Here is a 57,158-nt window from a genome sequence, read left to right as displayed (position 1 = left end):
GACCGTCGACGTTTCCGCGCGCTGCCTGTCGATGCTCGCGCAACTCGGCGAGACGTCGTTGAACAGCGAGCCGGCGCGTCGCGCGTTCGAGTACATCGTGCGAGATCAGGAGCGCGACGGAAGCTGGTACGGGCGCTGGGGCATGAATTTCATCTACGGCACCTGGTCGGCGATGTCCGCGCTGAACGCGGCGGGCGTCGCGCCGACGGACACGCGCATGAAGCGCGCGGCGGACTGGCTCATCGGCATCCAGAACGACGACGGCGGCTGGGGCGAGGACGGCGACAGCTACAAGCTCGACTATCGCGGTTATGAGCAGGCGCCGAGCACCGCGTCGCAGACGGCGTGGGCGCTGCTCGGGCTGATGGCGGCCGGTCTCGTCGAGCATCCGGCGGTCGCGCGCGGCGTCGGCTATCTGCTGAAGACGCAGCAAAAGCACGGCCTGTGGGATGAAACGCGCTTCACCGCGACCGGTTTTCCGCGCGTGTTCTATCTGCGATACCACGGCTATCGCAAGTTCTTCCCGCTGTGGGCGCTCGCGCGCTATCGCAATCTGACGCGCGACGGGCTCACGCGCGTGACGGCGGCGATGTGAACGCGCCCGTCGTCGCCGTGACCGGCATGGCGTTCGAGGCGAAGATCGTGCGCGGACGCGGCGTCGATGTCGTATTCGCGGCGCGCGCCGATCTGCTCGAGCGCGCGCTGTCCGATGCGCTCACGCGCGGCTGTTCGGGAATCGTCAGCTTCGGCACGGCGGGCGGGCTCGCACCGGATCTGAAGCCGGGCGCGCTGATCGTCGCCGACAGCGTGTGCGGTCCTTTCGGCGAGCTGCATACCGATGCGGCGTGGTCGGCGCGCATCGTCGATGCGTTCGCGGGCACGCCCGTCGAGCGCGTCACGCGGCGCGGCAAGACGGCTGGCGTCACGGCGCCCGTCAAGACCGAGGCGGAAAAGCGCTCGCTGCATTCGTCGACGGGCGCGCTGGCCGTCGATATGGAATCGCATATCGCCGGGGCCATCGCGACGGCGCGCGGCTTGCCGTTCGCAGTGTGCCGCGCCGTGGTCGATCCCGCGTGGCGAACGTTGCCGACCGCCGCGACGGCCGGTTTGCGCGATGACGGCACGACGGCGATCGGTCCGATTTTGCGCGAATTGGTCCGCGATCCCGCGCAGTTGGGCGCGCTTCTGCGCCTTGCATCCGATGCCCGCGACGCCCGCGCGACGCTTGTGCAGGCGCGGCACGCGATGGAATCGGCGCGGGCGTTGGTGGTGGCATAGCGCTTCGGTCTCATCCCTTGCTTTCTGCGGGTTAACCCTCATCTCGGTATAATCAGGGAAAACCCTGATCTGGCGCGCGTCTACAGAACTCCGCGACGCGCGCAGCAATGAAAGCGAGGTACCGCAAATGAATTTCCACACCCGTAAATGGGTCAAGCCCGAAGACCTGAACCCGAACGGCACTTTTCCAGACTGACATATCAACTCGTCAACCGGAGAGATCGGTTTTTGGGTCTGTTACATTTTGTAACAGACCATACCGCGGCAATCGAAGTTACAAATTTTCTTTATGCTTTCCATTATTGGGGCGGCGTCCAGGGTTGGGACATCGTCCATGGCTTAGGAGATGCCGGCGGAGGCCGCGAGTAGTCGGCACGCAGGTATTCGGTCAAAGCGGCCCCAGGAATGGCAGGCAACGGTTGGGGCATTCGGGATGTAGTTGGCCCGAACCGCTCTCGCGATCACGGCCGTCCCGCGCAGTCATGCTCGTGCCGTTATTCGTGCACGACACCATCGTGACTATGCTCGTCGCATTGTCGGGCCGCGTGTTCGGACCGACCGGCACCGTGCCCCGTCGGATGCTCGACCACGCCTGCTTCCAACTGCGAAGGACGTCGCTTCTTCGTCGGCGTCAATAGCCTGTGAGCCGGAGCTCCGCTTCGGGATCATAGCGACGCCTGCTATTCAATCCTCGGGCGACACTTGTTGCTTCCTCTTCCGACCGGCCTCGAGCCGTATCGGCACTTCGTTACTCTCAACCAGTAGCTCGACTGCATCGACTCCGAGCGCTTCCGCCAAGGCCACAAGAGTGTCGACCATGACATTCGACTGCCCGCGCTCGATGACGCTGAGCTGGGTGCGATGCAAACCAGCACGGTCCGCAAGCTTCTCTTGGGACATGCCTCGTTTGCCGCGAAGTACTTTGAGATTGCTCGCGATTCGCCCGCGGACTTCCGTTTGGCGCGCGCCTACGTTTTCTGCCATATGGGGCAGGAGCATCGCCTATCGCAGCGCGCAAATCTACAGTTTATAAACTGACCGGCTACTAACTGGCTGACTGGACACTACATATTTTTTTTACTATACTACGCAGCAGTCGTGGCGGTCATTGGATGCCGCGCGGCGAGCAAGCGCCGGCGACCTGCATTGGTGGCTAATTCGGTTCATCGCCGAGTTGATAGCACTGTGTCGACCTGGGCTGAGTGAACAAGAGGGGGCTATCGGCATACTTCACTCCAGCTCAGTGCCGCAACTTTGCGTCGCGACCGACGTCACAGTGAATCTGTCCGAGATATACGAAGAATTCGAATTCCGTCAAGGCCTTCAGGAGAGAGCGGGCTGTCGAGGGGTGAACGTGTTGGAGTTACTAATAAGCTCTGCAAGGGCGACGGATTCGAAGTCGTCGGTAGTCCAAAGGATACGTTTGCGGCGTTCGGTCCAACCAGCGGCGCCCTCTAAAAGGGGAAATCCTTTAATCGACATTTCCAATGTCGCGCACGATGCGCTCGCGGCTCTCGAGTGCGCCCAGGCGCAAGGAGCAAGCCTTGCAGTCTCCGGGGATGAAGTGATTTGCACGCGCAATAACGCGACCGCAAACGGCAGCACTATGTCGACGCAGCGCTTCATGCACTGGCGAAACAGCAATCTATGATCCGAAGCTGACCATGCGTCACCGAGTTATCGCGCATCGTTGTGAGGACCGCCAACCGCCAACCGCCAACCGCTGTGCCCGCTTGACCGCTTTTCGCTCTGGCTGGTGGACATCGATTGGGGCGATATGAAACTGACTCAGAGGCAGTGATGTGAGCACCAAGTGCACGATTCGATATCAGGACAAGGAAGGCGAACTGCCCGCCTGGCACCTGTACGAAGAGCTGTTTGATGACGACGATGTCGTCTATCTCGAGCTCGACGGCGTTCAGGCCGACGTGGTGATGATTCGGGGCTCGCTAGCAGTGACGACGCCCGGGACAGTGCTGATTCGGTTGCCAACGGTCACCGCGCGTCAATTAGGTTTATTGCCGCCGGAGTGGTCAAGAGACACGTCGTGGTCGAAGAACTAGACAACAAGGGCTCCAGTCGCCTGCGGCGTATCGTGAGCGTGGGAGAAACGTCGGCGGAGGAGTATCAAGGGCCTGTTCGGCCGGGGTGCCCTTGCTTCGTGTCCGTTGATAGCGTCCCATATCAGACCCGCGGTCGAGTGGTCAGGAGGAGCGTATGAGAAGCGAGGGGTGGAGCAGTGAGAACTCAGCTAAGTTGCTGCGGGTTGCGCGTGTCTTAGCTCGGGCCGCCGAGGTGTTTGACGATCTTGATTTGGCATTCGCCTGGATCGAGACACTGGTCGACGCCTTGGGAGACGCCACGCCAATGAGCCTTATGGACCCCGACGTCGGCGAAGAAAGCGTGACGGATACGCTGGGACGGATCGAGCACGGCGTGTTTGCCTGATACGTTCAGCGCACGCGTCCGCGGAGAACCCCAGAGCATCAAGGCAAAACATCATGCGTGTCAATATCAAACTCGATGATTGCCTCATCGACGACATGCTTGTTTCACCAGGGCTGAAGCGCGTGCAATCGGGACAGTGCCGGAGACCGGCGTCGTGAATTGGAGGCTCTCCGCCGTATGCGTGGCTTCGTCATTTTCTACGAGTCCGTCCGCGGGCGGAGGAGCCATGATCGAGCGCACGCCGGTCCACAAATACGTCCCACGCGCGTCGGCCTTAAGCCCCCGCCTACCGGCACAGCTGGCGCGCGAAGATGAGCGCGGACATAGGAGGAAGCAAATTGAGTCCCGGATCGGATGCCAGGCTGCGCGCCGACTACCCGCTGATCTTCGTTGTCGAGCCGATTGCAGATCCCGACGATCCGGTGATGCCTGCCGTGCAGTCGCCATTTGCGCACTGGGGTTTCGAATGCGGAGACGGATGGTATGACCTCATCGACGCCCTATGCCTGCAGTTGCAGTTCGCGACGAAGAACGGCGCGCCGCAGGTCGTTGCCAGGCAGGTGAAGGAGAAATTCGGCAGGCTTCGCTTCTACACGTGTGGCCAAAATGACGAACAGCAAGGCATGATCGTACTGGCAGAAGCGATGAGTGCTCGCCTTTGTGAAGTTTGCGGGAACCGAGGCCGTATTGTCGAAGATCAATGGCTCCGGAGCCGTTGTCCCGAGCACGCAATAAACTGAAGCTGCACGAGAAACGAGTGTTCCGATCGTAATCCAACAGCGCAAACGAACATGATCTCAAGTGACTTCAATCCGCTTGAACCGCTGACCGCCGATGCGGCTAGGCTTTACGCTGACTTGGAAGACACTGGCCGTCGAGCAATGGAAGCGCTGCGCACGATCGATCCAGTCGTGAGCGAGGAACTTTTCGCGACGTTCGAGTCGGAAGACCGAGCGGCGCGCTGGCTCATCAGCCGGACCATCGGCTTTGGCGGACGCAGTGCATTGGAATTGCTTTCGCAGGGAGATCGAGAGGAGGTTATGCATGTATTGCATCACCTTCGCTATGGGTTCTGTGCATAAAGGAAGTGCCGCTAAAGCTCGACAAGTCAGATACTCGACGAACATCGGGCGGAAGTTCGTTCGGTAAACAAAGCTTTCCGCTTCGCTAAGTTAACCTGGAAGAGTTGACCGTTTCGTATCGATGGCGCGTTGGAGGGCGCTGCGTGGCGCCGTGCGTGCGGCGATTAGCCTGCCTGCGCGTTGTAATGCAGTGATGCTCGCTCGCCAACAGGAGTGTGCTGAAAGCCATGATCATAATCGACCACCTCTACATTATGGCTAACGAGTCCATGCCGGGCATCTACAAGATCGGCTGTAGTGGGAACCCTGCCAAACGGGCTTTCGAACTTAGCAGCCCGGCTGGTGTGCCAACACCGTTCTATGTTGTCGGCACGTTCCATCACCCCTCGGCCCAAGCCTACGAGCGCGATGTGCATAAGGAACTTCATGTGCATCGCGTCTCAAAGCAGCGAGAGTTCTTCTGTGGACTAGGTCTTGATCAAATGCTGGCAAGGATCATGAAGGTCGGAAATCTTCACTACGAGAACTACGAGTTCTGTCTCGACCGCATCGATGCTATATGGACCGACCCAGTATGTGGTCCGCGCATTCGTCAACATTTGAAGCAACTCGGAATCAGCAATCCCGAGACACACAACGACGCCCATTTCGATGCCCTTGTAAGAGTCCTCAATCACATCATTTGTGGCGAAGACATGTTCGAAGAAGGTATCGGGCAGGAAGCGCTGAAAAGCTAACCGGGGGAGCAAACTTTGTCCACGGCGATTAACAGGTTGCGCCAAGCAGTCTTTTTGGCCACTCCAAAAGGAAAGCAAATGCGACGCCCCGCACGGTGGACGAACGCCAGTACTTCGCCTGAGGAGGCTCGAATCGAATATGCCACCCGTCAAGCGGTCGTCGCCGCCATCCTTTTCGACCCAATAGGCATTGAAGCCATTCTTGAGCTTTCCGACGCAGAGATTGGCCGACTTTTTAAAGACACGCTACGCAAAATGGCCGGCGTTGCCACGGTGTACAACCTCGACCTTCCGGCGATTCGTGAGGAGGAAGAAGATCTCCGCAGACGCATACAGCGAACTTCGAAGCGTCGAACGTCGGTACCTGAGGCTTCGACCGAGAGCGTGATTTGCGAACTCCGAGCGCTACTGGCTTGTTCGACAGGGAAAGGTGCTCCGACGAGATGACTTTTGCAGGCCCGCCGCTATGACTGAGAAGAAACTTAGCAAGAACGTCGCTTCGGGTCAGATTCAGCGTTGACTTCGGACAGGAACCGTACTACCCGGCTTTCTTTCTTCCGTCCGTGATCCACCGCAATGACTTCGCGAAGGTCATCCGACGCTTGGGTGAAACATCCGGTTGGAACAAGTGGGACTTTTCACGACCCCGATCGAGTTTGAAGGCGGCGCCACTCCGCTTCAACTTCTCACGATCAAGAAGGTTAAGGAAGCGTTGACCGCCGCCGCAGACTTCGTAGAGCGCTGAGCGAAGCAACTACGTTTCATTTTCAAGCGGGGGGTAACTATGCACTGGTCGCAATTGGAATGGGGGCACTTGTTATGTTCTTCTTTGCCTCTGCTATACATTCCAGCCGGCGCGGCCGGGCTCGGCTTCGCGGTTGGCCGCCTTATACGTGGTCGGCCGTACATCGGCAGGCACGTCCGCGAGCCGCGTCGGTGACATGCGCCGGTTCGGTCCTTGAAGGGAATCGTGACGGACACTCTGTTTTCTGCCGAGCGGTCCAAGGGTATCGAAGGCGAAAACGGTAGGTCCCCGAAGGTCTTACTGGCGAAGGGAGTTATCGATGAAGGTTCGTGAGCTGGTAGAGCGTCTATCCGCTGTTGACCCTGAAAGTGTCGTCTTGTTTCTCGAGGCTTGGTCGTGGATCGACGAAGCGGATGAAATCGCGGCGGTCACCGTTCCGACAGAGGCTTGGACGTTCGAGGAAAGCAGCGAATCGGGGCATGAGTACTCGGTCTTTTACCCGGGCAATGACGGCGATATCGAAGATCGCCCGGGGCAGTACGTTCGTCAGCGACAGGTGCGCGTTGTTATTTTGTCGAACGGTACGACCAACCTGGAGCGGGGCAGCCAGCCGTTGACAGCGAGGTGAAGTCATGAGCGGAACGTTGGTTCGCACAATCATTCATTGCTGCTGCACCTCTGTGACGCGCGGCGACACGCTTCGAGATGCGATTGGCTACGCCACGAACCGGTCCAGCCCACGGCTGCGGAGGTACCGATGATTCACGTCCCTGACGACTTCCCTCGCGCCGCACCCGGCGTTGTCGCTGGCGCCCAACGAAAGGTCTGCGTGGTCCTATGCAAGGACGGAAAGTACCGGGAAAACTCCTCGGAGGAAGTAAGGGCCGAGCGCTACGAATTCTGCGAGGACCTCGCCGATCAGCTCCGGCCCATTGCGCTAACGGACGCCGAACAGCATTCCCGCCAAGCGGTGCTTCAGCGCGTCGCAGTGGCTGTGCAGGAAAAGGCTTGGACGACGGGACCGGAGACGACGTGGCTGATCCAACGGCTACGACAGTTGTTGGCTTGGTGACAGTACTCTGTCGTGTTAAGCGTTGAGAGAGTACGTGCGTGAACGAATGTCGGCGCGGCCAGGCACTAGGCTTAAGGAGACGCAAGACGATTGACCTTCGCCTTGTCGACCGCAGCTTTGATAGGCGGATTTCGGATTAACTGTCCTATCGCTCGAACTGACCGCGCAACGCATGTTGCGGACGCTGAGCGTACCGTCTGAATTCGGGAAGCAGGAAGCAGGAAGCTAATGTGATGAGCCGCTACACGTTTGCTGACTTTTTTGACGTCCGCCAGCGATCCGGGGACTCCCAGGCTTTCCGCCATCAATGTGGCCAGCCTTCTCGGCATTCGGCAGGAAGAGCTCGCGACAATTCCGGGCGTCCATCGAAACACGCTTCATACGCATCCGGAGTCGCCGAGACTGCAGGCCGCGCTACATGACTTTATGCGTGCCCTTTCGGCGGCTGTCCGTGTACAACCGGATGTCGAACGCGCACTGTTTCTCCTCAAGTACCATCGGGTCGCGGCTCGGCCATAAGCCCATCCTCCAGTTGATTCAGGATGGCCGGGCAGCCGATGCGGTCGACTACCTCGGCTCTATAAGCGGCGGTTTCGTTGGATGACACTGTGCTATCTGCCGAAGAAGACTGTGGTTCATCGCGCTCGATTGCAACGGGCGGCGTAATCCAAGCGCTCGAGTATGCGCGAGACGGCACCATCTCCGAGGAAGAAGGCCTGCGGCAGGCACGCGGGTTCCTTGACAGTATGCGGCGCCGACCGGCGGAGGGGCAGTCGCAAACATGAACACAATGCAAAATATCTCAGCGAGTCGCTCGACGCGTGGCCTTAGTGCGGTCGAGATATCTCCGCGCAAAGGGAGGTCTACGTGATGAAGCTAAAAAAGCTCGAGTCGTCCGATCTCTTCCTCACCGTGCGATTACCGCGTGGCGTAAGCCCGGCTGTAGCAGCCTCACTGAAATCTGGCATTGAGGAGGCAATAAGCTTGCTGGGCGCAGACTTTGACGCGAGTGTGCTTTCACGAGCGGACGACCTTGCAAAGTTAATCGCGAAGCTGACGAAGCCCGATGCAGGGCTGATTCAAGAGCGCATTCTGCGTCGAAAGACGATGCAGGCAGTGTTTGAGGAAGGGGAGTGGCTCACATCCGAGGACATTAACCGGTTGCAAGCCTTACCGCCGCGAAGCAAATCGCTTCCCGCTAATGACTGGAAGCGGCGATGTCGTGTCTTTGCGGTGTTCTACGATGGGAAAAATTACTTCGCGCGGTATCAGTTCGATGACGCGTATCAGCCCCTTCCCATCATCAAGGACATCCTGCGGGAAATCGGCGAAGTTGCGGATCCGTGGGAGACCGCCGCTTGGTTTCACTACCCCAGCGGGTGGCTCGGCGACCTTGTCGACGGCACGAAAGCTATTGCCCCGAAGGATGCGCTGCATCGCCGCGATGAGGTGTTAATGGCCGCGCGCCGGATGCACGGGATCTATGAAGCTTAAACGTGCCGGTACAGGTCGCGGCCTGTAACAACTTCGGAAGCGGTCCAGGGACGTTTCTGGTTCTCGTCGTCGATTCAAGACGGTCGCACACATCAGCGCGGACTTCCCTTTGACTACCGGGTATTCGCGCATAGTTGCTTTCTATCCCCGCGCTCGTCGCGCAGCGAGAAATTCTAAGCCAATGCGATCTGGCGGATCTTTGACGAGACTAAAAAGCAACGTTGTCCTCGGAAGCGACAAGGATGACTGACTGACCGTTGCAGTTCATCAAGAAACCGATGGCCTCTAAGTGTCGGACGGCCGATGAGTGTTGGTAGTCCGCACTGCCGACTGGCCGGTTCCGGGAAGCGGAATACGACTTGCCGCTTTCCGGGGGTGATTTTGAAGAACGGTCCGCCGCGGCCGACCCCCTAATCGGCCGTCCAACCCGCGGCCGTCCTTCGTCTCTTGATGAAGTGACGTTGTCGGTGATGAGCTCATTCTTCCCCGGACGCCGAAGCTTGATAAGCGTCTGCTGCCGCGTCTCGCGCCGCAAGATAATCCAGCACTGATGCCTTCGTGATAAACCGGTCGACCCCTGTTTCATGATGAAGTTCGAGTTTCCCTTGCTCCAGCAGCTTCGAGATGTTTGGACGAGACACGAATAGCTGCGTGGCAGCCTCAGCGATGGAGAGGAAGTCGTCCGTTTCTGGTCGGTGCGAGGAGAACTGGCTTATCGCATCGACGAGTATTGCTTCCAGTCCAGCAGCGAGCTCCCGTCGAACGTCGGGTGGCAGACCGGCCCCAACACGCGTCAACAACTCGTCCATACGTACGCGTGACAGCTGCACTGCGTCGATAACCAGAGGTGTCATCTTTCCGTCGGTCGACATGTCGGCTTCCAAGCGGAGGTAAGGAGTTCAGTGTATCCCCTTTGAGAAGACGTCGAAACGCTGGAAGATCGGCTCTCATCCAACGTAAAGTCGACGGTGGAGTCCTATGTTTCCGCTTAGGCGGGCGGCTGAGGTTGGCCGATTGGGTTAAGTCGCCGACGAGCGCTTAGTGGCATTCCAGTTCGCAAAACCGGGATTTGGCTAATTGACGGGTTCGGCGAAAGTAGTCTGACCGGAGTGGGTCCGACTGCTGTCCGACCGCGACGTTCTGCGCCGGGCCTAGGCGGCCGCGCTTTCTAAGACTGGGATCGGCCATGAAGGGACGTTCGTTCCGCACTCGGCACCGACGTCCAGACGGCGGCTCTACCCAAGAAACGTCCCTTCGATTCGCTAGCGTCAAGAGGGGCCGGCGGACTTCTTCGATCTGCATAACTTGGCCTGCCCGTTGACCGCTGGCCGTTTTCAGCCGTCTGTAGAAGAAAGCCAAACGTCGCGAACTGCGGCGCTGGGCGCGGACAGACTTGGCATCTTGCTTTCATCGAAAGCCATATCAGGATTGCCATTTTCTAATTGCAAAATGTGAAATCGGCCAGTGACGTCAGTCGCAAATATCTGCTGAATATGCGACTGGACTACCACGTTGGCAATGACGGAATCTGAAGTGAATGTCGCAATTGGATGAACGGAGCTCCTGAGAATCTGCCACACCGTCAACGTGGGGCTTTCACTAGCGGATAGCAGTCTTCGATCTGATAGTAACGCTATCTTTGCAGTAGCTTTCGTTTATGCATCGACGGAAGCACCGCGGTCAAACCAGTCGAATCCTGGAAGGAGAGGGCAATGTCTATGGATTCCAAGCTTAGCATCGTGTTCTGCCACGGTATTCCATCGCAGCGTTGTCGGAGTGCGCTCCGCTCGCAAATTTTCAGATGCGCATTTTGAAATAAGACTTCGAAAGAAGCCGCTGGGAGCATTCTCGATACCGTGCGGGAAGCTAGGGTATGTCTTTAGCACACCGTTCGCGAGCAGGTCGACCGCGCGGGGCACCGAACTGGCGAACGGGACGATCTGGTCGTCTTCGCCATGCATGACCAGTACCGGCACAGTGATCTTCTTCAGATCTTCGGTGTAGTCCTCCAGCCAGGAGAATACGGTCTCGTAGTGGGCCTGGGCGCTGCCGGCCATGCCCTGGCGCCACCAGTTCGCGATCACCGCCTCAGACGGCTTGGCGCCCGGACGGTTGAATCCATAGAACGGGCCCTCCGGGACCGCCCGGTAAAACTCCGACCGGTTGCCAAGCATGCCTGACTTAACCGCGTCGAACCACTCCTGCGGCTGACCTGCAGGGTTTGCGTCGGTTTTCACCATGTTCGGCGTCAACGAGGCCACCAGCACTGCCTTGGCGACCCGCTCCTGGTGGCGAGCGACGTAGCGGGCCACCTCGCCGCCGCCGGTGGAGTGCCCGATGTGGATCGCGTCGCGGACGCCGAGGTGTTCGGTCAGTGCAGCGAGGTAGGCGACCCAGTGGTCCATGTCGTTGCCGGTGCCGACTTGCTCGGACCGACCGTGCCCACGCCGGTCATGGGCGATCACCCGGTAGCCGTGGTGAAGGAATAACATCATCTGGGCGTCCCAGTCGTCGGCCGACAGGGGCCAGCCATGGCTGAAGACGATCGGCTGACCGGACCCCCAGTCCTTGTAGAAGATCTTTACGCCGTCCGGAGTGGTGATCGTAGGCATCGCTGGTACCTCCTATAAGAGATTGATTGAAGTGTTGGTGCTCCGCGAGGCATGCTGACTACCCACGCGGAGGTCCTCAACCCCGACCTTCTCGAGTTCATCAAATCCTGACGGGACGCCAGCCCGAACCAGAAATAGGCAATTCGAGTGGCGCGCTCCACGGGTGCGCCACTCGACTTACGTGTCCGCTGAGGATCCGGCGGCTGCCTGACGCAGACGATCAATGGCCCGTTACCCCCATGCTCTGTCGGACCGAGCTCGGCGATCTTCAGGGATCTCCCGGGCCGGCTGAAGGCGGGTCCCACGGATCGCCCTCAACCACGTCGGCTATGTTGTACCGCCGAGCGTGAGGTCGGCGACACGCTGTAAGCCTGCCGGCCAGGCGCTACCTTGATCGCTTATCTCCGAGTTAATTGATTACGGGAACGCCCGGTTTCTATACTCCACGCGCAGACGGGCGACTGGCATCGAAACGCTGACTGGCGCGAGCCGAACGCGAGCATGGGGTTTCCTCTAACCATGCGCGCTGACGCGTCGTCCAGTTCTGCGACTTCGCCATTTGGAGCTAAGTGATGAACAAGTTCTCAAGACAATTGGCCGCATGCGCAGTATTGGCCTTTGCAGCTTCGCAAACGGCGCTGGCGCAGCACGACAAGGCGGTCGATCAGGCGAACGCGGCCTGGAACGCGGCTTTCAACAAGGGAGATGCTCACGGCCTCGCCGACATGTACGACAAGAACGCGGTGGTCTCGCCGGGCAACGGAACGACCGTTCAGGGACGCGCTGATATCGAGAAGCTCTTCAAGAGCTACTTCGACGCGGGCGTACACGATCATACGATTGACGTCGTGCAGGCCCACCGCGTCGGCAACGTGATGTACGAGACCGCGAACTGGACGGCCGTTGCGGAAAAGGATGGCAAGAAGACCCCCTACAAGGGCGTGCTGGTGAAGGTCATGACCAAAGGCGCCGATGGAAAGTGGCAAACGACCGTGCATGCATGGAACGCGGCGCAATGAGCGATGGGCCACCACGTCGGGCAGAAGCCGTGCAGTCGAACTGGACGCGCAAGTGACCAAAGCGTTACGGCGCGAGATCGTTCTCTCAGCGGTTTCCTTCGATTCGCGGGGAGCGGCCTGGAAGATCAGGTAACCTATGGAATGCCCATCCTGCAAGGCCGTCGTTCTTCATGGCAACAAGTTCTGCGTCGAGTGCGGTGAACTGCTGCCGGTCGAGTGTCCGTCCTGCAAGCATCCGAATTCGCCGCACGCGAAATTCTGTGGGGGCTGCGGTAGCCGGCTGAATATCGGTGCAGGCACTGCAAGTGTCGAGGCACCGGCAACGCCGGCGCACGCAACCGTGCTGCCGTCGCCCTCGGCGGAACGGCGGCAAGTGACGGTGATGTTCAGCGATCTGGTCGGCTCAACGGCACTCGCTACGCGACTCGACCCCGAAGATCTCCATGATGTGATCAACGCGTATCACACATGTGTTGCGGATGCGGTCAGTTCTTTCGGCGGCTTCGTGGCGAAGTACATGGGCGATGGCGTCCTGATCTATTTCGGTTATCCGCGGGCGCACGAGGACGATGCCGAGCGGGCAGTGCGGGCCGCCCTCGCCATCATCGAGGCCTGCTCTCTCATGGCGTCCGGTCATGCGCCGGGCCGGCTTCAGGTGCGCGTAGGGATCGCAACGGGGCTCGTGGTCATCGGCGATCTGATCGGAGCGGGTGAGGCTCAAGAGCGCGGCATCGTCGGCGAGACCCCCAACCTGGCGGCGCGAATGCAGGCCCTGGCCGAACCCGACGCGGTCGTCATCGAGCCGCAGACACGCCTGATTCTCGGAAACCTGTTCGAATACCGTGACCTCGGCAAGGTACAGGTCAAAGGCTTTGCGCAGGCTGTTCAGGCATTCCAGGTCATCGGATTGAGCGCCATCGATAGTCGATTCGAAGCCCTTCATTCGACGGACCTCACGCCGCTCGTCGGGCGCGACGAAGAGACACGATTGCTGCTTCGCCGATGGGAGAAGGCCAAAAGCGGCTGCGGCCAGGTTGTGCTGATATCCGGCGAGGCCGGAATCGGCAAGTCGCGCATGGCCGCTGCAATTCTTCGACGGATCGGAGAGGAACCGCACACCCGCTTGCGCTATTTCTGTTCTCCGCATCATGTGGATAGCGCGTTTTATCCGATCATTCACCAGCTCGAACGGGCCGCGGCCTTCCAGCGCAACGATGATGCGCGCTCGAAGGTCGACAAGCTCGACGCGCTGCTTGCGCGCGCAACGGCCTCGGCGAAAGAAAGCCGGCTCATCGCCGACCTGCTGTTGCTGCCCGATATCGGACGGCATCCGGAAGTTCATCTCAGCCCGCCGCAACGCAAGCAGAGGACGATCGACGCGCTTCTGCGGCAACTCGACGGTCTTGCCCGACGGCAGCCCGTGGTGCACATCTTCGAGGACATTCACTGGATCGATCCGACGAGCTTCGAGGCGCTGGATCGGACCGTCGAGCAGATCCGCCAGTTACCCGTGCTGCTGCTCATGACTTTCCGGCCGGAATTCGACCCGCCGTGGGTCGGCCAGCCGCACGTCACGATGATGGCGTTGCGCCGGCTCGAACAGGACGATGTCTCGGTACTCGTCGATACGATTGCGGGCGACACGGTGCTGCCGCCGGAGATCGTCAGTGAAATCGTCGAGCGCACCGATGGGGTTCCGCTCTTTGTCGAGGAGCTGACGAAGGCGGTAGTCGAAGCGGGCTTCGATGGACTCGAAGTCGCCAATACGCTGTCCAGAACGCCGGCTCGTACCATTCCGGCGACCTTGCACGCGTCGCTCATGGGCCGTCTCGACCGGCTCGGTCAGGCGAAGGAGCTTGCTCAAATCGGCGCGACAATCGGGCGCGAATTTCCCTACGATCTGTTGGCTGCGGTGGCGTCGCTATCCGAGCCGGCGTTGCGCGCGGGCGTGAATCAACTCGTCGCGTCGGGTCTGGTCTTCGGCCGCGGCGTCCCGCCTGAGGCATCCTATCTCTTCAAACATGCGCTCTTGCAAGATGCCGCCTACGGCACCCTGTTACGCCGGACGCGCCAGCAATTGCATGCACGGATCGCAGAGGTGCTCGAACAACGCTTTCCGGAAAGGGTGGCACGCGAGCCTGAGTTGCTGGGACGCCATTTTTCCGAAGCGCAACGGCCGGACCGTGCCGCGGATTACTGGCTCAAGGCGGGAAAGAAAAGCGCCGAAAGCTCGGCGAACCTGGAGGCGATCAGGCATCTTTCCCGAGCGCTCGAGTCGGTGAGCATGCTTCCGGAGAGTGCCGAGCGTGATCGGCAGGAACTCACGATACAGAGCACGATCGGAACGCCGTTGATTGCTGTCTACGGCTACGCGGGTCAGGAGACGGGCGTGGCCTTCGACCGGGCACGTATCCTCGGCGAACGACTCGGAGACGCCGGTGCTCTGTTCGCGACGCTTAGCGGGCAGTGGGCCTTTCACTTCGTGCGCGGCGATCACGACATGATGCGGCAACTGGCCGACGAGGCGCGCCGCACGTCTCAGCAGATGGCCGATGAAGCGCTTCAGTTGGCGGGGTATCGGCTGGCGGGGTTGAACGCAATATATTTCGGGCAGTTCGTGGAGGCACGATCCGCGTTCGAGACGATCTTGCGTATCTATGATGCGAGCCGGCATCGTCCTCAGCCCGTGCATTACATCCATGATCCGAAGTTCTATGCGCTGGCGTATCTGCCGGTCATTTACTGGGTTCTCGGGCATCCGGAGCAGGCGAGAAGCTGGCAAGCAAAAGCATTCGAATATGCGGCTGAATTGAATCAGGCGACGCTCACGACTCACGTGAAAATATACGGCGGAGCAGGGCTCGACGAACTGCGCTTCGACGCAAGCGCCGTACGCGCTCATGCCGACGCCATCGTCGATCTCGCGGATCAACACAACCTGCGCTACTTCCGGCTGAGCGGCCTGATCTTGCGGGGCTGGACGATGGCGCAGGCCGGAGCGGGCGAGGAGGGCCTTGCGCTGATGCGTCGGAGTTGCACGGAGCGCCTTGCAATGGGTGTCAGCTGGTATCAGAGCAGATACCTGTGCATGCTGGCGGGCACCTCCCTGCAACAGCGCCGCCCCGATGAAGGCCTGGCGGCCCTCGCGGAAGCCAGGAAACTCGGGACGCGCACCGACGAGCACATGTGGGAGGCGGAGCTCAGGCGTATGGAAGGCGAGCTCTGGCGGATGCAGGGTGCTCCGTCGGCCGAGGTCGAGGGACATTTCCAGGAGGCGCTTGCAATCGCTCGCGACCAGTACGCCAAGTCATTCGAATTGCGGGCTGCAATCAGTCTCGCCCGTTTGTGGCGTGATGAGGGAAGCCACGCCGACGCGGGTCGAGTGCTTCTCGCTCCGATCTACAACTCATTTACTGAAGGATTCGACAGACCTGATCTAAAGGAAGCGAAAGGACTGCTGGGTGAAATATAGTGTATCCGTCCGTGCGAGCAAGTTGGCGGGTCGGGCTTGTCGCTTCTCGCCGATCCGCCAATCAAGGGCGCTCGACCTGCGGCACGGGCTTTCGCCGCGAGGAGCCACGTTCCGCCATCCACCGAGTCTGTGGAAAGCACCGATTAGTCCCCCAGCGAAAAAGATCTGGTGCAAACTGCGCGTCTGCGCTAAGGCCGTCTCACGCTTCGCCACATCCTCGCTGAAGGCACTCGGTCTAACATGACCGCTGCCGTGACTAGTTCCTCTCGTTAGCCACCCTTCGAAGATCGACCACCTCACCAGCAGGAATACCCCCGAGTGCGCAGGTTTGGAGGGACATCGGTTCGTCGGCCTCGATCTGCGGTCTTCGGCAGACGGCCAGGAAGAGCCGTTCTCGGCACCACTCGCAGCATGTATTCGATGACCGATTCTCTTAAGATCCGGTCACTGACCGTGATAGTCAATGGCGTTGCTCAATCGGGAAGGACGCGACGCAGTAGCGCTCGATCGAGCGGTCATGCGCCACGAGGCTAGTGCACTGAGGGCGCCACGGATGCGCCGTTGATCCGATGCCGCGCCAGCGCATGCGCGACGAAACCCGACGCTTTCATGTCCTCGACGAATCGCGCAAGCGCATCCGCTGCGGCGGGTCCGCGGGTTTTGGGCACGCCCATCGCCTGACGGATGACCATGAACCGCTCGTCGAGCAGGCGCAGTCCCGCGATTTCGCGCGCATCCGCTTCGAGTTGTTGCTTCACGCCCGCCGCGACTTCGAGTTGCTGGTCGATGAACGTCCGCACCACGGCCGGCGATGTCGGCGCGCGCACGATCTGCGCCGCCTTCAGTTCGCGCGTGAGAAAGAGGTCGTACGCGCTGCCTTTGCCGACGGCCACGCGATTTTGCGCGCGATCGACATCGGCGTTGGTTCTGACGGGCGAATCGTCGCGCACGAGGTAGAAGCCTTCGATCAGCACATAAGGCGCGGTGAACGCGATGGTTTCGCCGCGCGCCGGATCGATCGCGAAGAAGCCGAAGTCCGCGCGCTCTTCGCTCACGGCCTGCACCGAGTTTCCCGCGGCATCGAAGACCACGAGCTCCAGTTCGACGCCGAGATGCTTTGCGAACGCACGCGCGAGATCGACGGATACGCCGAACGGCTCGCCGGTTTGCGGATTCCTGTTGGCGAGGATCGGATTGCCGAGATTGATCGACGCGCGTAGCTTTCCGGTCGGCGTGAATGCGGCGACGACGTTTTGATCGATGGTCATGAGCGCTATCAAGGTTCGAGAATCTCGCTGATTCGCGAGAGCGAATCAAGCGTATGCAACAAGTGCCGGCGCATTGCTTCGGATGCTTCTTCGTTCTTCTCTCGCTCCAGAAGCTCGAGCACTTCGAGATGCTGCTTCGCGTGCTCGGCATAGCGTTCACGATGCTGCATCGAGCGATACGAAAGCAGACGCCGCACGCGGTTCACACGCTTGATCGTATCGATGAAAAAGCTGTTGCCCGATGCCTCGACGAGGGATTCGTGAAAGCGCACGCCGCGTTCGTGAAGCTGATCGGGGGTGTCGGTTTCGATGCCGCCCGCGAGCAGATGCTTCTCGACATCGCGGCAACGCTCCAGCACTTTCGTCTCAAGCCGATAGCCCGGTTCGAGCAGCGCCGCAGGCTCCAGCGCGAGACGCAGCCGGTACGACTTGAGCAGGCTGTCGGGCGTGGTGAGCATCGGCGAGAACTGCCAGCCGTAGCCGGGCTTGCGCTCGGCCCAGCCTTCCTGCGAAATGCGTGTGAGAGCCGCCGTGAGCTGCGCGCTCGTGAGACCGTAACGCGTGCGGATCATTTGCTCGGAGAACTCATCGGGCAGCGCGCCTTTCAGGCGGTCGTCGGCGATGCGGAAATACACGCTCGTCACGATATCGGTTTCCGCAAGACCGAGTTCGTCGACGACATCTGACAGCGAGTCGATCACCGGCTTCGCGACGAAGAACCCGCGATTCTTCTCGCGTGTCAGGATGCCCTTCTCGTGCAGCAGCGCGAGTGCCTCGTTGACCGGCGAACGCGAAACGCGCAGCCGATCCGCGAGCATTTGCGCGGGCAAGTGCGCGCCTGCCATCAGGCCTTCGTTCCTGATGAGTTCGATGATTTGAGTCGCAATCGAGCGGTCGATCATGTGATGTGCCTTCTGCCGGACGCGGTCGGCTGCCTCAGGCCTCCTGCGTCGTCAAGTGTCGTTTCAGTATCAGCGGAATGACGCCGCCCGAGCGCAACAGGCGGCATTCGAGTTGCGTTTCCACGGCCGCCGTCGCTTCGACGGGCTCGACGCCGCCATCCGCGCGCACGATCCTCACAGGCACCTTGCAGCGCGGCGACAGCGCGTCGGCGGGCGCGTCCACGTCGAGCTTATCACCCGGCCGCAGATCGAGCGTGTCCGGGCCCGTGCCCGAAGCGAAGCGCACCGGCAGAATGCCCATGCCGATGAGATTCGATCGATGAATGCGCTCGAAGCTCATCGCGAGCACCGCACGGATGCCGAGCAACCGCTGGCCCTTCGCGGCCCAGTCGCGCGACGAACCCGTGCCATAGCGCTCGCCCGCGACGAGCACGACAGAATCGCCGTCGTTCCGATAGCGCTGCGCGGCCTCGAAGATCGGCAGCACGTCGCCACTCGGAACGTGCAGCGTATGCGCGACGGGTGCGTCCGGCTTCAGGCGATTCACGAGCGTCTTGTTGTAGAACGCGGCGCGCACCATCACTTCCCAGTTGCCGCGACGCGACGCGAATACGTTCAGATCGTTGCGATCGTCGCCGCGTTCGACGAGGAAATCCGCGACATGGCTGTCTTTCGGGATCGCGCTGGCGGGCGAGATGTGATCGGTCGTGACGTCGTCGCCGAGCACGAGCAACGGATACGCGCTGTATGCGCCCAACTGACTGCCTTGCGATGCCGACGCGAACGGCGGCCTGCGCAATGCCGTCGACGCGGGATTCCACGGAAAGCGCGCGCTCTCGGGCGCTTCCAGATCGTGCCACGCGGGATTCTTGCTCGCGATGGCGAACGCGCGCGGATAGTCGCGCGGATCGGCGGCGGCCTCGACGAGCGCGGCGACTTCTTCGCGCGTCGGCCAGAGATCGCGCAAGTAAACCGGCTCGCCGTCTTGCGTATGCTGAATCGGGTCGCGGCTCAGATCGGCTTCGGCATCGCCCGCGAGCGCGAACGCGATCACCAAAGGTGGCGACATGATGAAGCCGAGATCGAGATCGGGGTGAATCCGCCCCGGGAAGTTGCGATTGCCCGACAGCATCGCGACGGGGTACACGCTCTTGTCGGCCATCGCTTCTCGGATCGGAGTGGTCAGCGGACCCGAATTGCCGATGCACGTCGTGCAGCCGTATCCGACGATATCGAAGCCGACCGCCGACAGATCGTCGATGAGATTCGCGCGTTCGAGGTACGCGGCAGCGGCGGGCGATCCCGGACCGAGCGAGGTCTTGATCCACGAAGGCACTTCGAGTCCGAACGCACGCGCCTTGCGGGCGAGTAATCCGGCGGCGATCAACAGCGCCGGATCGGACGTGTTCGTGCAACTCGTGATCGCGGCAATCGCGACGGGGTGCTTCGGCATCGACGCATGCGGCGCCGCGGGACGGAAATCGAGCTTCGCGAGTGCTTCGCGCGTCTGCGAATAGTCGAGCAGATCCTGCGGACGGCGCGGCCCGGCGATATGCATGCCGATGCCGCCGAGATCGATATCGATGGTGCGCGTGTAGCGCGGCGTGCCGTGCGGATCGAACCACAATCCGGCCGCGCGCGTGAACGCCTCGACGAGGCGAATCGATGTTTCGGCGCGATGCGTCGCACGCAAGTAGTCGAGCGTATGTTCGTCGACGGGAAAGAAGCCGGTCGATGCGCCGTATTCCGGCGCCATGTTCGCGACGACCGCGCGATCGCCCGCCGTCAACGTCGACACGCCTGGCCCGAAGAACTCGACGAATTCTCCCGATACGCCGATCGCGCGCAGCCTTTGCGTGACCGTCAGCGCGAGATCGGTCGCGAGCACGCCCGCGCGCAACGCACCGGTGAGCCGCACGCCGATCACATCGGGAATCCGCTGCATCACCGGCATGCCGAACATGACCGTTTGCGCTTCGAGGCCGCCCACGCCCCAGCCGAGCACGCCGATGCCGTTAATCATCGGCGTATGGCTGTCCGTGCCGATGAGCGTATCCGGCACGGCCCACGTTTCGCCGTCGCGCTCGACGGTCGTCACGACGGTCGCGAGCTGCTCCAGATTGATCGTATGCATGATCCCCGTGCCCGGCGGGTGAATGCGCACGCCCGTCAGCGCCTTCGACGCCCAGCGCAGGAAGCGGTAACGCTCCGCGTTGCGCCTCAGTTCGAGCGCGAGATTCTCCGGCGCGGCGTCGTGCCTCGCGAAGTATTCGACCGCGAGCGAATGATCCACCGACGAATCCACCGGCAGCACCGGACTGAGCGCGGACGGATCGGCGCCGGCTTCGGCGAGCGCGTCGCGCATGCCGGCGATATCGACGAGCGCGGGCGTGCTGGTCGTGTCGTGCATCAGCACGCGATTCGGCTGGAACGCGATTTCCTCCACGCTCGTCGCGCGCGCCGTCCATTCGAGGATGCCGGCGACCGCGCGATCGCGCTCGGCGCCTTGACCGTTGCGGATCACGTTTTCGAGCAGCAGACGCAGCACCACGGGCAGTTCGCGTAGTTTTTCGCCGAAAAGAGCGGGCAGATCGACGTAGCGGTACGACTTTCCGTCGACGCTCAATCGGGCTTCGGAGGGGGCGTTAGTGTTTTCCATGACTGTATTTTTGCATTTCAATGGTTAAAAATGCAATCTAGTGCAAACCCCAGATCATGAAAAACAGGAGCCATCCGTGGAGAAAACCAGCGCTTCGAGCCGTCGCGGCGTATTACAGGGCATGGCGTCGCTGGGCGCGCTGGCCGTTTTCGGCGGTATCGCGTCACCGGTTCTCGCCAGCGGAAAGACTGCCGGCCAACCCAACATCAAGGAAAGAACACCCATGTTTGCTTACGTCGGATCGCGGACCACGCGCGAACGCAACGCTCGCGGCGACGGCATCAGCGTCTATCGCGTCGATACCGCGACGGGCGCGCTCACGCTCGTGCAACTCGTCAAGGATCTCGTCAACCCGTCGTTTCTCGCGCTGTCCGCGAACGGCGAGCGCCTCTACACCGTGCATGGCGATCTGAGCGACATGAGCGCATTCAAGGTCGATAAAGCCACGGGCGAACTGACTTTCCTCAACAAGCAGAGCACCGAAGGCAAGAACCCGGTTCATCTCGCGATCGATCCGACGGGGCGCTACGTCGTCGTGTCGAACCATATCGGCGCGAGTCTCACCGTGCTGCCGATCGCCGCGGACGGTTCGCTGCAACCGCTCACGCAACTCGTGAAGCTCGAAGGCCCGATCGGTCCGCATCGCGTGGAGCAGAAGCAGGCGAAGCCGCACTTCAATCCGTTCGATCCGACCGGCGAGTTCGTGATCGTGCCGGACAAGGGGCTGGACCGAGTGTTCTCGTTCCGTTTCAAGGACGGACACCTGACGCCGGCCGTGTCGCCGTTCGTCGTCACGCGAGAGTCGGCCGGGCCGCGCCATATCGCGTTTCACCCGAAAGGCGCGTATGCGTATGTCGTCAACGAGCTGGATTCGACCGTGACGGCCTATGGCTACGACTCGACGACGGGCACCCTCAAACCGCTGCAGATCGTGTCGTCGCTGCCCGATACGTTCACCGGGAACAGCCGTGCATCGGAAATCGAAGTCGATAGAAGCGGGCGCTTCGTTTATGCGTCCAATCGCGGCTACGACAGCATCGCGATCTATAGCATCGATCGGTCGACGGGACATCTGAGTTTTGCCGGCACGACGCAGACCTCGGGCCGCACGCCGCGCTTCATCACGAGCTCGCCGGATGGCCGCTTCATGTACGCGTTGAACGAGGATAGCGACAGCATCGTCGCGTTTTCCATCGACGGAGCAAGCGGCGCGCTGAAGCCCACGGGTTTTTCCATCGCATCGGGGAGTCCCGTCTGCATGGTGTTCTCGGCGCAGCACGCGTAAAGCCGCAATTTCATCATCGAATAAATCATGCAAACATCGACAGCAATCGACGAACGCGCGCTAGTCCGCAAGATCGCCTGGCGCATCATTCCGTTCGTGTTCATTCTCTACATCATTTCGTATCTGGATCGCGCGAACATCGGCTATGCCGCGCTGCAGATGAACAAGGAACTCGCGCTCTCCAGCGAGGCGTTCGGCTTCGTGTCGGGCATCTTCTTCATCGGCTACTTCCTCTTCGAAGTGCCCAGCAACGTGATGCTCAACAAATTCGGCGCGCGCGTGTGGATCGCGCGCATCCTGCTTACGTGGGGCGTGGTCGCGGTGATCTCGGCCTTCGTGCAGAACGCGACGCAGCTCTATGTGCTGCGCTTTCTGCTGGGCGTCGCGGAGGCGGGCTTCTTTCCGGGCATCATCGTGTATCTGACGTACTGGTTCCGCGCGAAGGAGCTCGCGACGACCGTCGCGCTCTTCACGGCGGCGATCCCGGTGTCGTACATTATCGGCGCGCCGCTCTCGACGTGGATCATGGACAACGTGCATTGGTTCGGCTGGAGCGGCTGGCGTTGGATGCTCGTGCTCGAAGGCGCGCCAGCGCTAATCGGCGGCATCCTGTGCTTCCTGTGGCTGACCGACCGGCCGTCCGACGCGAAGTGGCTCAAGCCCGAAGAGCGCGACTGGCTGCTCAATCAGCTCGCCAACGATGCGAAGTCGCGCCCCGGCGCGAAGCACTTCGGCTCGCTCAAGGCGATGACCAATCCGAAGGTGCTGTATCTGTCGTTCATCTACTTCGTGTATCAGTGTGGCAGTCTCGGCGTCGGCTACTGGATGCCGCAGATCATCAAAGGCTTTTCGAAGACGCTGAGTCACACGCAAGTCGGCCTCATCGCGATGGTGCCGTATCTCTTCGCGACGATTGTCATGGTGATGTGGTCGCGCAGCTCGGATCGCCGCAACGAACGCCGTCTGCATTCGGCGATTCCGCTCGCGCTCGCGGCGGCCGCGCTGCTCGGCGCAGGCCTGAGCACGAACCCGTACGTGTCGATCACGATGATCAGCCTGAGCCTCGCGGGGCTCTATGCGTTTAAGTCGCCGTTCTGGGCGCTGCCGACCTTGTTCCTCACTCGCTCGACCGCCGCGGTTTCCATCGCCGTGATCAACTCGGTGGGCAATCTCGGCGGCTTCGTCGGTCCATTCGCGATCGGCTACATCAAAGGCTCGGACGGGAGTGCGACGCATGGCTTGCTGTTCCTGTCTGGACTGCTGGTCGCGTCGTTCCTGATGACGCTGTTCATCCGTCTCACCGAGCAAACGGCCGATCAGCACGCCGCGATGGCCAAGCAGAGTCACTGAAGCAAACACAAGTCATATTGGAGGAGATTGAAGCGTGAACAAGAAGTCGCTTGCACCTGTAGTAGTACTGATGTCATTGCCGTGCATCGCGCACGCGCAGAGCAATGTCACGTTGTACGGCATTATCGATAGCGGTCTCAACTACACGAACAACGTGCAGACGGCACGAACGGCGTCGGGGCTCGCCGGCGGTCATCAGATCGCGATGATCGAAGGCGGTTCGGCCGGTCTTCAGGGCAGCCGATGGGGTCTGCGCGGCACCGAAGATCTTGGCGGCGGACTCAAGGCGCTGTTCGTGCTCGAAAGCGGGTTCTACAGCAATAACGGCGCGCTGAATCAGGGTGGCGCGGAGTTCGGGCGGCAGGCGTATGTCGGGTTGAGTCATGCGTTCGGGACCGTCACGCTCGGCCGTCAATACGATCCCGTCGTCGACATGTACGGGCCGTTTCTCGCTGCGCCGCAGTGGGGCGGCTATATGGCGTCGCATCCGAGCGATCTCGATAACGCGCTCAACTCGCGCCGCATTAACAACTCGATCAAGTACCGCAGCGCGAACTATCGCGGCCTCACTGTCGAAGCGATGATGAACCTCGGCGGCACTGCGGGCTCGTTTTCGAACAACTGGATCTGGGGCGCGGGCGCGGCGTATGCGGCGGGGCCGTTTTCGATCGGGGCGGGCTACCTGAACATCCGCAATCCGAACACCTCGTTCTTCGGTGCGAATCCAAACGCGGGTCCGGCGACGACCAACAACCTGGGGAGCTTCGGTAGTCCGACGAGTCCGGAGAGCAACCCCGTTTTTGCCGGATACGCGTCGGCCAAGATGCTGGAGATCGTGGGCGTCGGCGCGGGCGTCAGTCTTGGATCGGCCAACGTGAACTTCGCGTATTCGAACACGCGCTTCGAGGACATGGGTTCGTCGTCCGGCCCGAACACGCTGCGCTATAGCGGCACGGCGGCGTTCAACAACTTCGAAGTCAACGCCAAGTATCAGTTCACGCCGTCGCTGCTAGCGGGGCTCGCATACGACTACACGCGCAACGGCGGTGCGGGCGGCAAGGGCGGCGCGAACTACAACCTCTTCAGCGCGGGCGTCGACTACTTCCTGTCGAAGCGCACCGACGTGTACACGGTCGCCGTCTACGAGAAGGCTAGCGGCACCGATTCGCTCGGACAAAGCTCCGTCGCGCAGATCACCGGGCTGACTCCATCTATGACCGACAAGCAGGTGTCGCTTCGTGTCGGCATGCGGCACAAGTTCTGAAGTAGCTCCGAACCCGCGTGGTGCTTCGGCGAAAGATCTTTCCGAAGTTGAGCCAAAATCGTGGAATCGCACATGGACGCGTCGCAAGCGACGCGTCCATTTTCTGGCTGGGCTCGGCCAGAAGTCGCCGGTCGAGGCCGATATTCAGCTTGATCAGCCGAGGTCTCGTTTGCCCTCGCTCAATGGCCGGTTTCCGGCGAGCGAATTGCCGGGGGCACCGCCCCAACCCGGCCAATTGCTGCCGGTCATCTGTCCCGAAGAGCCATTGGAACGACCGGTCGACTGTGGATTTCGACGTTTAGACTCTGTTGAATCTAGCGCGAACGCGCCGTGATTTACCCGTCAAGTTCGGCATGGGGCCGATTTACCTCTTCGAGACTTTACCGACAGCGAGCACCGCGGGGTCGACCAGTCGATCGTATTCATCGCCATCAAGAAACCCGAGCGCAATAGCTGCCGCGCGTGGTGTGACACGGTCGCGCAACGCCTTCGCTGTGATTTCGGCGACACGGTCGTAGCCGAGTATCGGATTGAGGGCAGTGACTGCGAGTAGTGACCGATCAACGTTAGTCGCGAGCTGTACGCGATCCACTTCGATGCCACGGATCAGGCGTCTCGCAAAAACGTTGGCTGAATCGGCCAGCACACGCAACGACTGCAGCAGGTTATAAACAAGCACGGGTTTGGCGACGTTCAGTTCGAAGTTTCCGGATGCGTTCGCAAGGGTGATCGTCTGGTGGTTACCGATGACCTGGAAACACGCCTGGACGAGCACTTCCGCGATCGTAGGGTTGCGTTTGCCGGGCATGATCGAGGATGTCAGTCCGTCATCGGGAATTAACAATTCGCCGAGACCACAGCGAGGACCGGAAGCGAGCAACCTGATGTCGTTCGCGATCTTCAGAAGCGAAGTCGCGATCGTATTCAACGCGCCTGACAGCTCCACCAGAGCATCGTGCGCGGCCATTCCTTCAAATTTATGCAGACTCGGGACGAATGGTAAGCCGGTAACGTCCCCGAGATTCGCGCAAAAGAATCTGTCGAAGCCTTCAGGCGCGTTCAGCCGCGTGCCGGCAGCTGTGCCGCCCTGAGGCAGAATCAAGAGCCGGGGCAAGGCGTCGTCGATGCGAGCCAGCGCATTGGACAGTTGGCGCTCGAATGTTCCGAACGTTTGGCCCATGGTCATTGGCACGGCGTCCATCAAATGCGTGCGAGCGACTTTCACGATGTCGGCGAACGCATGGCTGCGGTCCGCAAGCGCCGAGCGAAGTTCTTCCAACGCGGGCCGCAAACGTGCGGTCAACTCGATCGCGGCCGCCACATGCATCACTGTCGGAAAGCTGTCGTTCGATGATTGCGAGCGGTTGACATGATCGTTGGGATGCACCGGCGTCTTGGTCCCGAGCGGTTCGCCGAGTAGCTCATTTGCCCGGTTCGCGATGACCTCATTGGCGTTCATGTTGGTCTGCGTGCCGGACCCCGTCTGCCAGATAGTCAGCGGAAAATGGTCATCCCATCTTCCTTCGTGCAGTTCGGTTGCGGCCTTCTCGATCGCCGAAGCGAGCTCTGGCGTGAGCACGCCACATTGGACGTTGGCGCGTGCGGCCGCGAGCTTCTGCAAACCGAACGCGCGTATCAGCACAGTCGGGAAGCGCTCTTCACCGATTTCAAAAAGGCCCAGGGCACGCTGCGTTTGCGCTCCCCAATATCGGTCCGACGGAATCTCGACGGGACCGAATGCGTCATGTTCGATTCGCGATGGCGTGGTCATAGCAAGTGGCACAGGCTGGAATGATTGCGCTTAGCGCTGCACGACATCTCCGCGCGTTGTGGAGATGTCGCATTCGGATCAAGGCGTGTTTCGCGCGCTTTTGAGTGGAATACCGTTTGGATGCGGATTCGCGTCGCTCATGTCTTCGGGAAGCAGATTGCCGTCCGCAAGGCTTTCATCGGCCTGCGCGGTTTCAGGATAGCGCTCGGGATACAGATGTCGTTCCGCAATGGTTGCATCGAAGGTCCGCGACCATCTGGCGATTACGACCGTTGCGAGGCTATTGCCGATCGTATTGCAGGTGGCGATGGCCATCGACATGAAGCGGTACACGCCGAAGATCAACGCAAGTCCCTCCACGGGCAGAATGCCGGTCGACGTGACGGTTGCCGCAAACACGACGAACGAACCGCCGGACACTGTGGCCGCACCTTTCGACGTCAGCAGCATCAGCAGCAGAATGCCGATCTGGTGATCCAGCGTGATGGGCACGCCATACGCATGAGCGATGAACATCACGCCCATCGACATGAAGATCGACGTGCCGTCGAGATTGAACGCATAGCCGGTCGGCAACACGAGCCCGACGGTCTGCTTCGCGCAGCCGAGCCGCTCCAGCTTGATCAGAAGACGCGGCAGGGCGCTTTCCGAGGAAGCCGTGCCAAGCACGATGAAGATCTCGTCTTTGATGTAGCGCAGGAAGCGCCACAGACTGAAACCCGCGAGCTTCGCGATGACACCCATCACCACGACGATGAACAACACGATCACTGCATAGAAGCTCAGCACGAGTTGCGCGAGTGCGATCAGAACGGCCGTGCCGTTGCTTCCCACCGAGAAGGCGATCGCGCCGAGCGTGCCGAGCGGCGCGAGCTTCATCACGAGATTGATGAACGAGAAGAGCACTTCGGAGATGAGATCGAGCCCTTCGTTGATGCGCACGCGCCGGCGCTCCGGAATGGCGAGAATGCCGATGCCGACCATCACCGCGAGCACGACCACTTGCAGCAGCTCGCCTTTGGCGAACGCGCCGATGAAGTTGTCCGGCACGATATGCATGACGAATTCGGTGAAGCCCTGCGGCGCGGCTTTTGCCGCTGTCGCAGGCACGGCACCAACTGCCACGCCGGTCATGCCTTTGCCGATTTGCAGCAGATTGCCGGCTAGCAGACCGAAGGCGAGCGCGATCGTCGAGACGACTTCGAAGTAGACGATTGAGCGCCAGCCCACGCGCCCCGCGCTCTTCACATCGCCCGCCGACGCGATGCCGTGCACGATCGTGAGAAACACGAGCGGTGCGACGCCTGCCTTGATGAGCGCGAGAAAGATATCGCCGAGCACCTTGAGTTGCGCGCCGAACTTCGGGAACAACAAGCCGACCACAATGCCGATGACAAGCGCCAGCAGCACCTGCATGCCAAGCTTGCGGTACCACGGCAGTTTCTTTTTCGCTGCGACTATGGCGCCGTCGTGTGATGCGTGTTCGTTTTGCATCGCGTGCTCCTCCATGTTCTTTACGTTCAGATTTCGCTCGACAGCGCGATGGCCCGATCCGCCATCTGCGGCGCGAGACCGAGATAGTTGGCGGGATCGGTCATGTGGTCGATCGCTGCACGATCGAAGTGCTGCGTGACTTCGGGCAGCGCGGCAAGCGCCTCCGCGAGCGTGCCGCCTTGCTCGTTTACCGTGCGGCATGCGTCGTACACGATGTCGTGCGCCTGCTGACGTCCGGTGTAGGGCGCCATACTCATCATCACTGCTTCGGCGACGATCAAACCCTTGCTGATGCCCAGGTTGTGCTTCATACGCGCTTCGTCGACGATCAGACCGCCGAGCGCGAACTTCGCCTGATGCAACGCGCCGGCCGTGAGGATGAAACTCTCGGGAATCGCGATCCACTCCGCATGCCACGGGCCAGTGGCGCGCTCGAAGTCCTGGATCATGGCGTCGACCATCAGGCCGGCGTGCTGTCGCACGGCCTTCGCTGCGGCGAGCATGAGCTCGCTCGAAATCGGATTGCGCTTCTGCGGCATCGTGCTGCTCGCGCCGCGTCCCTTGACGAAGGGCTCGTAGACTTCCGCGAATTCGGTCGACGCCATGATCATGATGTCGAGCGCGATCTTGCCGAGCGAGCCCGTAACCAGCGCGAGCAGGTTCACGGCTTCGGCGAAACCGTCGCGTGCGACGTGCCATGTCGTCGCGGGTACGCCGAGCTTCAGCTCATCGGCGAGCGCCTTCTGCACCTCGAAGCCCTTGTCTCCGAGCGATGCGAGCGTGCCCGCCGCGCCCGCGAATTCGACGACGGCCACGCGTTCGCGCATCTGCGTGAGACGTTCCTGATGACGATCGAACATCGCGAGCCAGATCGCGACCTTGTAGCCGAAGGTCACGGGCAGCGCCTGCTGCAAATGCGTGCGGCCGGCCATCGGCGTGTCGCGATGCTTCTTCGCCAGATCCGCGAGAATCGTGCGCAGCTCGCGGATATCGCCATCGATCGAATCGAGCGCGTCGCGCACCTGCAGCGCGACCGCCGTGTCCATGATGTCCTGCGTCGTCGCGCCCCAATGGACGTAGCGGCCCGCGTCCCCGCACATCTCCACCAGTTGATGCACCAGCGGCAGGATCGGATAGCCGACGATATCGGTCTCTTCGCGCATGTGATCGAAATCGATGCGCTGGATCGTCGACTCACGCGCGATCACTTCGGCTGCATCGGCCGGAATCACGCCCACGCGCGCCTCTGCCTTCGCCAACGCAACCTCGACGTCGATATAGCGTTGAATCAGCGCGTGATCGGAAAACAGAGCGCGCATTTTGGCGGTTCCGAAGGCGTCGCGAAACAGGATGGAATCGACCACGGTGCTGGCCATCGGAACGGTGACATGTGACATTGCGACCTCGAGAATTTCAAACTGGAACGGCGGACCAAGCAAGCAGCGCTTCAATAAGTCCGGACATATGCAGATTATTATGTTCGAACATATGGAGGCAAGCTATGATTTACCCGTAGCCACGGAACAAGACACTTAGAGACAAGACCATGAACCGACCCCACTTCGCGGAGATCGCGCGCGAACTCACCGAAGCGATTGCTTCCGGGCGTTATCCCGTCGGCACTGTCCTTCCGACCGAACTCGAACTTCGGGACCACTACCGCACGAGTCGCCATACGGTGCGCGCGGCGCTACACGAGCTTCAGCAACTGGGTTTGGTTTCACGTCGCAAGAACGCGGGAACGCGTGTCGAGTCGTCGCGCCCTCGAAATGAATTCCGGCCGACGCTTGCGTCCGTGGACGATCTGGCCCAGTTTGGGGCCGAGCACCTGCGGCTCATGCAATCGACAGACGTGATCGCTGCGGACCGCGATCTCGCCAGGACGCTGCAATGCGCGGACGGGACGCGATTTCTGCGCATTTCGAGCCTGCGTATCGACGGCGGAAACGCTCGTACGCCGGTGGGATGGACGGACGTCTACGTCGCGCCCGATTATGGAGACGTGGCGGATATGGCACGCGAGCAGCCCGACCGGCTGATCAGCGACTTGATCGAGGAGCGCTACGGGCACGGCATCGCGGAGATCCAGCAGGGAATTAAGGCGGTGCTGATTTCAGGGGAGATGGCAAAACGGCTGCGCGTGGAGCAGGGGACGGCGGCGCTCGAGATCGTTCGGCGCTATCTGGACGCGGAGGGGAAGAGTTTCGAGGTATCGGTCAGCGTTCACCCCGCCGAGCGATTTTCAGTCGCGATGCGCCTCAAGCGCTCGAATAGCTGACGCATTTCACAGTTGGCGGCATCTCGCCACCACTGCCGAACCGCTGTCCCATAAAACCGCCGTTCAAAGGCTCGTCCATATCCGATACCGGCCGTTCAATTTCTGCGGTGTGACCGGCGGGTGAGGGTCGAAGATTGACCATTCCGCAAAGCGCACAATCGATCTCCCTTCGTTGAAGAGGAGATTGTCATGGAAACGCTTAATTCTTCCGGCGCTCGTCGGGTGCCATGGAATAAGGGAAGGCTAACCGGCCAGAAGCCTCCGCTGAAGCTCCGTGAAATCTGGGCGATTCGAACAAGGCTGCAGATGTCGTCCAACGCTCGCGAGTTGGCGATGTTCAACCTTGCGATCGACAGTAAGCTTCGAGCGTGCGATTTGACGCGCTTGCAAGTGCAGGACGTCTACATGGGAGGTCATGTCTTGGCTCGCGCGACTTTCATGCAGCAGAAAACGCATCGACCAGTGCAGTTCGAAATCACGGAGCAGACTCGTCAAAGTGTCTCTGCCTGGATTTCGGCGCGGGGATTGAAGCCTGCCGACTATTTGTTTCCAAGTCGACTGCATGCCTCAGCGCATGTGTCGACGCGCCAGTATGCGCGCATCGTTCATCGTTGGGTCGCGTCGATCGGGCTCGATGACACCGCGTACGGTACGCACACCATGCGACGAACGAAAGCGTCGTTGATCTATCGGCGCACCAAGAACTTGCGCGCGGTTCAATTGCTCTTGGACCATACAAAAATTGAAAGCACCGTGCGATACCTCGGGATCGAGGTAGACGATGCTCTCGAAATGGCTGAGCAAACCGAAGTGTGATCGCCGGTGGCCGGCGAGCGTGCGCTTGTCGGCCATTTGCGGTCATTGATGGTGTTGTGTTCGATGGCTCTATTGAATCCATCAACAGACGTTGAAAGCAGCCGGAGAGTCGACCGTCGAGCGCAATGGCTCGTATTGTGATAGCTCATGCGATGAGCTTTCTCATGCACACGGCGGTAGACGGGCAGAGCCGTATGAACTGTGCCGTTTCACGTACTTCATTCGGTACATTGCTCCGCTCGACTGCGCTGTAGCCGTGATGTTCGAAGAATTGCCGCGCGCTCGTTGTGAGCAACCACAAGCTGGCATAGCTGTACGCTCGGGCGTCCCGTTCTATCGCCAGAAGCAGAGAGGTGCCGAGACCCGTTGCACGTAGATGCATAGGGACAGCAAGCGATCTGAGCAACGCATCAGCGCCCAGAGGTTCCAGACAGACACTTCCAACTACCGCTCCCTCTTCATCGACGGAGACGAGAAATCCCGGCAGGAGTGCAGTCGTGACGTCCTCGGTTGGCAACTCACACGTTGCCAACAAGGATCTGATCCCGACAAGATCGTTGTCGACGGCGGCTCTCATTTCCATGACGTGCTCCGTTCTCGTGTGGGGACCTTTGTTGATGTATCGCCATCGAGCGCACGACGACGATCGGCGCGGCGGGCGACTTTGATCAGATACTGGCCTGGTTCACCCGCTTCATCAGTTCCTCGGCGCTTTCCTTTCGTTCGCTGTAACGGTCGACCAGATACGGACCGATGTCACGGGTCAGCAGCGTGAACTTCACCAACTCTTCCATCACGTCCACGACCCGATCGAAGTAGGCCGAGGGTTTCATCCGGCCGGCTTCATCGAACTCCATGAACGCCTTGGCCACCGATGACTGGTTGGGGATCGCCAGCATGCGCATCCAGCGTCCGAGCACGCGCATCTGGTTGACCGCGTTGAACGACTGCGAGCCACCGCTTACCTGCATCACCGCGAGCGTCTTGCCCTGCGTCGGCCGGACCGCGCCGACCGAAAGCGGAATCCAGTCGATCTGCGATTTCATGATGCCGGTCATCGCGCCGTGGCGCTCTGGCGAGCACCAGACCATGCCTTCCGACCACAGCACCAGGTCCCGCAATTCGGCCACCTTGCGATGCGTGTCCGGCGCATCGTCCGGCAGCGGCAGGCCGCTCGGGTTGAACGTCCGCACTTCGGCGCCCATCGCCGTGAGGAGGCGCGCCGCTTCTTCGCTCAGCAGTCGGCTGAAAGAGCGTTCACGCAGCGAGCCATAGAGCAGCAGGATGCGCGGGGGATGGGAAGAAGCTTTCGCGGCCTGGAGGCGGTCGATGTCGGGAACGCGGAACAGCGCCGGGTCAACCTGCGGCAGTTCGGTCGAAAGATCAGACACGTTTGCCCTCCACGTCGATGACCACATTGCCGTCTTTTTTTGCGACGATCGTGGGTTCGACGTTCGCGTTGTGAATCACCGCGAGCGTGTCACTCGGGGCTCCGAACCCCAGATTGAGATAGATGATGACGTCGTTCATGTGTTCGTTTCCATAGCGTTTAGGCGCACTCGTACCAGTTCTTCGAACGGTTGACGATGCGTACGACGAGCAGCATGACCGGCACCTCGATCAGCACGCCCACGACGGTCGCGAGCGCAGCGCCGGAGTTGAACCCGAACAGGCCGATTGCTGTCGCGACGGCCAGTTCGAAGAAGTTCGACGCGCCGATGAGGGCTGATGGACAGGCAATGCTGTGCTTTTCGCCAACCGCACGATTAAGCCAGTACGCCAGCGCCGAATTGAAGAACACCTGGATCAGGATCGGCACGGCGAGCAGCACGATGACGAGTGGCTGCTTCAGGATTGCTTCGCCCTGGAAGGCGAACAGCAGCACCAGCGTCGCGAGCAGCGCAGTGATCGACCAGGGACCGATTTTCGCCATGGCCGCTTCAAACGCAGACTCTCCCCTTGCGAGCAGCATCTTGCGCAGGATCTGCGCGAGGATCACCGGAAGGACGATATAGAGGACCACCGAGGTGAGCAGCGTCGCCCACGGCACCGTAATGGCGGAAATGCCGAGCAGCAGGCCAACGAGCGGCGCAAACGCGACCACCATGATGCTGTCGTTGAGCGCGACCTGCGAGAGCGTATAGAGCGGGTCGCCGCCGGTGAGGCGACTCCAGACAAACACCATTGCCGTGCAGGGCGCGGCGGCCAGCAGGACAAGGCCAGCCACGTAGCTGTCGAGTTGCGCCGCGGGCAGCATCGGCGCGAACAGATGCTTGATGAACAGCCAGGCGAGGAATGCCATCGTAAAAGGCTTGACTAGCCAGTTCATGACGAGCGTGACGCCGATTCCCCGGATGTGCTGACGCACTTCATGCAGCGAACCGAAATCGACCTTGATCAGCATCGGGATGATCATCACCCAGATCAGCAGCCCGACCGGGAGGTTGACCTGAGCGTACTCCATCCGGCCAATTGCCTGAAAGACGCCGGGCAGGGCTTGACCGCACAGGATGCCTGCGACAATGCACAATGCGACCCAGACGGTCAGGTATCGCTCGAAGAAGCTGATGGCCTGTTTGGCAGCGGTCTTGCGCGAAGCGGCGACGTTGGGGGTGTTCATGGGACAACTCGATGGAGAGGGGTTCAGCTTTTCAGGATGTCATTGAGTGCCTGCTGAAGCTCGGCATCGCCCAGACGGTCCAGGGGAAGTTCAAGCAACTGCAGCATGCGATAGCCGATGGCCTGTCTGGTCAGCTCGAACGCCTGACGCTTGCCTTCATCGCCGCCCGGTGCGTTCGAAGGATCGGCATAGCCCCAGTGCACCTTGACCGGACTACCCGGCCACAACGGACATGCTTCGGCGGCCGCGCTGTCGCATACCGTGATGACGATGCGCATTTGCGGCGCACCGTCCTGCGCGTTTCGTCCCAGCTCTTGCTGCGATAGCCGCTGACGTCGATACCTGCCGTTGTCAGCGCCTCGATTGCGAGCGGATTCACGCGGCCACTCGGCGAACTGCCCGCGCTGAAAGCGCGCACATTTTTGTCCAGCTTCGAGGCGAGGTGATTCAGCATGGCCTCGCCGAGCACACTACGCGCCGAGTTGTGCGTGCAGAGGATCAATACGTTGGTCGTCATAGGTTTCTCATTGAATGGCGCGGACTCAGCAGCACGACGAAGACTTGACCGGAACACCGACGGGTTTGCTTGACGACGGAGCGCAGCACGCTACAACTTCAGAAGCAGGTGCACTGTTCTGCGCACGACGCGACTCGCCGAATACCGGGATGCCATTCAGCGTGTGATACGACTCCCATGCGATGCCTTGACGATCGACGGTCCAGTACTTGTTCGACTTTGCATAGCAGCAGGCCGTATCCATCTGGGTGTCGACCGGCAAAGCCGCGCCTTCGAGTCGCTCGTGCATCTCGGCCAATTCCGCTTCGTTCTCGACCTGCACGCCCAGATGGTCCAGGCCCGGCGTGGCGCCACGTTGCGAGATCGCGAAGTTGACGCGCGGGTCGTCGAGCATCCACTTCGCGTAGTCGCTCTTGACGACGGTCGGCGCGGCTGCAAACAACGACGAGTAGAAGTGGATGCTCGCGGTGAGATCCGTGACGGCGACGTGAATGTGAAAGCGCTTCATGACTGCTTCTCCCGGGAGGGAGAACACGCTGAAGCCGGCGAACAGGGGTTGCCGCCACAGCAGTTCTCGGTGAGATAGGCCAGCAGGCCGTTCATCGTTTCGAAGTTCGCGCAGTAGTAGACAAACCGGCCTTCCTGCCGACTGGTGACGAGCTGCGCATGAGACAGCTCCTTCAGGTGGAAGGAAAGGGACGACGGCGCGACACCCAGCAGCGTCGCGATCTGGCCTGCGGGCATGCCTTCGGGGCCTGCCTGCACCAGGGCGCGAAAGACTGCGAGCCGCGACTCATGCGCGAGTGCCGCCAGAGCGGCAATGGTCTGGTTGGTTTCCATGATTCGATAATAGTCGAAATATGGAACAAATGCCAGAAAGTGCTTGCTTGACCGACCCTTGATAGGAAAGTAATGCTGCAATCAGTGACGAGGCTGAGACAGAGATGCCCGTCGCACAACGCCAAACGTTGATTGGCTATGAGACGCCCATTGCACGACGAAGTGTTTGCCGCATTTGCGCGAGCTTGCGAGGAGGAAGAGTTTGAACTTGTCGAGCATCTGCTTCGCGCCATCGAGGTGATCGCACGGCAGCAGGACGACTACGAGCAACTTGACGCTGCCTATGCGCTCCTGGCACAGACCGTAGACCGACCGCGAAGCGGTGCTAGCAAAGGCAAGCGGTAGATGTTGAATGGCCGCTCGTTAGGTGAAAACGGTCGCAGGCCTTGCGTGCTCATTCGGTAGTTGAGGGTCGACTGCGACAATCCGGGGGGCGCGCCGGGTGCTCAGCGTTCCCGTCTCCATTTTCGGGAACCGGCCATCAGCGGCCTTTCGAGCACGTGTGTATGTTCCTTTTTGAAGGGCCGCTGAGCGTACGCAATCGGTCGTTCGACCGTGGGGCCCGACCGCGTTGAAATTTAATGCAATGGACGACCCTTGTTTCGTTTATTGCGCTCCCAATATCGCTATTAGTTTGAGCAAGTCTGTTCCCGCGAAGGGCTTGACCAGAAAGTGCACACCGCCCGCGTTCGCTACCGCCAAGCGCGTCATCTCATTGTCGTGCGATGTGATGAAGACGGCTGGAGGACGCGGTTCGCCGAGTTGTGCGTAGAGAGTCGGCCCTGACGCGCCGGGAAGCTGGACGTCCAGCACAAGGCACAAAGCGCGCTCTATACCGCTTGCGGCGTTGAGTGCCTCGGCGCTCTCGTATGCAAGCGTGTTGTATCCCGCCAGTGTTAGCAGGCGTTGTAACGCACGCCGCATGCCATCGTCGTCTTCGACAATGACGATCGTCTGTTTGATATCGCTCATGGCCGGCCACGGGGAGATACCTCAAGTGTGGTACCGAGCGAGTTGCTTGACTATCGGGATGAGGGGCAACGTCGTTGCCCTTGGGGGCAAGCGAGGTTCACCGTGCATCCGCCGCGCGGGTAATCGGTCCGGCGCGTCGAATGAGGTCTGCAAGTGAGTGTGCGTCAAACTTGCGCATGAGCTCGGCTCGACACGATTTGATTGTTCGTTCGCTTAGATCCAGTTCCGCGGCAATCTGCTTATTCAACTTTCCGGCGATGACGCCGCGTAACACGACTTGCTCGCGCTCGCTCAGCGCAGCATCACGAGACGACGGTGACTCATGCTCCACCGCGGTGCCCTCGGCTGCGGCGAGCGCACTTTCGATAGCCGCGAGCAGCGCTTGCGAGTCGATGGGTTTCAGTAGAAAGTCGCTGGCACCGGCTTTTATGGCAAGAACCGTTTTCGGAATGTCTTGATAGGCGCTGATGAAAACGATCGGAATCGCGTGCTCCCTGCGTTGCAGCGCGTGCTGCAGTTCGAGGCCGCTGGGACCAGGAAGTTCCAAGTCCAAGAGTAGGCAGCCCGAAAGTGAATTGGGTTCTGCAACGAGGAAATCGCCGGCGCTCGCATAGGCTCGCACCGAATAGCCCACGTTCGTCAAGAGCCGTGACAGGGCGGTACGCATGGATTCGTCGTCATCCACGATGTGGACGACCGCTTCTGCATGATCGATCAACTCTCGTGTCCTCGCTTTGGCGCCGTTTTCGTAGCATGTCAGATCACGATCGGTATCACCGATTCGGCACACGGCGTGTAGTTGCGTCATTTCACACTCACACAGATATCACAAGTTTGGGCGAAGCTGTGCGCCCCGTGGATATCGCTACGGGCTGGGAATTGAAGCCGCCGTCGCTATCAAGTTTTGCGGTTTCACCCGGATGAGGCCGTTCCGCGGACTATCAATGTCCGCGATGAGTGTGAACGAAATCGAAACGATCAACGGCATGATCATGAGGAAGCGTCTCCCCGGCCTTGAACTTCGCGTGCCGTATCCGATCAGGACGTTGCAGAAGACACCGATGATAACCATGAGCGCCCATGCCGAGGCTGGGATATGGTTCCACCAGGCGGCTTGTGTGTAACCCTGCGTATTGATGACGTCGTTCATTCCGGCGACCGCGAGTGCGGTGAGCGGACTTGGTTGCGCGGCCGCGCCGGAGCGCGCGGCCGTCCAAAGGTTCGATTGCAACTGAGCCGTCCTCGTGTTGATTTGGTGCAGTTCATCGCCATCAACGGTCTGATAAAACTTGATTCGCTGATCGAGGTACCGTCCCAGAAGCGTACGGATCTCCGAACCCTGGGCTGCCGGGAGGAGTTCTGCACGCAGTAACTCCGTCCCGATCGCATTCGCTTCCTCTTCTTCGAGGTTTTTGCGCTGATCGTAGCGTCCCACCGCCATCGAAAGGCTGAAACCGATGACCAAAGCGAGAAGGGTTAGAGCCGCCGATTGCACAACTCCGAAGTCCTCACGCATGTCGTCTGCCATTGGTCGCGCTCGGCGTAATACCGAGCCGAGGTAGGCAGCTACGGACATTAGGAATAAAGCGAGCACTAGGAAGGTAATTGGATGGCTAACCAGCTTTGGCACGTTTGCCTCCTTCCGGGATCTGTGGCAGTTAGCGCTCAGAGAAGCGCCTTCACAATCTTTCCCATCACGGCGGGAAGGGGTAGCTGCATGGCGGCTATGAAGAGCATAGGTGCCGCGGCAGGCACCATAATCGCCAGCACCCCGAGCTTGGTGAATGGAAAGGGCTTGATGCGACGGACTGCCTCATAGATGCTTTGCACGTCGGCGACGGGGCCGAGTTCCGGCGCGTCGAGGATCTCTGGCGACCCAATATCCTCGCCGGTGATCCAGCGCCGGTGTACAAGCCGACCATGCCGTCCGACCAAGGACCCATACTCGAGCATCGCCCGACGTTTAAGCCGCGTGAGCGTGAGAACAAGCGGCGCGAAAGGAAGCAAAAGGACGAGCGAGACCAGGGCGGCGGCGCCAAACAACAAGCCCTTCATTGTCATCGGATCGATGCCATGGTAGACAACGTCGTGGGCGAACGCCGCGGCGACGACCGCAGAGACTGCGAAGGCGACAGGACTAAACACGAAGGCAAGTCGTTCAATGAAGCCCAGTCCTCCGGCCCGATCGGGATGGGTCGGGACGAGCGAGAGTGGAAGTCTCGCCAGATTCAGCATCAAGATGAAGACGATGCTGGCCCGCCAGATCCACGCCAACACAAGAGCGGTGAAGATCGGGCGGACAACCAGGATGAACCACCAACCCGCGAACGGTATTCGGTCTGACGTACTGATCCAGCCAACGTCCTCGTCGGGCGAGAGGAGAACGCCGACACTCGCCCAAGCCACCGCACAACCCAGAATCAGAATCCACGGTAGTACCCGGCGCTTAAGGCGAACGACGCGAGCAATAGCCGCGTCGAATCTTGGCACGTCGGCGGATGAGATGAGGCCCGTCTCGAGGAAATATCGTAGGAACGGCCCAAACGAACGTTGAGCCGTGTGTTCGGCGATGATGAGCAGAGGGACTGCAACAAGGCAGCGGACGTGAATGCCGAAATGTGAACCGAACGAGTCCTCGCCCTGAGCTAGCGACGCTCGACCGGTCGCAAACGCCCATAGAGCGATGGGAAGCCAGCAAATCGCCGCCAGGAAAAGCGCGCGCCGAGCGACGCCTAAACCTTCAGAGGGTATCAGACCGATTCGTCGCTGTAAGCGAAATGCTGCATCGTCGCGGACGATCGAGAATTCCAACGCAGATTGCTCGAAGCCGGCGTTCGGGGCGCCACCTGGCTTTTCGTCTGATGCCCGCATCTTTGACTCTCGATGAACGGTTTGTCGTGGAAAGATGGCATCGGACGGCCAATCGCGCTATTGGGAGAACGGGCAAAGCGATTGCCCGCAGGGGCAATTCAATTTTCGACGGGAAAGCCATTGCCCCAAGGGGCAACGCCAGTTGCCCCATATCCCTATGGCGCGCACCGGCGTTGGCGTGAATGATTCTTAACGTCGTTCATTCCAACAGGGGTAGAACATGTCCAGGAAACTCAGCTGGCTGGCCGCGATTTCCATCATGGCTTTCGACGCTGCCGTCAGCGTGACGAGCGCCGCGCCCAATCCGGCGACCGACGCTACACGCAAGGCCAACCAGGCGGTCGCAGACTATCTGCCATTCTCGAACACGCAGGATTTCGAGGACGTGCGTCGCGGCTTTATCGCCGATCTGCCGAGTGCAGTGATCAAAGGCACCGCCGGCAACACCGTCATCGATCTCTCTCAGTACGATTTCCTGCATCAGAACGGTCCTGCTCCGGCCACAGTGAATCCGAGCCTATGGCGGCAATCGGAACTGCTGAGCACGCGAGGACTCTTCAAAGTGGTCGATGGAATCTATCAAGTGCGTAACATCGACCTCGCAAACATGACCTTCATTCGCGGAAAGACGGGCTGGATCGTCATCGATCCGCTGACGTCCACTGAGACCGCAAAGGCTGCGCTCGATTTGGTGAACGACAAAGTCGAGCGCTTACCCGTGACCGGTGTGATCTTCACGCACTCGCACGTCGATCACTTCGCAGGCATTCGAGCGGTAGTGGACGAAGCGGACGTTCGCTCGGGCAAAATCCCGGTTGTCGCGCCCGAAGGTTTCATGGAGGAAGCCGTCAGTGAGAACGTCTTCGCCGGCAATGTAATGAGTCGGCGCGCGTCGTACATGTACGGCAATCTGCTGCCGAAGAATCCGGAAGGCACAGTCGGCGGCGGTCTCGGCCTCACGACCGCAGCGGGCACCATCACGCTGTTCCCGCCGAACAAGATCATCGACAAGACCGGCGAAAAGATGACCATCGACGGTATCGACATCGTCTTCCAGATGGCACCGGGCACTGAAGCGCCCGCCGAGATGCTCTTCTACTTCCCTCAGTTCAAGGCAATCGACCTAGCAGAGGACGCCAATCACACGCTGCACAACCTCCTCACGCTGCGCGGTGCGAAAGTGCGCAGCGCGCAGAAATGGACGAGCACGCTCGACGAAACCATCGACATGTGGGGCAGCGACGCCGTAGTGTCATTCGGCAGTCACCATTGGCCGCAGTGGGGCAATCAGCGCGTCGTCGAACATTTGGAGAAGCAGCGCGACCTGTACAAGTACATCAACGATCAGGTGTTGCGCATGGCCAACCAGGGTTTGACGATGAACGAGATCGCCGAACAGTTCAGGCTTCCCGACAGCCTCGCCAAGGAGTTCTATAATCGTGGCTATTATGGAGACCTGAAGCACAACGTTCGTGCGACATACCAACTTTATCTCGGTTTCTGGGACGGCAACCCGGCAAACTTCAACCCGTATCCGCCGGCGGAAGAAGCTAAGAAGTACGTCGCGATGGTTGGCGCGGCCAAGATGATCGACACCGCAAAGGCTGCGTACAAACAAGGCGATTATCGCTGGGCTGCCACAGTTGCGAACAAGGTTGTCTTTGCTGATCCGCAGAATCGTGAGGCGCGCAGTGTCGAAGCGGACGCGCTGGAGCAACTGGGCTATCAGGCCGAATCGGGCCCGGCGCGCAACTTCTATTTGTCGGGCGCGCAAGAGTTGCGCGGCGGTGTACAGAAGGCGGCGACACCCAACACGAGTTCGCCCGACATCATCCGCGGCATGACAACGGATATGTTCCTCGACTTCCTGGCTATCCACTTAAACGGACCGAGAGCGGGAGACAAGTCGTATGTCTACAACCTGAGTTTCCCGGATACGAAAGAGCAGTACGTGTTGACGGTGAAGAACGGGGTGATGAACTATCGGAAGAACAAGCAACTCGACAAGGCGGATGGCACCGTCACGTTGAATCGCGCGACGCTTGACGACATCGCTCTCGGGAAGATCAAGCTCGGCAATCTCGCCGAAAGCGGTCAGGTCAAGATTGATGGCGACTCGGCGAAATTCAAAGACATGCTCGGAAACTTCGACAAGTTCGATTTCTGGTTCACAATCGCCGAACCTTGATATGAGTTGCCGGCCCACGATATCGCTTGGTCACGTTTCACGCGCCGCGTTGCGAATGTGCAGATGCCGCGCGTGGAGACGACTTCGCCCTGCAGACGGCAGCCATACGACAAATGCGCTTCCGCCGCCTTCTCTGGATCGGGACGTGATGGTGCCACCATGGCACTCTACGATCGTCCGGACAATCGAGAGCCCAAGACCCATACCGTCGACTTTAGTGGTGAAAAAGGATTCAAAAAGCTTCGATCGCGTTGCTTCTGGGATGCCGTGACCGCGATCGGCAACGGTCAGCTCGACGCCGTGCGCGCTGGGCCGCGTCGTTATCGTGAGAAGGCGCTCTGAAGGCTCCGTCTCATGCATTGCGTCCATCGCGTTGACTGAAAGGTTGAGAAGGACCTGCTGAAGCTGAATCGGATCTCCGACGACGTCGGCACAAGTCGCACGGAGGTCCGACTCGATGGCGATACGGCGACGTCGAGCTTCGGGCGCCACCAACGTCAGTGTTTCGTCGATAGTGGTATTTAAGTTCAGTTCGACGAACTCGACGGGGTGCTTTCGCAGCAAATCGCGCAGGCGTTGAACCACCTGACTTGCGCGTACCGCATCACGGCGCACATCGGCAAGAATCTGCTGAAGTTCTGCCACTTCGGGCTCGCGATGCTCCAAGATCATCCCCGCAGCGTCGGCGTTGCTCAGAATGGCACCTAGCGGTTGCCCAACTTCGTGGGCGATTGAAGCGCTCAACTCACCGGCAGACGAGATGCGTGTAGCTCTGGCGAGCTCGTTGGCACGTATTGTTGCGGCTTCCTCGGCAAGTCTTCGCTTGCGATGCTGCCAGAGCAAGGCGGCAATTGTTAAAGCTTGCAGCGCTACCACAGCAGCCCCGAAGAGAACAGTGCCTCGATATTGATTCCAAAGGGATAGAGGCACATTGAGCTGTTCACAGTCGTCCGGAATCAGAGCAGAGTGAACCGCCAATTTATCGGCCTGGCCTCTGTCGACGACGCATCGAGATCGCTCCGTCGGCAAAGTCGCACCGAGGGGCGATACCTTGCCAAGCAAGATGGATGCGGCGAGCTCGCCGGCGCGGCGTCCGTTGTCCTCGTAGCTGATGACAGCACCGCCTATCAGACCGTGATTTAGGTAAGTCGGATACCACCCGTAAATGGGAGCACGCGACGCATGCGCGATAGGAGCGACAACTTCAAACGGGAAATAGGTTCGATTTTCACGGTCACGGTACATCGTCGTATAGATAACTGCAGCGGCGGACGGGTCAAGTGCGCTAAGCCGGGTTTTTAGTTCCTCGAGCGTTAGTCCGCTCCATATGCTCACCTCCCATTTGCGGGATCGTCGGGAGCGAGCCGCCTGTTCAGCCAGCCGCGAGGTGAAGTCATCGAAATTGCTGTTGCCTGCCACGATCACTAGTTGCGTCGCTTGCGGCTGGAGCGCTTCTGCAAGCGCAATCGTCTTGTCCGCGTCGAAATGCCAGGGGATATACGCGAAATCTGAAGGTATGCGTGCGACACGGCTTTCGTCGATGCTTGTGATCAGGATGGGTGTCTTGGGCCAGATGTCACTGTGATATCGCGTGGTGAAATCGAGCGCGAAGTCGGCGATGCCAATCACCAGATCGATTCGTTTGTTCTCGTACTTCTTTCTAAGAAGCGCGAGAAACTGTGGAGTCAAGTCGTTACGCTCGAATCGCAATTCGTCAAGAGAGTCTGTGTAAAACTCAACGCCGTCTGGCGCGGCCGCCGTTAGGGCGCTACGCAGTGCTCGGATTTGGATCGCGACCGCTGGCTGTGTAGGATCTGCGCCTGGAAGAATGACGACTCGCCAACGCTCGCCGGCATGGACGGCCGTGGAGAACATGCCAAGAAGCAATATCAGACAATATAAGCTCCAACGTCGCTGCAACTGTGCGGGGTAAGGCGATGCAACGCGCGTTGCCACAGTTCCCTCAGGCATATCAACTCCGAAAGTTGGCGAGCCGATCTGGTCGTACGCACAATCGGAGCGGCCTGCGGTTGTTCACCTCCGATGATCGCGCGACGCCCAATATAGCAAATTGCTTACATTGACCTTGGCTCCTTTCGTTGCTTCGTGGTCATGTCGACATTCGGCGCTGCGCGCGTGGGTCTTGCCTTTAAAGGGCCGCTTTACGTTGCCTACCGGCCATCTGCTGTTGGTGTGCTGGATGGCCGAGAAGGGTCGTAAGTGTGAAATTCGCTGATCCGGTCAGTTGCGGCCTTGCCGCCGACGCCGGGAACGTGCGTCATGGTATGCTTGCCGCTTGTCACGCAAGACGTTACAGCTGCCATGGCTTCCGCGCCCCTCCCCCGCATCACTTCCTATCAGGACAAGGCACGCCATCCCGGTGATCTTGTCAAATTCTTCGTCCTGCCCCATTTGGGCCTGTCCGTGAGCCAAGCGGCTCGAGATTTGGGCGTGGCTCGTCAAACGCTTCACCGAATCTTCGACGGCAGCGCGAGCATTACACCCGAGATGGCATTGCGGCTCGAAGCCTTTTGCGGCGTGCCGGCGATGTACTGGCTGCAACTGCAATCCGCGCATGATGTCTGCGACGCTCGTGCTGCGCTGAAGCAGGCGTTGCCCCAAATCCCAAAACACAAGCTTTCCCGCGTTGCAATGAAGCAGCTTGGAGCAACAGATGAACGATAGCACCGTAATGCCCCAATACGCGCAAACGGGCGTCCCGGGACTCGACGACATTCTCGTTGGCGGGTTGAGCAGGGGCAACTTGTTTTTGCTCGAGGGAAGTCCTGGCACGGGCAAGACAACCATTGCGCTCAGTTTTCTGCAGGCGGGCGCGGAGTTGGGCGAGCAATGTCTGTACATCACGCTGTCGGAGACGACAACCGAGCTGCGCCATGGTGCGTTGTCACATGGATGGCGGCTCGCTCCGGAGATCAACATCTTTGAAGTGAGCCCGTCAGAGAGTCTCCTCGACGCGGATCAGCAGCAGACGCTGCTCTATTCCTCCGACCTCGAGTTAGGTGAGACGACGCGGCTGATTCTCGGCGAGTTCGAGCGCGTCAGACCGAAGCGAGTGGTCATCGATAGCCTCTCTGAGATTCGCTTGCTCGCGCAAAGCTCTCTGCGCTACCGGCGGCAAATCCTCGCCTTCAAGCACTACTTCGCGGGGCGCGACGCTACCGTGCTGATGCTGGACGATCTCACATCAGAGGCGGCGGACAAGACGGTCCATAGCGTGGCGCATGGTGTGATCAAGCTAGAGGAACTGTCGCCGCAATATGGCGCGGAACGGCGGCGTCTCAAGGTGCTTAAATACCGCGGTCAGCAGTTTCGCGGCGGCTATCACGACTTCGCCATCAGGCGCGGCGGTGTTTCGGTATTTCCGCGACTTGTTTCCGGCGAACACCGCACCAGTTTTGCGCGGACGCAGATGACCAGCGACGTCGCCGAACTCGACGCGCTGCTCGGCGGAGGTGTCGAACAAGGATCGAGCACGCTCATTCTTGGTCCTTCGGGGGCGGGCAAGAGCCTCTTCGCCATCCAGTTCGTCGCGGCGGCGGTGAGGCGGGGAGAGAAGGCGGCGCTATTCGTATTCGATGAAGAACTCGGACTGTTGTTCGACCGCGTGCGCCCCATGGGCATCGATCTCGAAGCGATGAGAGACGCCGGCAGCCTGCACATCGAACAAGTGGATGCGGCAGAGTTGTCGCCGGGGGAGTTCGCTCATCGCGTGCGAACGAGCGTCGACGATGCGCGCGCCAAGACGGTTGTTGTCGATAGTTTGAACGGCTATCAGGCGGCCATGCCGGAAGAAAACGCGCTCGTGCTGCACGTGCACGAGTTATTGCAGTATCTGAATCGCCAGGGCGCGAATACCTTTTTGACTGTCGCACAGCATGGCCTCGTCGGTGATATGAAAGCACCGGTCGATGTGACCTATCTTGCCGACACGGTGATCCTGCTTCGCTACTTTGAAGCGCTCGGCCACGTCCGACGCGCCGTGTCGGTGATCAAGAAACGCACCGGTGCGCATGAGGAGTCGATCCGGGAGTTCCGAATCAGCTCGGAAGGCCTGACACTTGGCGAACCGCTAGAAGATTTTCAAGGCGTGCTACGTGGGGTACCGACGTTGGTCGGAAAGTTGGCGCCTCTGCTGGCACAAAAGTCGGCTAGCAAGGGCTAAGGATTGCATGGCCGATACTAATGCATGTCCAGTCCTGCTCCTGACGCCCTCGGGGCGCGACTGCGTTGTTGCCCAGGCGCTCCTCGAAGCGGCCGGGATCGCTACGGAACCCTTCAGGGACATATTGCAACTGGGTGCGAAGCTGAGGGACGACGTCGGCTGCGTTGTCATCGCCGACGAAGCTATAAACGGGGCAGACCTCACCGCGCTCGGCCGATGGGTGTCGTCGCAGCCACCGTGGTCAGACCTTCCATTTGTTGTGCTGACACAGCGCAGCGGCCGGGATCGTCGGCCGCTGGCCGAACGGCTGACCCGGGCGCTGGGGAACGTCACATTCATCGAGCGTCCGTTTCACCCGACAACGTTCGTGAGCGTGATTGAAACGGCGGTGCGCGGTCGGAACCGCCAGTTCGAGGCACGGGCTCGAATTCGGGAGCTGCATGAAGGGGAAGCGCATTTGCGCATCGCGCTCACCGCCGGCCAACTCGGTTCGTGGACCGTCGACCTCGCTAGCTACGCGCTGACGGCATCCGCCACTTGCAAGGCGATATTCGGCCGCCTCGAAAGCGATCTCTTCACCTACGAAGAACTGCTTGCGAGTGTTCATCCCGAGGACAGAGCGAGGGTAGAGGAAGCGGTCGCACTCAGCAGCGAAACCGGCTGTGACTTTGCGGCCGAGTATCGGAGCGTCTGGCAGGACGGAAGCGTGCACTGGGTCGATATGAGCGCGCGCGTCGTGCGCGACGACCGGTTCGCGCGGCTCGTCGGCGTGTGCTCCGACGTCACGCTGCGCAAGACGTCGGAAGACCAGCTGCGCCGCGTGAATGAATCGCTCGAAGTCAAGGTTTTGGAACGCACGGCACAGTTGGAAGACGCCCACAGAACGGTGCTGGAGGAAATCCGGCAGCGCGAGCACACAGAGAAGTTGTTACGACACGTCCAGAAGCTGGAAATGATCGGCCAGTTGACAGGCGGCATCGCCCACGACTTCAATAATCTGTTGATGGCGATCATGGCGAACCTCGAGCTCGTGCGAAAAGAACTGCCTTCGGCGGAGCGGTCGGGTCGTTTGGTCGATGGCGCACTAAAAGGCGCCCAACGGGGTGCAGCGCTCACTCAACGGCTGTTAGCGTTCGCACGACAGCAGGTTCTCAAGGTTGAGCCTGTGCAGATGCCCGCCCTGGTTAACGGCATGGCGGACCTGCTGGAAAGGTCAATCGGTTCGACAATCGAGTTGGTGATCGATACGCCAGACGAGGTCCCGTTCACCCGTGTCGACACGAATCAGGTCGAACTCGCGATACTGAATCTGGTGGTCAATGCCCGCGATGCGATGCCCGATGGCGGCGCAATCCACATCGGCGTTGATACCGCGCATTCTGCGGGCGATAGCGACCTGAATGCCGGCGACTATGTTCGGGTGACAGTGAGGGACACGGGCACTGGTATGGACGCCGCGACGCTCGCAAAAGCCACAGAACCGTTTTTCACGACGAAAGACGTCGGGAAGGGGACGGGGCTCGGCCTTTCGATGATTCACGGTCTGGCGCGGCAGCTACAGGGGGCGCTTCGCCTAGACAGCACGTTGGGAGAAGGTACTTGCGCAACGCTTTGGCTTCCGGTCACTGATCGTCCGGCTGAGGAAGAGCGAATCGCTGAAGAACCGAAGGACGACGGTTCGGCCGATGCACGGAATGTGCGGGCGACGGTGCTCGTCGTCGATGATGACCCGCTCATTTTGTCCAGCACATCGTATCTCCTGCAGGACCTCGGACAGGATGTGATCGAGGCGGCCTCGGGCGATGCTGCGCTTGAAGTTCTTCGCACCGGCCAGAAAGTCGACGTTCTGCTCACTGACTTCTCGATGCCTAAGATGACGGGTGTTGAATTAGCCACTGCGGCGCGAGCACTCAGGCCCGTCCTCCCGGTCATACTCGCCACCGGCTACGCGGAGTTGCCCGAGGGTGCCGGAGCGGACCTTCCAAGGCTCCGAAAGCCGTATCAGCAAAGCCAGCTTCTGCAAGAAATAGGAAATGCGGTTAATAACCCAGTATTGCGCCAACGCGCGGGGTAATAAGGAACGGGTGCGCTGGAAACGGGCGGATCGCGCACCGCAGAGCCAGCGATGCTTGCTAAAAAGATCAAATCCGGCCGTCTGAAGGACCGAAGTGTTCCGTTACCTGCCTGTTGACCGCGCAGGTAGCGACCGTCTGCAACGGGTCGGCAAGGGATGCTCGAAGATCCATGCGATCAGCGGCGACCAGCGCGTCCGACGAACTGCCAGGGGCGGCCAATTGCCGACTTTCGCCAAGACCATCGCGCGGTCATTCGAGCGGCTCCCTCACGCGCGTAAACGGACGTTCTCTTCGCATGTCAGAGAAGGTTTGCGCTTAGGACGTTCCCGGGAGAGGACTGGACACAAGAACTGCAGCGACGCCAACCACGGCAGCGAGCACGACCGACTCGAGTCGCAAAACAGCCCTGAAACGTTTCAGCGGTCCTGCAGCGGCATTCGCACCTGCTTCGTCAAACGACGCGAGCAGTCGTGGCATCTCGATGAACCGATTATGTGCGCCAAGCGCGGCGGCAGTAAGCACTAGGGCGAATTTAAGCAATAGTACTTGCCCGTACGTCGACGTCACTAAGCTCTCAGACGCGTTCGCCCCGCGCCATCCGTTGTAAGCGCCGGTGACGAACAGGACGACCAGCGCGAGCGTGGCGGCGTCAGACAGCGACCGGACGAACGCCGAACTGTTCGCACGCTCGGGAACTGGAGCACTGAACATACGTGGCAGAACGACAAAGGTTGTCACGAGGACGAGCCCGACCCAGACGCTGATGGCAAGCAAGTGGAACCAGTCGACCCACACCGGCACGCTCAGTACTCCGGCATCGACGGGATGGCCCGCATGACTACGTGACAAAGCGACACCTGCGAGCGCGAGCCAAAGGACGCGCTTAAAGCGTATCGGATTTCCCGACTGCGCAAGCGACAGAATCATCACGACAAGCGTAAAGCCTGCGCCTGCAAGCCATGCGCGACCAAAGCCGGTTTCCACGAGCATCGAGCGGACAGCGGGACCCGCTTCCGCCAGTGTTGAATCGCTCATCAGCGCGCAATGAATCAAGAATGCGCTAGCGCTGCAGAAAAGCACAGCAAATGACGCGATGCGCAAGGTGAGGAGCAGGTGCCAACTGAGCCGGGTCTGCCATCGCGACGTGCGGCGAGACAGCCACGTATCACTCAGCAACGCGCCTAGGACAATCGCGAAGCTGATGTTTTGAAGCGCAACAAACGCCAGCCGCAAAACCCCGAGGAAACCGTCGTTCATCACTTCACCGCAAACGTGTAAGTGCCCTTTGTCTTGTGGGCATCATGCGTCATAACGGCCCACTGCACGGTGTAAGGGCCAGAAGCCAGCTTCGGAACCGCAATCGTCAGCACGCGCGGATTCGATGGGTCGACCTTGGCGTTCTCCTTGGTCGCAGGCGACCCCGATGCATCGACGACTTTTATTGTGCTGAACGTGGACTCGAGGTCCTCGTTGAACGTCAGGCGAAGCGACTCTGGCGAGCCATCGATTGTGCTGCCGGCCGTCGGCGTCGCGCTTTCAAGCTTGCCGTGGGCAAATGCGAGTGCGGGCGATAGCACAAGAGCAGTGATTGTCGCTGCTCGAATAAAAAGCTTGTACGTCTGGGTATTCACGATTGTTATCTCCCGAGATTGATTCGGGCGCTTAACAGCTGCGTCGTCGGCGCCCCATTCAGGTTCACTGCTTCTTCAGCTTCGTCACAGTGAGTGCGCCGCTGACTTCTTCTACGACGAAATCAATCTTGTCGCCCACCTTCACTTGCGACAACATGGCCGGGTCACTTACCTTGAACACCATCGTCATCGCTTCCATGTCGAGATTTTCGAGCGGCCCGTGCTTGATGGTCAGCTTGCCGGCGGCGGTGTCCACCTTCTTCACTTCGCCATGCGACATGCCGTTCTTTGCGTCCGCGCTGGCTTGCGCGCCGCTTGCCGTATTCGTGCCGGCCGTGTCGCCGGCCGCATAGGCGGTCCCGGAAATTGCCACGGCACAGCCCATCACAATCGAAACAATTGCGTTCTTCATCACGCTCTCTCCCAAAGTTGAAGTCACAAACATCGGCCGAAGTCATCTCCGGCCTTCTACCAAGTCAGGTATCCGGCAACTCGCCGGTGTATTCGTAAGCCACGGTTCCCTTCGGGTGCTTGAACCAGCCCGGGTCGCGATAGTCATTGCGACCGAGTCCCTCACGCACCTTGACGACGGTAAACATGCCGCCCATCTCCAGCGCGCCGAACGGCCCCGTCCCCGTCATCATCGGAAGCGTGTTCTCCGGCAGCGGCATTTCCATGTCGCCCATCGAGCCTCCCGAACTACCCATCGCCATGTAGTCCGGCACGAGCTTGTTGATGCGCTTCGCGAGGTCTTTCTGCGGCACGCCAATCAAATTTGGCACCTGATGTCCCATCGCATTCATCGTGTGATGCGACTTGTGGCAGTGAAACGCCCAGTCGCCGGTCCGGTTTGCCGTGAACTCGATGGCGCGCATCTGACCGACCGCGACGTCGGCGGTGACTTCCGGCCAGCGCGCGGAGGGCGGAATCCAACCGCCGTCGGTTCCTGCGACCTCGAAGCTGTACCCATGCAAATGGATCGGGTGATTGGTCATCGTCAGGTTGCCGAAGCGGATGCGAACACGGTCGCCGGCGCGCACAGGTAGCGAATCGATGCCCGGAAAGACCCGCGAATTCCACGTCCACATGTTGAAGTCCGTCATTTCGTTGACGCGGGGCGTGAAGCTGCCCGGGTCGATGTCGTACGCGGACATCAGAAACACGAAGTCGCGGTCCACCGGCATGACGCTGCGGTCCTTCGGATGGACGATGAACGTGCCCATCATCCCCATGGCCATCTGCACCATCTCGTCGGCATGCGGGTGATACATGAAGGTGCCGTGCTTCTCGAGCTGAAACTCGTAGACGAATGTCTTGCCCGGCGGGATGTGTGGTTGAGTCAAGCCCCCGACGCCGTCCATCCCTGAAGGCACCAGGATCCCGTGCCAATGGACGGTGGTGTGTTCCGGGAGTTTGTTGGTGACAAAGATGCGGACCTTGTCGCCTTCCACCGCTTCGATGGTCGGACCGGGTGCCTGGCCGTTGTAACCCCAAAGATTCGCCTTCATGCCGGGCGCCATCTCGCGGACCACAGGCTCGGCAATCAGGTGGAATTCCTTCCACCCGTTCTTCATCCGCCATGGCAGTGACCAGCCATTCAACGTCGCGACGGGCGCATACGGGCGACCGTTGGGTGGGACCAGCGGTGGCTGGGTGGCGGTTTTTTCCATTGTTGGCGCCTCGGGAAGCGACGCCGCGCCAGCCTTGCTGACCAACGCCGCGCCGAGGAGCGCAGCGCCCGAACCGCCGATAAAACTTCGACGTGAAACCATGTTCATTTACCTTCCGAATTCGTCGGCAACGCCGGTTGGGTCGCGGGAGCGGGCGACGGCGCATCCTGCCCCGATGCCTGAGGGGCCGAAGGTGATTGCGACGCAGCCGGAGATGTAGTCGCTTCTCCTTGGGATGGGCTTGCAGCCGATGGCGAGGCGAGAGGTGGGAGTCGTCCACCGAGCGACTGCTGCAGGTCTGTCTCCGCCGCCCAATAGTCTTTCAGGGCGTCGATGTATCCATTGACGGCCGCGACTTGGTCGCGTGAATCAGCAAGCAGCTCGAACACGCTCGTGAGCATGCCGTTGTAGCGCAGGAGCATCTCGTCCGAGATGGTCTTGCGTAGAGGCACGACCTCGTCGCGGTAGTGCTTCGCAATGTCGTAGCTCGTCACGTAGGCGGAGTACGACTCACGTACCTCGGAGCGGGCGTCAATTGCCGTCTGGGCGAGTCGGTTCGCCGACTGCATATAGATGGCTTCGGCCCGTGCAACCTTCGCGCTACCCCAATCGAAGATGGGAATCTCGACACTGATTTCATACCCATGCTCGCGCCCCTTGTCCGTCTCGAAGTTGTTGAGATAGCCGACATCGAGCGCATTGATGAATCGGGTCGCTTTGCTCAGCCCCAGAGAGGTGGCAACACTTTGTGTTCGCAGTTTCGCCGCCTTAATGTCCAGACGGTTCTCCATCGCAAAGCTTTCGAGCTCGTTCAATTGGGGCCTGTCCTTCGGCAGGTCGGGCAGTCGGTCCGGCAACTTGTACTGAGTCCCCGAACCCCACAGTCCCATCGTGCGGGTGAGCTTTTCCCGGGCCATGACTGACTGTTGCCGGGCTTTTGCCAACTGCGTGACCGATTCCGCGTAGAAGGCCTGCTCGCGCGCGTAATCGAGCTTGCTGAAATTGCCCGCCTGACGCATGCGCAAGGCGAGCTCCGCGCCGGCCTCGGCCGAGTCCTTGACCTGGGCAGCGTAAAGGGCTGCCTGCTCCGCAGCGACCGCGTTCACATAGGCTCGGCGAGCGTCAGCGGCCACGGCGAGCATCGCGTTGGCCGTCTCGAGCTTCGTCTGTTCAAAGCGGCGGCTCTCGATGCGCGTCGCCAAGGGAAGCGTGAGAATTCCCAATACGCCCATCGAGAACGTCCGGCTGATTCCAAAGCCGTCGCTCCAGTGCGTGCGGCTGAACGTAAAGCCCGGATTGGGCAGGCGACCCGCCTGTACGAGGTCGGCCTCGGAAATGCCGAGCTCCCCGTATGAAGCCTGGAGTCCCCGGTTGTTCAGCAGCGCGACTTGGACGGCATCGTCCATGCCGAGCGGCTTCGACAGCAGTTCCCGGGTGCGCTTGAATGCGGCGTCGCGGTCTTCGTCGGCCTTGACGTAGACCGCATCCTTGCCAAGGCGCTCGGACGCGGTCGTCGACACGGTGTTGAATCCACCGTCCTTTGAAAACGTCGTGCAGCCGGCCAAAAGCAAGGTAGCAATGGCTAGGGATGCCACGCGGTTGGGGGCGAAGTTCCGAATCATTTCGACTCGCTCCCGTGTTCGTGACCGCTCTTTCCTTCTGGTGTCGCAACTGGTTGCTGGCCGCGCTTGATGGCCGTCGTGCCTCGACTGGGCGCAACAGCACGGTTCAACTGTTGCCAGCTCGGCGCGTCGCCGTCGTGCCAGGATTTGTATCCGTCGAATGCAGATTGCGCTGCGACGAACGGAACCGATGCCCCGGCATCAGTCGGGTCGGGCACGACTGTTGTGGCGTGCGCGAGCAACGGCAACACTGCGCTTGCGCCCAAGAGCGCCGCAGATATTGTTCGCATGAATTTTTCTCGTCGTTAATCATCCGGCGTCCGTGAGAGACGCCAGAAGCACTTGCTGGTCGCAGCGAATGGCCGCGAGTGAGCGGATTAGACGAGAATGAAGCGGGGAGGACGTTCGATGCCGTCGGTCAGGAACAACACGACACCGGCATCGGGAGGCAGTGGGACGGAGAAATGAACCAGGTCAGCCATAGCGGAAACCGTAGGCACTACCGGTAGCGCCGCACCGACACAGCAGGACGCGCAAGTCAGACAGGCATGAACATGGTGGCCGCCGTTGTGCTGATGACCATCGTGGTCATTGCTGTCGGCCACAGCCGTATCTCCGTCCGCTGCACCAGATTGATGGAAGTGATGGGGGGTCGATGCTTCGTCATCGGCCGCCTCCGACGGCGCACAAATCATCGAGACGGCCGCAATCGACTGAACCGGAAGGCTCAGCATAAGCAGCACGACGAGAATGAGTTTGCGCCAATAGGACATGGGTGCGAAGTCTAGCACGGGGTGTCGAGCCGTGTAACCGCGCGAAGGTGTCAGTGTGTAACCCGACCGGCTGCGTCGCACGCACTCCATACAACGGTTCGGCTTTCGCGTCTACTGGCCCCGCTTAACCCTCTTGACCTTCTCATCATGGGAAAGTTCATGCTACGAGGAATCGCAGACGATGGAGGCGGAAATGGAATTCAGAGTACCAGACATGTCGTGCGGCGGATGTGCCAGCGCAATCACCAAAGCAGTCGCAAAACTCGACCCTGCGGCAAAGGTACAAATCGACGTTGCAGCAAAGACGGTGAAGGTCGAGTCGTCGGTGAATCCGGGGGACATCGCCTCTGCCATTGCGCAAGCCCGCTTCCATCCAATCGTCATTGTTTCATAAGCCGCGAACACGGCCGGCGCGGTCACTGGGTTGTTATCAACCGTCGCTTTCACCAGCCGGTAAGTCTCCCGCAGGGGCTCGCTGCGGGCGAAAAATGGGTGGGCATGACGGGTGCTGGCTACGTCGCTGCTATCGATTGGCGCGCCTGGAGGACCAGTCATACCGACAAGGATGCACGCCATTTTCGCTCGACTGCTGAGGGGCACTTGCGCGCGACGAATCGCGCGGACGCTATCGTCAGCATGCTAGACGGAGGACACGCGGGTGACCGCGGGCACCGATTTGCTCACTGACCGGACGATATGAAACGACATCATCAAGGTCGGAACGTCATCTCGCCGGACCCTTCTTCGCAGTCGAGCCCCACTGTCAAGCCCCACTGTCATAAGGGGAGTCCGGGATGAACATTCTCAGCGCTCTTGGTCACGCCCTGTGGATGTCTTTTGCCATGTTATGGCAGATATTCTGGGGACTTAGCCTGGGCTTTTTGTTTTCTGCCGTGATTGAAGTGACGGTTTCGAAGGCGGAAATGTCCAAGCTGCTACCAGACCATTCCTTGCGTTCGCTGACGCGGGCGAGTCTCTTCGGCGCGGCGTCCTCGTCCTGCTCATATGCCGCCGTCGCCATGGCGCGCTCTATGATTCGGAAGGGGGCCGACTTCACGGCAACGATGGCATTTCAGTTCGCCGCGACCAACCTGGTTCTCGAGTTAGGCGTGCTGATGTGGGTGCTAATTGCCTGGCAGTTTGCCGCCGCTGAGTTCGTCGGTGGCGCCATCATGATTGGTGTGCTCGTTCTGTTCTTTAGGTTCTTTCTGCGTGACTCACTGAAAAAGCAGGCTATCGACCAAGCAAACAAAGGTATCGCAGGCAGCATGGAAGGGCATGCCGCGATGTCGATGGATGAACAGAACGGGACGTGGAAGCAGCGGCTCACGTCAAAGGATGGCTGGACGACTATCAGCCATAGCTATGTGATGAACTGGGCCATGCTTTGGCGGGACATCGGCGTTGGACTACTCGTTGCCGGAGCCATAGCCGCGTGGGTACCAGACAGCTTCTGGCAGAAGTTCTTCATGGTGAATCATCCAACCGTCGCCATGATTTGGGGCGCTTTCATCGGGCCGCTCATTGCGGTTGCCTCGTTCACCTGCTCGGTCGGAAACGTACCGTTGGCGGCCGTTCTATGGAAGGGAGGAATCAGTTTCGGAGGCGTCGCCTCGTTCATATTTGGCGACCTCATCATCCTTCCCATCCTGAACATCTATAGGAAATACTACGGTGGAAGAATGACCGCGTTCATGGCCGTGACCTTTTATGTTGCAATGGTTGTGGCTGCGCTCATCGTGGAGGTGGCGTTTCAGCTAGCGGGCTGGGTTCCAAGCGAGCATCATACTGCCGTGGTCGACGCCGCGATTTCATTCGACTACACGACGATACTGAACATCTTTTTCGGCGTCATCTTCGCAATATTGACGGTTGTTTTCTTCAAGACCGGTGGCCCCGAAATGATGCGGATGATGGAGCGCGGCGAACATGACCACCACGGTGATGGACATGAAGCAAGCTCCCACCGGCATCGTGCGGAGTCACCCGGCCACGGCTCCCATCAGCAACATTGATTTTTTTAACACGGGAGAAAGATATGCAAACGCGAGCTTCAGTTCGGACGGCGGTGCGATGCGCAGCGCTCGCGCTTGGACTCACAGTCGGTCCGGCAATCGCCCAGCAAGGGGCGTCTATGCCGGCCATGAGCATGACAAGTTCCGCTGACGCTAAGTCATCAAGTTCCACCGACGCGTTCAAACAAGCCGACCAGAAGATGATGCAACAGATGCAGGCACCGGCTTACACCGGTAATGCCGATAACGACTTTGTTGCCCACATGATTCCCCATCACCAAGGGGCGATTGACATGGCCGAGGTAGAGCTGAAGTACGGAAAGGACCCAGAAATGAAAAAGCTGGCGCGCAGTATCGTGAAGGCTCAGAAGGAAGAAATCGCATTGATGCGGCGATGGCAGGCAAAGAACGGTCAAAAGTAGTTCGAGCAGCCTGCATCAAGAACGATGCAGGTGACTGTCGAGAAGGCGCCACGGATGTAATCGCACGCGCTAAGCGTAGATTGCATGCGTCGATTGGCTTATATTCGTGTCCCCCGCAGCCGCAGAGCGTTTCCAATTACAGAGACCGAGCTCAGGACCATAGCGGCGCTCGCGATGATTGGACTGAGAAGAATGCCGAGCCGCGGATAAAGCACGCCCGCCGCGACCGGGATGCCTACCGCGTTGTAGGCAAACGCGAAGAACAGGTTCTCGCGGATATTCTTCATCGTCGCCATGCTCAACGAGCGAGCTCGAACGATGCCCCGGAGGTCGCCTTTGACGAGTCGGACGCGCGCGCTGTCGATCGCCACGGCAGTGCCAGTTTCCATAGCAACACCCACATTCGCCCAAGCAAGCGCGGCGCATCGTTCACGCCGTCGCCTGCCATATTGCATTCGATGACGCGCTCGGATAGAGATGCCTGTCGTACAGCGCGGCACGTGCCGACCGTGAAGCGGTGCCAGCAAAGCACGTGTAAAAGGGCCTAGGAGGGGGCCGGCGATTAGTTCTTGCCATCCGCTGACCCTAAAAGTCAATGCAGCACGGACTCCGCGACCCCGGCTAGTGCGCACAGGACTACCACCGCGAGTGGTGGATTTTTCCAACGGGTCAAAAGAAAAAAGCCGGCGACAGCGATCGCGAAGTCAGATTTGTCGTGCACGGCGCTGGTCCAGACCGGCGAGTACAGGGCAGTGGCTAGCAGTCCGACGACGGCAGCATTGACGCCGGACAGCATGGCGGCCATCGAGGGGCGCGCCCGTAGCGCTTGCCAGTACGGGAGCGCGGCAAGAACAAGCAGCAGACCCGGCAGGAAGATGCCGGCGGTCGCAAGCAACGCGCCCCACGCGTGACCCTGCGTCCCGGTCATAATCCAGCCAAGAAAGGCCGCGAAGGTAAAGAGCGGGCCGGGAACGGCCTGTGCAGCGCCGTATCCCGCGAGAAAGTCGTTTGACGACACCCAACCCGTCGCCAACGTTTCCTGCTGCAGAAGCGGCAGGACCACGTGGCCGCCGCCGAAGACCATAGCGCCTGAACGGTAAAACGCATCGAACACTCGGATCGCGCGGGTGGAATCAAACGCTATCACCGCAGGAAGTCCGAAAAGGAGCACGAAGAACAGGATGAGCGCGATTGCGCCGGCGACTCGCGACACGTGAAACTCCTGCGTGTGTTCTTGGGCCGCAGCGAGGGTTTTCGGCGTGGTCGTTCGGCACAGCGCAATGCCGAGCAGTGCCCCCATCACGATCACGATGAGCTGCGCGTAGACCGTGGTTAGGACGGCGAGAATCCCGATGGTACCGAGCGCGATTCCCGCCCGGCGATGATCCGGACACAAGCGACGCGCCATATCCCACACAGCTTGCGAAACGACCGCGACGGCAACAAGCTTCAGCCCATGAATCAGGCCGCCTCCGACCGGACCACCCATCGATGGCGCGAGGATCGCGAAGACGATTAAAAGTGCGATAGACGGCAGCGTGAAGCCGCACCATGCTGCGATGCCGCCGAGCCAGCCTGCGCGCAGCAACCCGATGGAAAAGCCTGCCTGGCTGCTGGCCGGGCCCGGCAGAAACTGGCAAAGACCGACTAGATCGCTGAACGTCTCGTCATTGAGCCAGCGACGGCGCTCGACAAACTCGCGGCGGAAATAGC

Annotated in this window: 51 protein-coding genes and 3 pseudogenes (2 of these 54 running past the window's edge); 24 read left to right on the top strand and 30 right to left on the bottom strand. The window is 60.2% G+C overall.

Going from position 1 to position 57,158, the window contains the following annotated elements; all coding sequences use genetic code 11:
* Both shc and NCS67_RS19890 read left to right on the top strand, forming a co-directional pair.
* Positions 1-595 carry the final stretch of a squalene--hopene cyclase gene (shc, locus tag NCS67_RS19895; protein ID WP_008354271.1) on the top strand. 1,385 nt of this gene lie to the left of the window's left edge, so only the last 595 of its 1,980 coding nucleotides appear in the window; its start codon lies beyond the left edge, outside the window; the stop codon is at positions 593-595.
* A gap of 26 nt (positions 596-621) precedes the next feature.
* Positions 622-1,278: a phosphorylase gene (locus NCS67_RS19890; RefSeq protein ID WP_250436367.1), complete on the top strand. Its 657-nt coding sequence runs from the start codon at positions 622-624 to the stop codon at positions 1,276-1,278.
* Positions 1,279-1,962: 684 nt separating this feature from the next.
* On the opposite strand, the gene NCS67_RS19885 is transcribed toward NCS67_RS19890, so the two are convergent.
* Positions 1,963-2,262 (bottom strand): helix-turn-helix domain-containing protein, encoded by a 300-nt coding sequence (locus NCS67_RS19885; protein WP_284504126.1) that lies wholly within the window; start codon positions 2,260-2,262, stop codon positions 1,963-1,965.
* A gap of 818 nt (positions 2,263-3,080) precedes the next feature.
* On the opposite strand from NCS67_RS19885, the gene NCS67_RS19880 reads away from it, so the two are divergent.
* The 7 genes from NCS67_RS19880 to NCS67_RS19850 all read left to right on the top strand — a co-directional run bounded on the left by NCS67_RS19880 (position 3,081) and on the right by NCS67_RS19850 (position 8,856).
* Positions 3,081-3,341 carry a hypothetical protein gene (locus NCS67_RS19880; protein WP_250436264.1) on the top strand — a complete coding sequence of 87 codons (261 nt, stop codon included), beginning with the start codon at positions 3,081-3,083 and terminating at the stop codon, positions 3,339-3,341.
* A gap of 154 nt (positions 3,342-3,495) precedes the next feature.
* Entirely contained in the window at positions 3,496-3,726 is a 231-nt protein-coding gene (locus NCS67_RS19875; RefSeq protein WP_250436263.1) for an antitoxin Xre/MbcA/ParS toxin-binding domain-containing protein, read from the top strand.
* Between the two features lie 311 nt (positions 3,727-4,037).
* On the top strand, positions 4,038-4,466 hold the full coding sequence (locus tag NCS67_RS19870) for a hypothetical protein (RefSeq protein ID WP_250436262.1): 429 nt from the start codon (positions 4,038-4,040) through the stop codon (positions 4,464-4,466).
* Positions 4,467-4,517: 51 nt separating this feature from the next.
* Positions 4,518-4,808 carry an MbcA/ParS/Xre antitoxin family protein gene (locus NCS67_RS19865; RefSeq protein ID WP_250436260.1) on the top strand — a complete coding sequence of 97 codons (291 nt, stop codon included), beginning with the start codon at positions 4,518-4,520 and terminating at the stop codon, positions 4,806-4,808.
* Positions 4,809-5,035: 227 nt separating this feature from the next.
* Positions 5,036-5,545: a GIY-YIG nuclease family protein gene (locus NCS67_RS19860; RefSeq protein ID WP_250436258.1), complete on the top strand. Its 510-nt coding sequence runs from the start codon at positions 5,036-5,038 to the stop codon at positions 5,543-5,545.
* Positions 5,546-6,609: 1,064 nt separating this feature from the next.
* Complete coding sequence (locus NCS67_RS19855; RefSeq protein ID WP_250436256.1) at positions 6,610-6,918, top strand: hypothetical protein; 309 nt, start codon at positions 6,610-6,612, stop codon at positions 6,916-6,918.
* Between the two features lie 1,311 nt (positions 6,919-8,229).
* Complete coding sequence (locus NCS67_RS19850; RefSeq protein ID WP_250436254.1) at positions 8,230-8,856, top strand: hypothetical protein; 627 nt, start codon at positions 8,230-8,232, stop codon at positions 8,854-8,856.
* A 476-nt stretch (positions 8,857-9,332) separates the two neighbouring features.
* Here NCS67_RS19850 and NCS67_RS19845 read toward each other — a convergent pair whose 3' ends face one another.
* Positions 9,333-9,728, bottom strand: coding sequence for a MerR family transcriptional regulator (locus tag NCS67_RS19845; protein WP_250436252.1), 396 nt, complete (start codon positions 9,726-9,728; stop codon positions 9,333-9,335).
* A 978-nt stretch (positions 9,729-10,706) separates the two neighbouring features.
* Positions 10,707-11,468, bottom strand: a pseudogene (locus tag NCS67_RS19840) (alpha/beta fold hydrolase); the annotation flags it as partial.
* A gap of 572 nt (positions 11,469-12,040) precedes the next feature.
* Between NCS67_RS19840 and NCS67_RS19835 the strand changes: the two are divergent.
* Both NCS67_RS19835 and NCS67_RS19830 read left to right on the top strand, forming a co-directional pair.
* The gene (locus tag NCS67_RS19835) at positions 12,041-12,487 is read left to right on the top strand and encodes a YybH family protein (RefSeq protein ID WP_250436251.1); all 447 of its coding nucleotides are present in this window, start codon (positions 12,041-12,043) and stop codon (positions 12,485-12,487) included.
* A 136-nt stretch (positions 12,488-12,623) separates the two neighbouring features.
* Entirely contained in the window at positions 12,624-15,959 is a 3,336-nt protein-coding gene (locus NCS67_RS19830; protein WP_250436249.1) for an adenylate/guanylate cyclase domain-containing protein, read from the top strand.
* A gap of 530 nt (positions 15,960-16,489) precedes the next feature.
* Here the strand turns inward: NCS67_RS19830 and NCS67_RS19825 are convergent.
* The 3 genes from NCS67_RS19825 to acnA are packed head-to-tail and all read right to left on the bottom strand — an operon-like array spanning position 16,490 to position 20,788.
* Positions 16,490-17,227 carry an ABC transporter substrate-binding protein gene (locus tag NCS67_RS19825; RefSeq protein WP_250436247.1) on the bottom strand — a complete coding sequence of 246 codons (738 nt, stop codon included), beginning with the start codon at positions 17,225-17,227 and terminating at the stop codon, positions 16,490-16,492.
* A gap of 8 nt (positions 17,228-17,235) precedes the next feature.
* A complete protein-coding gene (locus tag NCS67_RS19820) occupies positions 17,236-18,129 on the bottom strand; it encodes a GntR family transcriptional regulator (RefSeq protein WP_250436245.1) in 894 nt (297 codons plus the stop codon).
* A gap of 34 nt (positions 18,130-18,163) precedes the next feature.
* A complete protein-coding gene (acnA, locus tag NCS67_RS19815) occupies positions 18,164-20,788 on the bottom strand; it encodes an aconitate hydratase AcnA (protein WP_250436243.1) in 2,625 nt (874 codons plus the stop codon).
* A gap of 223 nt (positions 20,789-21,011) precedes the next feature.
* Between acnA and NCS67_RS19810 the strand changes: the two genes are divergently transcribed.
* From NCS67_RS19810 to NCS67_RS19800, 3 genes are all read left to right on the top strand, one after another.
* Complete coding sequence (locus tag NCS67_RS19810) at positions 21,012-22,073, top strand: lactonase family protein (protein ID WP_250436241.1); 1,062 nt, start codon at positions 21,012-21,014, stop codon at positions 22,071-22,073.
* 27 nt (positions 22,074-22,100) lie between these two features.
* Positions 22,101-23,423: an MFS transporter gene (locus NCS67_RS19805; protein WP_250436240.1), complete on the top strand. Its 1,323-nt coding sequence runs from the start codon at positions 22,101-22,103 to the stop codon at positions 23,421-23,423.
* A gap of 70 nt (positions 23,424-23,493) precedes the next feature.
* Entirely contained in the window at positions 23,494-24,687 is a 1,194-nt protein-coding gene (locus NCS67_RS19800) for a porin (RefSeq protein WP_250436366.1), read from the top strand.
* Positions 24,688-25,051: 364 nt separating this feature from the next.
* Here the strand turns inward: NCS67_RS19800 and NCS67_RS19795 are convergent, their stop codons facing one another.
* From NCS67_RS19795 to pcaB, 3 genes are all read right to left on the bottom strand, one after another.
* A complete protein-coding gene (locus NCS67_RS19795; RefSeq protein ID WP_250436239.1) occupies positions 25,052-26,458 on the bottom strand; it encodes a class II fumarate hydratase in 1,407 nt (468 codons plus the stop codon).
* A 78-nt stretch (positions 26,459-26,536) separates the two neighbouring features.
* Positions 26,537-27,952, bottom strand: coding sequence for a cation:dicarboxylate symporter family transporter (locus NCS67_RS19790; protein ID WP_250436238.1), 1,416 nt, complete (start codon positions 27,950-27,952; stop codon positions 26,537-26,539).
* Between the two features lie 26 nt (positions 27,953-27,978).
* Entirely contained in the window at positions 27,979-29,349 is a 1,371-nt protein-coding gene (gene pcaB / locus NCS67_RS19785) for a 3-carboxy-cis,cis-muconate cycloisomerase (RefSeq protein ID WP_250436237.1), read from the bottom strand.
* A 149-nt stretch (positions 29,350-29,498) separates the two neighbouring features.
* Here pcaB and NCS67_RS19780 point away from each other — a divergent pair, with 149 nt between their 5' ends.
* Both NCS67_RS19780 and NCS67_RS19775 read left to right on the top strand, forming a co-directional pair.
* Positions 29,499-30,230: a GntR family transcriptional regulator gene (locus NCS67_RS19780; protein ID WP_250436236.1), complete on the top strand. Its 732-nt coding sequence runs from the start codon at positions 29,499-29,501 to the stop codon at positions 30,228-30,230.
* A 189-nt stretch (positions 30,231-30,419) separates the two neighbouring features.
* The gene (locus NCS67_RS19775; protein ID WP_250436235.1) at positions 30,420-31,046 is read left to right on the top strand and encodes a tyrosine-type recombinase/integrase; all 627 of its coding nucleotides are present in this window, start codon (positions 30,420-30,422) and stop codon (positions 31,044-31,046) included.
* A 145-nt stretch (positions 31,047-31,191) separates the two neighbouring features.
* Here NCS67_RS19775 and arsN2 read toward each other — a convergent pair whose 3' ends face one another.
* The 7 genes and pseudogenes from arsN2 to NCS67_RS19740 form a co-directional block, all read right to left on the bottom strand.
* A complete protein-coding gene (arsN2, locus tag NCS67_RS19770; protein ID WP_250436234.1) occupies positions 31,192-31,629 on the bottom strand; it encodes an arsenic resistance N-acetyltransferase ArsN2 in 438 nt (145 codons plus the stop codon).
* Positions 31,630-31,714: 85 nt separating this feature from the next.
* Complete coding sequence (gene arsH, locus NCS67_RS19765) at positions 31,715-32,464, bottom strand: arsenical resistance protein ArsH (protein ID WP_284504121.1); 750 nt, start codon at positions 32,462-32,464, stop codon at positions 31,715-31,717.
* Positions 32,430-32,576 carry a hypothetical protein gene (locus tag NCS67_RS19760; protein ID WP_250436230.1) on the bottom strand — a complete coding sequence of 49 codons (147 nt, stop codon included), beginning with the start codon at positions 32,574-32,576 and terminating at the stop codon, positions 32,430-32,432. The genes arsH and NCS67_RS19760 overlap by 35 nt, the downstream gene beginning before the upstream one ends.
* A gap of 19 nt (positions 32,577-32,595) precedes the next feature.
* Positions 32,596-33,666, bottom strand: coding sequence for an ACR3 family arsenite efflux transporter (arsB, locus tag NCS67_RS19755; protein WP_250436228.1), 1,071 nt, complete (start codon positions 33,664-33,666; stop codon positions 32,596-32,598).
* Positions 33,667-33,689: 23 nt separating this feature from the next.
* A pseudogene (locus NCS67_RS19750) lies at positions 33,690-34,183 on the bottom strand (arsenate reductase ArsC).
* A 25-nt stretch (positions 34,184-34,208) separates the two neighbouring features.
* Positions 34,209-34,691: an ArsI/CadI family heavy metal resistance metalloenzyme gene (locus NCS67_RS19745; RefSeq protein ID WP_250436227.1), complete on the bottom strand. Its 483-nt coding sequence runs from the start codon at positions 34,689-34,691 to the stop codon at positions 34,209-34,211.
* The gene (locus NCS67_RS19740) at positions 34,688-35,023 is read right to left on the bottom strand and encodes an ArsR/SmtB family transcription factor (RefSeq protein WP_250436226.1); all 336 of its coding nucleotides are present in this window, start codon (positions 35,021-35,023) and stop codon (positions 34,688-34,690) included. The genes NCS67_RS19745 and NCS67_RS19740 overlap by 4 nt, the downstream gene beginning before the upstream one ends.
* 150 nt (positions 35,024-35,173) lie before the next feature.
* On the opposite strand from NCS67_RS19740, the gene NCS67_RS19735 reads away from it, so the two are divergent.
* Positions 35,174-35,368 (top strand): hypothetical protein, encoded by a 195-nt coding sequence (locus NCS67_RS19735; RefSeq protein ID WP_250436225.1) that lies wholly within the window; start codon positions 35,174-35,176, stop codon positions 35,366-35,368.
* Between the two features lie 261 nt (positions 35,369-35,629).
* On the opposite strand, the gene NCS67_RS19730 is transcribed toward NCS67_RS19735, so the two are convergent.
* The 4 genes from NCS67_RS19730 to NCS67_RS19715 all read right to left on the bottom strand — a co-directional run bounded on the left by NCS67_RS19730 (position 35,630) and on the right by NCS67_RS19715 (position 38,866).
* Entirely contained in the window at positions 35,630-35,995 is a 366-nt protein-coding gene (locus tag NCS67_RS19730; protein WP_250436224.1) for a response regulator transcription factor, read from the bottom strand.
* Between the two features lie 97 nt (positions 35,996-36,092).
* On the bottom strand, positions 36,093-36,803 hold the full coding sequence (locus NCS67_RS19725) for a response regulator transcription factor (RefSeq protein WP_250436223.1): 711 nt from the start codon (positions 36,801-36,803) through the stop codon (positions 36,093-36,095).
* Between the two features lie 57 nt (positions 36,804-36,860).
* Positions 36,861-37,571, bottom strand: coding sequence for a bestrophin-like domain (locus NCS67_RS19720; RefSeq protein ID WP_502801868.1), 711 nt, complete (start codon positions 37,569-37,571; stop codon positions 36,861-36,863).
* An 89-nt stretch (positions 37,572-37,660) separates the two neighbouring features.
* Complete coding sequence (locus NCS67_RS19715) at positions 37,661-38,866, bottom strand: hypothetical protein (RefSeq protein WP_250436221.1); 1,206 nt, start codon at positions 38,864-38,866, stop codon at positions 37,661-37,663.
* Positions 38,867-39,086: 220 nt separating this feature from the next.
* On the opposite strand from NCS67_RS19715, the gene NCS67_RS19710 reads away from it, so the two are divergent.
* A complete protein-coding gene (locus NCS67_RS19710; RefSeq protein WP_250436218.1) occupies positions 39,087-41,054 on the top strand; it encodes an alkyl/aryl-sulfatase in 1,968 nt (655 codons plus the stop codon).
* Positions 41,055-41,084: 30 nt separating this feature from the next.
* Here NCS67_RS19710 and NCS67_RS19705 read toward each other — a convergent pair whose 3' ends face one another.
* Positions 41,085-43,025, bottom strand: a complete 1,941-nt coding sequence (locus NCS67_RS19705; protein WP_250436216.1) for a sensor histidine kinase — start codon at positions 43,023-43,025, stop codon at positions 41,085-41,087.
* A gap of 351 nt (positions 43,026-43,376) precedes the next feature.
* Between NCS67_RS19705 and NCS67_RS19700 the strand changes: the two genes are divergently transcribed.
* Genes NCS67_RS19700 through NCS67_RS19690 form a run of 3 tightly spaced genes read left to right on the top strand, consistent with a single transcriptional unit; the run spans position 43,377 to position 47,311 of the window.
* Positions 43,377-43,739 (top strand): HigA family addiction module antitoxin, encoded by a 363-nt coding sequence (locus tag NCS67_RS19700; protein WP_250436214.1) that lies wholly within the window; start codon positions 43,377-43,379, stop codon positions 43,737-43,739.
* Positions 43,729-45,237, top strand: a complete 1,509-nt coding sequence (locus NCS67_RS19695) for an ATPase domain-containing protein (RefSeq protein WP_250436211.1) — start codon at positions 43,729-43,731, stop codon at positions 45,235-45,237. Before NCS67_RS19700 ends, NCS67_RS19695 begins: the two co-directional genes overlap by 11 nt.
* A 7-nt stretch (positions 45,238-45,244) precedes the next feature.
* Positions 45,245-47,311, top strand: a complete 2,067-nt coding sequence (locus NCS67_RS19690; RefSeq protein ID WP_250436210.1) for a hybrid sensor histidine kinase/response regulator — start codon at positions 45,245-45,247, stop codon at positions 47,309-47,311.
* 316 nt (positions 47,312-47,627) lie between these two features.
* Here NCS67_RS19690 and NCS67_RS19685 read toward each other — a convergent pair whose 3' ends face one another.
* The 7 genes from NCS67_RS19685 to NCS67_RS19655 all read right to left on the bottom strand — a co-directional run bounded on the left by NCS67_RS19685 (position 47,628) and on the right by NCS67_RS19655 (position 53,008).
* Positions 47,628-48,569: a CopD family protein gene (locus NCS67_RS19685; protein ID WP_250436209.1), complete on the bottom strand. Its 942-nt coding sequence runs from the start codon at positions 48,567-48,569 to the stop codon at positions 47,628-47,630.
* Positions 48,569-48,943, bottom strand: a complete 375-nt coding sequence (gene copC / locus NCS67_RS19680; RefSeq protein WP_250436208.1) for a copper homeostasis periplasmic binding protein CopC — start codon at positions 48,941-48,943, stop codon at positions 48,569-48,571. Before copC ends, NCS67_RS19685 begins: the two co-directional genes overlap by 1 nt.
* A gap of 64 nt (positions 48,944-49,007) precedes the next feature.
* Positions 49,008-49,355 carry a copper-binding protein gene (locus NCS67_RS19675; RefSeq protein WP_250436207.1) on the bottom strand — a complete coding sequence of 116 codons (348 nt, stop codon included), beginning with the start codon at positions 49,353-49,355 and terminating at the stop codon, positions 49,008-49,010.
* A 64-nt stretch (positions 49,356-49,419) separates the two neighbouring features.
* Positions 49,420-50,715, bottom strand: a complete 1,296-nt coding sequence (locus NCS67_RS19670) for a multicopper oxidase family protein (protein WP_250436365.1) — start codon at positions 50,713-50,715, stop codon at positions 49,420-49,422.
* A 2-nt stretch (positions 50,716-50,717) separates the two neighbouring features.
* Complete coding sequence (locus NCS67_RS19665; RefSeq protein ID WP_250436206.1) at positions 50,718-52,235, bottom strand: TolC family protein; 1,518 nt, start codon at positions 52,233-52,235, stop codon at positions 50,718-50,720.
* Positions 52,232-52,525, bottom strand: coding sequence for a hypothetical protein (locus NCS67_RS19660; protein ID WP_250436205.1), 294 nt, complete (start codon positions 52,523-52,525; stop codon positions 52,232-52,234). Before NCS67_RS19660 ends, NCS67_RS19665 begins: the two co-directional genes overlap by 4 nt.
* An 87-nt stretch (positions 52,526-52,612) precedes the next feature.
* Complete coding sequence (locus NCS67_RS19655; RefSeq protein WP_250436204.1) at positions 52,613-53,008, bottom strand: hypothetical protein; 396 nt, start codon at positions 53,006-53,008, stop codon at positions 52,613-52,615.
* Between the two features lie 193 nt (positions 53,009-53,201).
* Here NCS67_RS19655 and NCS67_RS19650 point away from each other — a divergent pair, with 193 nt between their 5' ends.
* The 3 genes from NCS67_RS19650 (at position 53,202) to copM (ending at position 55,445) form a co-directional block, all read left to right on the top strand.
* On the top strand, positions 53,202-53,402 hold the full coding sequence (locus NCS67_RS19650; RefSeq protein ID WP_250436202.1) for a heavy-metal-associated domain-containing protein: 201 nt from the start codon (positions 53,202-53,204) through the stop codon (positions 53,400-53,402).
* A 400-nt stretch (positions 53,403-53,802) separates the two neighbouring features.
* Positions 53,803-55,023 carry a permease gene (locus NCS67_RS19645; RefSeq protein ID WP_250436201.1) on the top strand — a complete coding sequence of 407 codons (1,221 nt, stop codon included), beginning with the start codon at positions 53,803-53,805 and terminating at the stop codon, positions 55,021-55,023.
* 23 nt (positions 55,024-55,046) lie between these two features.
* On the top strand, positions 55,047-55,445 hold the full coding sequence (gene copM, locus NCS67_RS19640) for a CopM family metallochaperone (RefSeq protein ID WP_250436200.1): 399 nt from the start codon (positions 55,047-55,049) through the stop codon (positions 55,443-55,445).
* Positions 55,446-55,543: 98 nt separating this feature from the next.
* Here the strand turns inward: copM and NCS67_RS19635 are convergent.
* Together NCS67_RS19635 and chrA are read right to left on the bottom strand one after the other, a co-directional pair.
* Positions 55,544-55,893, bottom strand: a pseudogene (locus NCS67_RS19635) (copper-transporting ATPase); the annotation flags it as partial.
* 144 nt (positions 55,894-56,037) lie between these two features.
* Positions 56,038-57,158, bottom strand: the 3' portion of a protein-coding gene (chrA, locus tag NCS67_RS19630; RefSeq protein WP_250436199.1) for a chromate efflux transporter. It continues 115 nt past the right edge of the window; the window shows 1,121 of its 1,236 coding nt (coding positions 116-1,236); the start codon falls outside the window, past its right edge; the stop codon is at positions 56,038-56,040.

Origin of the sequence: Caballeronia sp. ATUFL_F2_KS9A (genome assembly GCF_023630765.1) — a bacterium.
GTDB classification, from domain to species: Bacteria; Pseudomonadota; Gammaproteobacteria; order Burkholderiales; family Burkholderiaceae; genus Caballeronia; species Caballeronia zhejiangensis.
The sequence above is the reverse complement of the archived record's forward strand: the minus strand, read 5'-3'. Positions and strand labels throughout refer to the sequence as shown.

Excerpts from the sequence above, each read along its gene's own strand:
- NCS67_RS19890 (WP_250436367.1), top strand. The coding sequence starts at position 622 with ATGGCGTTCGAGGCGAAGATCGTGCGCGGACGCGGCGTCGATGTCGTA.
- NCS67_RS19780 (WP_250436236.1), top strand. The coding sequence starts at position 29,499 with ATGAACCGACCCCACTTCGCGGAGATCGCGCGCGAACTCACCGAAGCG.
- acnA (WP_250436243.1), bottom strand. The coding sequence starts at position 20,788 with ATGGAAAACACTAACGCCCCCTCCGAAGCCCGATTGAGCGTCGACGGA.
- NCS67_RS19830 (WP_250436249.1), top strand. The coding sequence starts at position 12,624 with ATGGAATGCCCATCCTGCAAGGCCGTCGTTCTTCATGGCAACAAGTTC.
- NCS67_RS19685 (WP_250436209.1), bottom strand. The coding sequence starts at position 48,569 with ATGAACGACGGTTTCCTCGGGGTTTTGCGGCTGGCGTTTGTTGCGCTT.
- NCS67_RS19675 (WP_250436207.1), bottom strand. The coding sequence starts at position 49,355 with ATGAAGAACGCAATTGTTTCGATTGTGATGGGCTGTGCCGTGGCAATT.
- NCS67_RS19725 (WP_250436223.1), bottom strand. The coding sequence starts at position 36,803 with ATGACGCAACTACACGCCGTGTGCCGAATCGGTGATACCGATCGTGAT.
- NCS67_RS19720 (WP_502801868.1), bottom strand. The coding sequence starts at position 37,571 with ATGTCCGTAGCTGCCTACCTCGGCTCGGTATTACGCCGAGCGCGACCA.
- NCS67_RS19820 (WP_250436245.1), bottom strand. The coding sequence starts at position 18,129 with ATGATCGACCGCTCGATTGCGACTCAAATCATCGAACTCATCAGGAAC.
- NCS67_RS19805 (WP_250436240.1), top strand. The coding sequence starts at position 22,101 with ATGCAAACATCGACAGCAATCGACGAACGCGCGCTAGTCCGCAAGATC.
- NCS67_RS19650 (WP_250436202.1), top strand. The coding sequence starts at position 53,202 with ATGGAATTCAGAGTACCAGACATGTCGTGCGGCGGATGTGCCAGCGCA.
- arsN2 (WP_250436234.1), bottom strand. The coding sequence starts at position 31,629 with ATGGAAATGAGAGCCGCCGTCGACAACGATCTTGTCGGGATCAGATCC.
- NCS67_RS19645 (WP_250436201.1), top strand. The coding sequence starts at position 53,803 with ATGAACATTCTCAGCGCTCTTGGTCACGCCCTGTGGATGTCTTTTGCC.
- NCS67_RS19745 (WP_250436227.1), bottom strand. The coding sequence starts at position 34,691 with ATGAAGCGCTTTCACATTCACGTCGCCGTCACGGATCTCACCGCGAGC.
- NCS67_RS19695 (WP_250436211.1), top strand. The coding sequence starts at position 43,729 with ATGAACGATAGCACCGTAATGCCCCAATACGCGCAAACGGGCGTCCCG.
- NCS67_RS19835 (WP_250436251.1), top strand. The coding sequence starts at position 12,041 with ATGAACAAGTTCTCAAGACAATTGGCCGCATGCGCAGTATTGGCCTTT.
- NCS67_RS19860 (WP_250436258.1), top strand. The coding sequence starts at position 5,036 with ATGATCATAATCGACCACCTCTACATTATGGCTAACGAGTCCATGCCG.
- NCS67_RS19870 (WP_250436262.1), top strand. The coding sequence starts at position 4,038 with ATGAGCGCGGACATAGGAGGAAGCAAATTGAGTCCCGGATCGGATGCC.
- NCS67_RS19845 (WP_250436252.1), bottom strand. The coding sequence starts at position 9,728 with ATGTCGACCGACGGAAAGATGACACCTCTGGTTATCGACGCAGTGCAG.
- NCS67_RS19855 (WP_250436256.1), top strand. The coding sequence starts at position 6,610 with ATGAAGGTTCGTGAGCTGGTAGAGCGTCTATCCGCTGTTGACCCTGAA.
- NCS67_RS19655 (WP_250436204.1), bottom strand. The coding sequence starts at position 53,008 with ATGTCCTATTGGCGCAAACTCATTCTCGTCGTGCTGCTTATGCTGAGC.
- NCS67_RS19715 (WP_250436221.1), bottom strand. The coding sequence starts at position 38,866 with ATGCGGGCATCAGACGAAAAGCCAGGTGGCGCCCCGAACGCCGGCTTC.
- NCS67_RS19710 (WP_250436218.1), top strand. The coding sequence starts at position 39,087 with ATGTCCAGGAAACTCAGCTGGCTGGCCGCGATTTCCATCATGGCTTTC.
- arsB (WP_250436228.1), bottom strand. The coding sequence starts at position 33,666 with ATGAACACCCCCAACGTCGCCGCTTCGCGCAAGACCGCTGCCAAACAG.
- NCS67_RS19865 (WP_250436260.1), top strand. The coding sequence starts at position 4,518 with ATGATCTCAAGTGACTTCAATCCGCTTGAACCGCTGACCGCCGATGCG.
- NCS67_RS19875 (WP_250436263.1), top strand. The coding sequence starts at position 3,496 with ATGAGAAGCGAGGGGTGGAGCAGTGAGAACTCAGCTAAGTTGCTGCGG.
- NCS67_RS19775 (WP_250436235.1), top strand. The coding sequence starts at position 30,420 with ATGGAAACGCTTAATTCTTCCGGCGCTCGTCGGGTGCCATGGAATAAG.
- NCS67_RS19885 (WP_284504126.1), bottom strand. The coding sequence starts at position 2,262 with ATGGCAGAAAACGTAGGCGCGCGCCAAACGGAAGTCCGCGGGCGAATC.
- NCS67_RS19800 (WP_250436366.1), top strand. The coding sequence starts at position 23,494 with ATGTCATTGCCGTGCATCGCGCACGCGCAGAGCAATGTCACGTTGTAC.
- pcaB (WP_250436237.1), bottom strand. The coding sequence starts at position 29,349 with ATGTCACATGTCACCGTTCCGATGGCCAGCACCGTGGTCGATTCCATC.
- copM (WP_250436200.1), top strand. The coding sequence starts at position 55,047 with ATGCAAACGCGAGCTTCAGTTCGGACGGCGGTGCGATGCGCAGCGCTC.
- NCS67_RS19740 (WP_250436226.1), bottom strand. The coding sequence starts at position 35,023 with ATGGAAACCAACCAGACCATTGCCGCTCTGGCGGCACTCGCGCATGAG.
- NCS67_RS19730 (WP_250436224.1), bottom strand. The coding sequence starts at position 35,995 with ATGAGCGATATCAAACAGACGATCGTCATTGTCGAAGACGACGATGGC.
- NCS67_RS19760 (WP_250436230.1), bottom strand. The coding sequence starts at position 32,576 with ATGAACGACGTCATCATCTATCTCAATCTGGGGTTCGGAGCCCCGAGT.
- NCS67_RS19790 (WP_250436238.1), bottom strand. The coding sequence starts at position 27,952 with ATGCAAAACGAACACGCATCACACGACGGCGCCATAGTCGCAGCGAAA.
- NCS67_RS19700 (WP_250436214.1), top strand. The coding sequence starts at position 43,377 with ATGGCTTCCGCGCCCCTCCCCCGCATCACTTCCTATCAGGACAAGGCA.
- NCS67_RS19810 (WP_250436241.1), top strand. The coding sequence starts at position 21,012 with ATGTTTGCTTACGTCGGATCGCGGACCACGCGCGAACGCAACGCTCGC.
- NCS67_RS19795 (WP_250436239.1), bottom strand. The coding sequence starts at position 26,458 with ATGACCACGCCATCGCGAATCGAACATGACGCATTCGGTCCCGTCGAG.
- arsH (WP_284504121.1), bottom strand. The coding sequence starts at position 32,464 with ATGTGGTCATCGACGTGGAGGGCAAACGTGTCTGATCTTTCGACCGAA.
- NCS67_RS19660 (WP_250436205.1), bottom strand. The coding sequence starts at position 52,525 with ATGCGAACAATATCTGCGGCGCTCTTGGGCGCAAGCGCAGTGTTGCCG.
- NCS67_RS19665 (WP_250436206.1), bottom strand. The coding sequence starts at position 52,235 with ATGATTCGGAACTTCGCCCCCAACCGCGTGGCATCCCTAGCCATTGCT.
- NCS67_RS19825 (WP_250436247.1), bottom strand. The coding sequence starts at position 17,227 with ATGACCATCGATCAAAACGTCGTCGCCGCATTCACGCCGACCGGAAAG.
- NCS67_RS19705 (WP_250436216.1), bottom strand. The coding sequence starts at position 43,025 with ATGCCTGAGGGAACTGTGGCAACGCGCGTTGCATCGCCTTACCCCGCA.
- NCS67_RS19670 (WP_250436365.1), bottom strand. The coding sequence starts at position 50,715 with ATGGTTTCACGTCGAAGTTTTATCGGCGGTTCGGGCGCTGCGCTCCTC.
- NCS67_RS19690 (WP_250436210.1), top strand. The coding sequence starts at position 45,245 with ATGGCCGATACTAATGCATGTCCAGTCCTGCTCCTGACGCCCTCGGGG.